Source organism: Bacillus cereus group sp. BfR-BA-01309 (assembly GCF_022664315.1).
Taxonomy (GTDB): domain Bacteria; phylum Bacillota; class Bacilli; order Bacillales; family Bacillaceae_G; genus Bacillus_A; species Bacillus_A mobilis.
Genome location: NZ_JAKUHE010000002.1, coordinates 287,723 through 344,864 on the forward strand (window position 1 = coordinate 287,723; position 57,142 = coordinate 344,864).

The following is a 57,142-nucleotide window of genomic DNA, read 5'->3' on the forward strand; positions in this document are numbered from 1 at the left end:
TAAATCTACATAGTCCATTTGTAATTTCTTTAAGCTTTTTTCAAACGCCTCAAGTGTTTCTTCGTATCCTTGATCGTCGTTCCAAACTTTTGTTGTAATAAATATGTCTTCTCTCGGAATTCCTGATTCACGAACCGCTTCTCCGACACCGCTTTCATTTTCATATACAGTCGCTGTATCAATCGAACGGTATCCAACTTCTAACGCTGTTTTTACTGCTTGTTTTACTTCGTCGCCTTCTTTCGCTTTATAAACGCCTAGACCAATCATCGGCATTTTCACGCCATTATGAAGTGTAGTTGTTGGAATGTGCACAGTCGTCTTCCTCTCATTCTTACATTTTTTATAAGCCACCACTTTATTTGAACAAGATTCAACCAAAAAGTCAAAACATATGTACAGTTTACATAATAATTTTATACACTAAAACGTGAACTCAATTATTCACATTTCCTTCTTTCCATTCTTTCGCTTTTTCATCAACATGACGTACAAATTCAGTTTTCCCTTCCGAATATAACGTGCCATCATATGTATACTTTTCAGCTAATTCTTTCTTTAAAGTTGCATATGCCTCAGCTTCTTCGCAATGGGCCATCATATAATCACGAAATGCTAAATGCCTTACTATCTCAGGATTTCCTCTTTCAAACACGTGTAAGTGATACGAACGTTTTTCCTCCGTTCCATGAATAAAATAACGACGTCTTGAAATACCATTTTCCCCTTTTGCGATGTAACCAAGCTCTATAAAACGTTCATTCCAATGATCTACTCTGTCGATACTCTCTACTTCCATAATCATATCTATAATTGGTTTAGCTGCCAGTCCTGGCACTGACGTACTTCCAATATGATGGACTTTCACCATTTCTGGCATCGCCGATTTTAATCGTTCGGACTCTATTTGAAATTTTTCGTTCCAATGATTTTCATGCGGAACGACTACAATTTTTCTCATTTTACACTCCCCTTTTCTTACAAGCTCGTCAAAAAAATGATCAGCGATATACACTGATCATTTTTTTATATTATTTAAAGTCTTTCCAAGTAAGGCTACTTTCACTTAGCAGTTCTTCAAATGATTTATTCTTTTCACGTTCTTTTTGTTCTTGACGCTTTCTTTCCAGTTCAGCTGCCTCTTTTTTCTCTTCTCTCACTTGCAATTCTTTCTTCTTATTCTTTAATTGCTGCATGAGTGAATCATTTAATTGATCGCCTAATGTAAGCGACTCTTTCTCTGGTTTATTTACTTGCGATTGTCTTTGCATTTGTCTTTGTTTCTTTTTCTTCATGCTACTCACCTTTTACTTTTTTCTCCATTATAGTAGATACACAATGAACTCGACAATAAAAAAGGTTCTTTACTCTATTATTCACCTTTTGTAAATATGTTAATTTTTCGAAAAAACTAAATTTTTATATAGATATAATCCTATGAATCTATTAAAATTATGTCGTATGATGTCAGATTATAAAAAAAGGAGAAATGAATTATGTGGAAAAAAATCATTCCTACTGTTGCCGTTTTAAGCACCATTACCTTTTCAACTGTATTTGCCGCTCCCCCATCCCAGACTCCAGCTGAACAAAACCGCTACGTAGACGTACAAATGCTTGGTATTAATGATCTCCATGGACAACTAGATACTGTTAAAAAAATTAATAACAAAGAAGCCGGTGGCGCTGATTACTTAGCTACTTATTTAAAAGAACGTAAAAAGCAAAACCCGAATACACTTCTCGTACATGCTGGCGATATTGTCGGAGCTAGTCCACCAGTTTCAGCATTGTTACAAGACGAACCAACGATTGAATTTTTGAATGACTTAAAATTCGATGTCGGTACAATCGGAAACCATGAATTTGATGAAGGTATCGATGAAATGAAACGCCTCATTTACGGTGGATATCACGAGAAAACGGGGAATTTCAAAGGTGCTAACTTCCCTTACGTCGCTGCTAACTTCTATAACAAATCAACTGGCCGCTTATTTTTACCACCATTTACTGTAAAAATGGTAGATGGTGTTCCTGTAGGGTTCATTGGTGTTGTTACAACTGATACACCAAATGTCGTGATGCCTACTATGCTTAAAAATGTACAGATCACTGACGAGGTAGAAGCAATTAATAAATCAACGCAACAATTAAAGCGTCTCGGTGTTAAATCCATCGTCGTCCTTGCCCATGTCGGCGGAACAACTGATGAATCTGGCGTGACAAATGGAGACCTTACTCGAATTGCAAATGAAACAGATCCAGAAGTTGATGTTATTTTCGGTGGGCATAGTCACACGTATGTAAATGGTACTGTAAATAATAAACTAATCGTCCAAGCGAACTCTTACGGAACAGCTTTCTCAGACGTAGATGTAACAATTGATCGTAAAACAAAAGATATTGTAAAGAAAAAAGCTGAAGTGATCACAACATATCATGAAGGTGTGGAACCTGATAAAGAAGTAAAACAAAAAATAGATCAATATAAAGAAAAGATCGCACCACTTGTAAATGAAGTTGTAGGAAACTCTACAGCACCTATCGACCGTAAACAAAATGATGCTGGTGAATCTACTCTTGGGAATGTAATTGCCGACGCACAGCGTCAAACAATGCAAGCTCAAATCGCACTTATGAATCCTGGTGGCATTCGTAATGACTTAGATGCTGGCGATATTACTTGGGGTGAATTATATGGTATTCAGCCTTTTGGAAACCAATTGATTAAAGTAGATTTAACAGGTCAAGATATTCGCGACATTTTAAATCAGCAATGGCAAAAAGGAACAACAAGAATGCTTCAAATTTCAGGTATTCAATATACGTGGGATGCAAATAAACCAAACGGTGAAAAGGTTACGAATATACGCTTAACAAATGGCGAGGAGTTATCTCCAACTAAAACATATAGCTTAGTTGCGAATGCTTTCTTAGCTTCTGGCGGTGACGGATTCGTATCATTTAAAAATGGGAAGAATTCAGAAACTGGTCCAAACGACTTTGAAGCGCTAGTCGATTATGTAAAACAATTAAAAGAACCAATTCAGCCTATTATTGATGGTAGAATTCAAAAAACAAATTAAGTATTTCCCTAATATGCGATCCAGATTTTTATTGTAAAGGGTACACTTATACTTACTTAATCCACAATATTAGTAAAACCTAAAAAGGATACTCGTTCTTACAATGAACTTAGTATCCTTTTCTTTAGTCATCCAAACGTGCTGTTTTGTTAAAGTCATATTGCTGTAAAAATTGTTGTAACGCCTCTTCTACAAGTTTAGATTTTTGAATTCCTTTCGCTTCTGATATAACGTCTAGTTTTGCTAATATTTCTTTATTAATAGAAAAAGTACGTTTCTTTTTTTCTGTACTTATACTCATAATTGGCGCGATTACTTCTTCTCTCTTGCTTAGTAATTCATAAATACTTTGTAATTGTTCATAAATTAATAATTGATAATCCGTTTTCGCATATTGAAGGGCTGTTGCTTCTTGGAGTTGTAAGTGACGAGGTTCTTCTCCATCTCCTACAAAAATACGTTTCTTCTGTTCTCCATCATATTCATATCCAATCAATCTTAACTTCTTTGATAATGTATACGGGCTTATTTCAAGACGTTTTGCTATGATAGCGATGGATTCACGTCTATTTAAGCAATCTATAATTTCTCCAATCGTCACAATTTCCCTCCTCCCGTGTTGAAATGACACTAGTATGATATGTTACAATGATTTTCTAACAGTATATGCAAAACAAATAGCCTGTGCGATTCATACGATTTCAGAAAAGGAGGTTTTCAATATGCTTTTTCGTAGCCATACCCCACAGTTTTATAATGAAAATAAACAACTCATTCCTAATAGTATTGCTACGATGGAAAGCGTTATGATTCATAATCGAAAACAAACTCTCCTTATTCGCGGGCAAAACATAGAGCGACCTATTTTATTATGCTGCCATGGTGGACCCGGCATGGCACAGATCGGATTTATTCGTCATTTTCAAAAAGAATTGGAGAAACACTTCATCGTTATTAATTGGGATCAGCGCGGGGCAGGTAAATCCTTTTCAATGAAAGATTTCGGAGTGAATTTTACAATTGAACAATTCGTTTCCGATGCAAAAGAAGTGATTCAATACGTACTTAAAAAGTTCAATAAACAGAAACTATTTCTCGCTGGTCATTCTTGGGGAAGTATTATTGGGCTTAACATAGCACATCAATATCCACAGTATATCGAGGCTTACATCGGTATTGGGCAGATTGTACATATGAAACAAAACGAAGAATTGCTATATCAGCATTTAATTCGTTCTGCAAAAAAACATGATCATAAAAAAGCATTAGCGTCCCTTTTAAAATTAGGCAAACCACCATTTTTAGATACGAGACGCCTTATTATTCAAAGAAAATGGCTTGGCACATTCGGCGGAGCAATCCAAAACGGATCTTCCTTTTCTTTCATACGAAAAGGCTTCTTTTCTCCTGAATATACACTATTAGATTGGTTCAAGTTTCTCGCAGGAAATTTAAAATCTGGTGTTTTATGGGAAGAAATGCTGACAATCGATTTCTTTTCTTCTATTTCAAGTTTATCTATTCCGGTTTATTTTTGTTCTGGTCGCTATGATTATCAAACTCCTTATGCACTCGTTCAGGAATATTGCGATGTGATAGCAGCACCCATAAAAAAAATGATTTGGTTCCCAAATTCAGCACATTCTCCTGATTTAGAAGAACCAGAATTATTCGCCAATTCTTTACAAGCAATTAAACAAGAGCTAGCTTTTCAGCATTAGTAACAAAGGCTCTTTTACATTTCATAGAAAACAATTTATAATAATATGTCGCAACTATGTATAAATATAGCAAAGTGCTTCATATTTACTTGCCTTAGCACAATAAAAATTTAGGGAGATTACATTTATTATGAATGCTGTACTCGTCGCAGTAGCAGTTATGCTATTGCTTAGTTTGTTACGTGTCCAGGTCATTGTCGCCATCATTGTTGGAGCTTTAACAGGCGGAATTATCGGCGGACTCGGTATTTCAGAAACGATTAACACTTTTACAACTGGCCTTGGAAACAGCGCCCCAATCGCTTTAAGTTATGCAATGCTTGGCGGTTTCGCTATTTCCCTTTCCAAAACAGGACTTCCAGATGCCATGATTCAAACTGCATTAAAATGGATTGGCAATGAACAAGACACGAAAAAACAAGTTTATTCTAAAATACTTATTTTATTCATCATTTTAACGATGGCTTGCTTCTCACAAAATGTGATTCCTGTTCATATCGCTTTCATCCCCATCTTAATTCCAGCACTATTAAAAGTACTAAATGAGCTGAAAGTGGATCGCAGACTTGTTACATGTATTATTACATTCGGATTGATTACTCCTTATATGTGGATTCCAGCGGGGTTCGGAAAAATTTATCATGACGTATTGCAAACAAATGCTGCACAAAGCGGCCTTACATTTGATGTTACACTTATTCCAAAAGCAATGACTATTCCAGCAATCGGTATGATTATTGGATTATGTGTAGCGGTATTCATTACGTACCGGAAACCTCGTACGTATGAAACAGAACAAGTTCATACTACTGCAAATGAAATCGTTCCCTACACAAAACGTAGCATTACTTTCGGATTATTATCTATCATAGCTACATTAACTGTTCAATTAGCAACAGAATCAATGATTTTCGGTGCTTTAGCAGGGATTATCGTCTTATCAGTAAGTGGTAGTCTACCTCTTAAAGAAGCAGATGCAATATTAACAAGCGGCATGCGCATGATGTCCTTTATTGGTTTTGTTATGATCGCTGCCGCTGGATTTGGCGCTGTTCTTCGAAAAACAGGACATGTTGAATCTCTTGTGCAAACGAGTGCACATATAATTGGAAATAACAAACCACTCGCTGCATTTCTTATGCTTGTGATTGGACTTCTCGTTACGATGGGCATTGGTTCATCCTTTTCAACCATCCCTATCTTAACAACAATTTTTGTACCTCTTTGCATGCAGCTTGGATTTAGTCCAATGGCTACAATTGCAATTATCGGTACAGCCGGAGCGTTAGGGGATGCAGGATCACCAGCATCAGATAGTACACTTGGACCAACATCCGGTTTAAACGCTGATGGTCAACACCATCATATATGGGATACATGTGTACCAACGTTTCTACACTATAATATACCGTTACTTATATTCGGCTTTATTGCCGCCATTACATTATAAAAGGTGCGTTTTATACGCACCTTTTACTTTTTTATTTTTCCTTTTAATTGTTGCAACGCTATTTTCCCATTTTCTTCGACACAACTCTCCATTTGCATGAATGACGGACCTGTCCACTCACTGTCTATACTCCCGTTCAGTCCAATAATTCTCAATTTATCTGGTATACGGATATTTAAATTTTTCGCTGCTCGCATTAACTCAAAAGTAATCTTATCACTTGAAGTTACAATGCCATCTATATACGGATAAGTTTGCAATAATGTAATAAACTGTTTATTCGTATACCCTTGTACACATTCTTCTCGATAAGAGATTCCTTCCTCCCAAACAGTATCTAAAAACCCTGATATGTGCTCTTCCATTTCTTCACTATCTTCTCCCTCACCGAAATAAGCAAGGAAGTGACAGCCTTTTTCTTTTAATAAAGAAACCGCTCTTTGTCCACTTTCATAATCATTTGTATGGGATTTTTTTTCGTCGATCACAACAAACGGAAATGGAATTTCTCCTATACTTTTAAAAACTGATTTTGTTAAAATAACACCTGCAACGTTATTTTCCTTCAACATATGTATGTATCTATCTTTATTCTCTATATTACAAACAATGATTTGATATCCTTCTTTATATGCTATTTCCTCAATACAATGTAGCAAAGTGATGTTTGATGGGTTATATAAATTATCTACAAGTAATGCAATTATCGTTGAATTCTCTTTAAACAATGGCTTTGCTGTACTATTTGGCCTATAATGTAATTCCTCAATTGCTTCCTTTACTTGTTTTACTGTGTCCTCATGAACGTATCCTTTTTCATTAATAACTCGTGAAACAGTTGCGACTGAAACACCTGCCAATTTTGCAACATCACGTATAGTTGCCACATCGTCACCCCTTAATATGGTAATAGATTACAATTTTACGGTAACCTAAATTACAATATTCGTCAAGGTTAATAACTTATATTTCTGAAAATTGTTACATCATCATACTAAACGATACTCTAACTGAATTTCATGTAAAATTGGGATATTATCATACCCAATACGTGGAATTTCTTTCTTGATTTTTCGTGCCTCTTCTACTGCATTCACATATAAATTTGTCATCACAAAATTACGTTTTTGGTAAAAACGTAACGCATTCATATTATCATTTGTTGTTATGAGCCAAACCCGCCCGCACCGTTCTTCTTCTGCAACTTGTAATACACAATCCACAAGTTTTGTCCCTATTCCTTTTCTTTCTTCAAAGCTATCTAACGACACAATTTCACACATATTTCCGGTCACTTCATACGTTATAATTCCGATTATTCTGTCATCCGAGAGCGCAACAAATCCTGGCAACTCTTCTAACTGATGCCCCTTCCCACGTGAAACCATCAATGAACTCCCCCAGTTCTCACACATGAACATTCGGATTGTTTCTTTCATCGCTGGCGTAATTTTTTGTATATACACCACTTCCTATTTCTCCCCTTTTCTATCATTGTGATACAATATAAGTGTATCACATGTAACGGTATTTGGAGGATGAGGTAAAGTATGAAACGTTTTTTTGCAGCATTGTTTACTATACTAGGTGCGATAACTGCCCTTGGGATTTTCTTTACAAATAAAGTGATGTACTTAAAGAAAAAAACAGAGGAAGAAGTACTCGAAAGAGAAACGAAAAAACATTTTCGTATAGAGGATTTTGATGCTCTTCATAAAGAAGAAATTCACATTCCTTCGCAATTCGGCTATGATCTTCATGGATATTACATTCCTGCTGGTCATTCCAATAAGTTTATGATTTTTTGTCACGGCGTAACTGTAAATAAAATGAACTCTGTAAAATATGCACGGTTATTTTTAAACAGAGGGTATAATGTCGTTATTTATGATCATCGTCGTCATGGTAAAACTGGCGGAAAAACAACAAGCTATGGATACTATGAAAAACATGATTTAAAATCAGTAGTTGACTGGCTAAAAAGTCGTTTTGGAACAAATATAACACTCGGTATTCATGGTGAATCTATGGGAGCTGCAACACTTCTTCAATACGCAGGACTTGTAGAAGATGGTGCTGATTTCTATATTGCAGATTGTCCTTTCTCTGATTTCTATGGGCAATTACAACACCGTTTAAAGGTTGAATTCCATTTACCTAAATGGCCTTTATTACCTTTAGCAAATGCTTTTTTAAAAGTGCGTGACGGTTATACGATTCGCGAAGTTTCACCAATCGATTGTATAAAAAATATTAACAATCCCGTCCTCTTTATTCACAGTAAAGATGATGATTATATTTTAGCTGATATGACGAAAGCACTATATGAAGCAAAAGAAAACAATAAACAACTTTATATTGCAGAACGCGGCGCACACGCTTGCTCTTATAACGAAAATAAAGAAGAGTATGAAGCAGCCGTTGATCAATTTTTAAACTCATATGTAAAAGAAACAAAAAACAGGCTTGCATAAGCCTGTTTTTTTATTGCGCTAAAACGTCTGTAACTTGTTCCATATTTTCAGAAATCCATTGCATTGCATCATCTAACGTTGGAAATTCTGTCGTTTGAAATGTTACCTCATCTTGAAGTAACCAAACATCCTTTGACTCTTGTCCTACACCTGCAATGGACCAGTGTAACAAACTATATGGATGATTATCATTCAAAAATGATGCCCACGTGCGCTCATTTGCAATATTTCGTAATGTACGTAATTGTTTATCCATCTTTCGTCACCTTACTCTAGTCAGTTATAAAAAACATTATAACACTCTCTTCTCTCCCAAAGAAAGTGCTCATTTGATATTGTCAAGTACTTCTCTTGATTATATGATGAAATTAAGCGTTTGGGAAGGAGGGATAGCGTTGGCTAAAGTACAAATTAAAGTAAATGATAATGGCTCTTTTCGCGTTACAGGGGACGTGGAATTAGTCGATTCACAAGGGAATGTATTCCCAGCAAAACCGGCATTTTCTTTATGCCGTTGTGGTTTATCAAAAAATATGCCTTATTGCGATGCTTCGCATAAAGGTAAATTCGAATCTGTTGTTAGAGCACCAGAGGTAGAATAATTCCACATGTGACATGCACATTTTTTTGTGCATGTTTTTTCTTTTCATTAACTCTCGTCCTCCCTTTTCCTTACAACATTTCTCATACTTTTGTCCTCATTCCAACTTACGTATATTTTCACACAATTCTTCACATTCGAATATTTTTTACTAGCCTTTTATCTTTTTTATGCTATAATTTGAGCAAACAACATCCTTCGGGGTCGGGTGAAATTCCCAACCGGCGGTGATGAAGTGCAAACTTCTAAGTCCGTGACCCGTTTTCAACTCGAAAACGGTGGATCTAGTGAAACTCTAGGGCCGACAGTATAGTCTGGATGGGAGAAGGATATGTTTTCTAGTAATTTTATATAGCGAATACACTTTTATTTCAGTATGCATATTTTTAAAGTTTCATTTTGAATCTTTATATATGTTTTATTTTGTATACTTATGTTTCTATACTGGAATAAAAAGATACGACTAGCGTTTGAAAAATTCGATATTTTGCTAGGTTTTTTCCTTATGCAATAATATCAATCATCGTTAGGTTTCTTTCCTATACTTTCGTATTCGAACTATATTTCTAGAAATCACGTCTCCCAAACCCCAAGGATATAAAATCCTTGGGGTTTTTTGATTTTTTTCAGGAGAGGTGAAGAGAATGACAGATCAAGAATATATGAGGATTGCCCTGCAGTTAGCAGAAGGAACATCCGGACAAACAAGTCCCAATCCTATGGTTGGTGCTGTTGTTGTAAAAGATGGAAACATCGTCGGTATGGGAGCCCATTTACGTGCTGGTGAAGAACACGCAGAAGTTCATGCTCTTCATATGGCTGGTGAGAAAGCAAAAGGAGCTACCGTTTATGTAACACTTGAACCGTGTAGCCATTTTGGAAAAACACCACCTTGCTGTGAATTACTCATCGAAAAGGAAGTTAAGCGAGTTGTAATTGCTACTCTTGATTGCAACCCTCTCGTTTCTGGTAATGGAAAAAAGAGATTAGAAGAAGCTGGCATCGACGTAACTACCGGTGTTCTTGAAGCAGAAGCCACCTTATTAAATCGTTTCTTTTTTCACTACATGAAAACGAAACGTCCATTTGTAACAATAAAAACAGCAATGAGCTTAGATGGAAAAACAGCAACTGTCACTGGTGAAAGTAAGTGGATTACAGGTGAAAAAGCACGAGCTGATGTTCACCAATATCGCCATACACATGATGCGATTCTCGTGGGAGTAAATACAGTTATAGCTGATAATCCGCATTTAACGACAAGAATTCCTAACGGGGGTAAACATCCTATACGCGTTATTTTAGATACCCATTTACGAACACCACCATCTTCTCATGTTATAACAGATGGTTTAGCACCGACATGGATTTTTGTCGGCAAGGATGTAAATAAAGAGAAAATAGCTTCTTATGAATCTGAAAATGTAGCTATATTCCAAATGAAAACGAAGCAAATTGAAATTGAGGACCTCCTTTTCTTTCTTGGAGAGAAGCAAATTCTTTCTATATTCGTTGAAGGAGGCCAATCGATTCATGCAAGCTTCTTACAAACAAAGCATTTCAATGAAATTATAACTTATATAAGCCCGATATTAATTGGTGGGAATGATGCCCCTACTTTATTTGGCGGAAATGGTTTCGCAGCATTACAAGATGCACTTTCCTTGGAAATTCAAGAGATGAAACAAATTGGCGATGATATAAAAATCGTTGCGAATGCCCGAAGCGAGGTGACGGAATGTTTACAGGAATTGTAGAAGAGTTAGGAACGATTGCAAACATGCAACAAAGCGGAGAAGCGATGAAGTTAACGATCCACGCAAATAAAATTTTATCAGATGCTCACTTAGGTGATAGTATCGCGGTTAACGGTATTTGCTTAACTGTAACGAGTTTCACAACAACTTCATTCACAGTGGACGCAATGCCTGAAACGATGCAATCCACATCACTTCGCATGCTTAAACCACACTCTAAAGTAAATTTAGAACGGGCGATGGCTGCAAACGGACGATTCGGTGGACATTTCGTTTCAGGACATATAGATGGCATCGGAACGATATTAAACAAAAAACAACACTATAATGCCGTCTATTACAAAATAGCTATTGCTGATGAATTGCTGCGCTATTGTTTGCATAAAGGATCCGTTGCTGTTGATGGAACGAGTTTAACAATATTTGATATAGATGAATCTTCCATCACCATCTCACTCATCCCGCACACAGTAAGTGAATCTGTTATCGGAGAAAAGAATGCCGGTGACATCGTAAACATTGAGTGTGACATGATCGGTAAATATATCGAACGCTTTATTTCTAAACCTGTAAAACGAACAGGTTCAATGAGCGAAAGCTTTTTACAAGAAAACGGATTTCTATAAGGGGGAAGCATGATGTTTCATCGTATTGAAGAAGCTCTAGAAGATTTAAAACAAGGAAAAGTCGTCATCGTATGTGATGATGAAAACCGTGAAAATGAAGGCGATTTTATCGCTTTAGCAGAGTATATTACGCCGGAAACGATTAACTTTATGATTACACATGGGCGTGGCCTCGTTTGTGTACCGATTACGGAAGGGTACGCAGAACGTCTACAGTTAGAACCAATGGTAGCTCATAATACAGATTCGCATCATACTGCATTTACTGTGAGCATTGATCACGTTTCTACAACAACAGGAATTAGCGCTCACGAACGTGCAACTACGATACAAGAATTGTTAAATCCTGCATCAAAAGGTGCTGATTTCAATCGTCCTGGACATATCTTTCCATTAATCGCGAAAGAAGGTGGTGTCCTGCGCCGCGCTGGTCATACAGAAGCTGCTGTCGATTTAGCACAGCTTTGCGGAGCAGAACCAGCTGGAGTTATTTGCGAGATTATCAATGAGGACGGTACGATGGCACGCGTACCTGATTTACTACAGTGTGCAAAACAATTTGATATAAAAATGATTACAATAGAAGATTTAATTTCTTATCGCCGCCACCATGAAACATTAGTGACGAGAGAAGTGGAAATTACATTACCTACAGATTTCGGTACTTTCCATGCAGTTGGCTATTCTAATTCATTAGATACGAAAGAACATATCGCACTCGTAAAAGGTGATATTTCAACAGGAGAGCCTGTACTTGTACGCGTTCATTCAGAGTGCTTAACAGGTGATGTATTTGGCTCATGCCGTTGTGATTGCGGACCACAACTCCATGCTGCACTTGCTCAAATTGAGCGTGAAGGAAAAGGCGTTCTTCTCTATATGAGACAAGAAGGACGAGGCATCGGCCTTCTTAATAAGCTTCGCGCTTATAAGTTACAAGAAGAAGGATTCGATACTGTAGAAGCAAACGAAAAACTTGGATTCCCAGCTGATTTACGTGATTACGGTATTGGTGCTCAAATTTTAAAAGATTTAGGTTTACAACATTTACGATTATTAACAAATAACCCGCGAAAAATTGCTGGCTTACAAGGTTACGATTTAGAAGTAATCGAGCGTGTACCGTTGCAAATGCCAACAAAAGAAGAGAATAAAACGTATTTACAAACGAAAGTAAACAAATTAGGACATTTACTAAACTTATAATAAAGGGAGAGATTCATTATGGTATTCGAAGGTCATTTAGTTGGTACAGGATTAAAAGTTGGGGTTGTTGTTGGACGTTTTAATGAATTTATTACAAGTAAGTTACTCGGCGGAGCTTTAGACGGATTAAAGCGCCACGGTGTAGAAGAAAACGATATCGATGTTGCTTGGGTTCCTGGCGCATTTGAAATTCCTTTGATCGCTAAAAAGATGGCTAGTAGCGGAAAATATGATGCTGTTATTACGTTAGGAACTGTAATTCGCGGTGCTACAACACATTACGATTACGTTTGTAATGAAGTAGCAAAAGGGGTTGCATCTTTATCACTACAAACAGACATCCCCGTTATTTTCGGTGTATTAACGACTGAAACGATTGAGCAAGCAATTGAACGTGCAGGCACGAAAGCTGGTAATAAAGGCTATGAATCTGCCGTTGCTGCGATTGAAATGGCTCACTTATCAAAACAATGGGCATAAAAAAATAAAGAGAGGCCGCGGCCTCTTTTTATTTTTTTACTTTTTTCCGTACATCTTTTATTAATTCATCCATTGTTTTTCCTTCTGTTTGTATACGAAGCGTTTGTGCTGTTCTCCATACATTCTCTCTTTTCTTCGCTTCTTCTATAATAGTAATTTCTTTTCGCACTTCCTTTAAATCTTTACCTTCTGTTTTCAATCCAAAATGTTCAGCCTTCGTTCGAAAATGTTGTTCAATTCGTTGTTGCATCTCTTTTTGTTCAGGATTTTCGGCAGCCTTAACTGGATCAGTACTTATTGCTTTTAATAAAATTAGACAAGTCATAATCGCTAATATATATTTGTGCATGTAAAATCCTCCAACCCAATATAAATTACATATTTACTATGTACAATTGGGGCTTGGAAAATTCGTCCACCAAAATTCTTTTTTTTACTCAAAAACCAATAGTATCAAGCGTTTACAACTATTTATTACATTTTATTTACAAAAAAAGCAAACTCTTTTACAAGTTTGCTTTTTTTCTATCTTATAATGCACATTCTTCAATCTCAAATCCTAAATCTTCAATCATACCCCAGTCTGCAGTCGGTTCTTGCCCAGCTGTTGTTAAATAATCCCCGACAAAGATAGAATTTGCTGCAAATAAACCGATTGGTTGTACAGAACGTAAATTGATTTCACGCCCCCCTGAAATGCGAATTTCTTTCGTTGGGTTTACAAAACGCATCATTGCCAGCACTTTTAAACATTCTACCGGCGTTAATTCTTTTTGTCCTTCAAGCGGCGTACCCTTTACAGCAACAAGGAAATTACATGGAATTGAATCTGCATCTATACGTTGTAATTCGAATGCAATTTCAGCGCGTTCTTCTATTGTCTCGCCCATTCCAAAAATCGCCCCTGAGCATGGTGAAATACCCGCTTGTTTCGCTTTTTGAACTGTATCAACACGATCGTCATACGTATGAGTGGAGCAAATACTTTCGTAATTATTCGCATGTGTATTTAAGTTGTGGTTATAACGATGTACACCCGCTTCTGCTAAACGTCCTGCTTGATCTTCGTTTAAGAAACCTAAACAACAACAAATCTTCAAATCTGTCGTTTCACGAATCTCCTTAACGGCTCCAATTACGTGATTCACCTCTTTATCCGTCGGACGACGACCAGATGCTACAATACAATATGTACCCGCTTTACGGCGAATTGCTTCGTGTGCCCCTTCTACAATCTTTTCCTGCGTTAGCCATGCATATTTATCAATTGGCGCCTCTGAAATAATAGACTGTGAACAATATCCGCAATCTTCAGGACATAATCCAGATTTCGTATTAATAATCATATTTAATTTTACTTTCTTACCAAAGTGATGATGGCGAATGATGTAAGCAGCATTCATAATTTCTAAAACTTCTGTCTCATCAGCTTCTAATATCGCTATTGCATCCTCTTTCGTAATCATTTTCTCTTCTACTACGTCATATGCGAGTTTTTTCCAATCCCTTTTTGTTTGTACTTGTTTCATTTCATCTCTTCCCCTCTTTTGTTATGTGCATAAATAAAGCGTGATACGTCGCCATTATCCCTTCATTTTCCGTGAAGTCTCTTTCGTATATGCGAAGCATCGCACGAAAGAGTGAGGGACTTTGACAATAGGATTCTTCATTACTATTAGTCGCTCCTACTTTTCGAATAGAATGTAGAAACTCCCTAGCTTCTGTAAATCTCTCTATGTAACATGTTTCAGAAACATGCACATCCCCTGTTTCTATTTCACATATATGGCGCAACTGATTTTTTGAATAAAAACGTTGCCCAATCGATGTTTCATTTTGTATATTTTTTTCTTCTTTCGCCCGTTGGAACGAAGCATGTAATTCTTGAAATGTTTCATGTCCAAACGTTGAAAAGAGTAATATCCCATCTATAGACAAATGATGAAATAAATTTCTTATCACTTGTTTTAAATCATTTAGCCATTGAAATGTGGCATTCGAAATAATGACATCATACGTTTCTTCTAGTCGTAATCTGTCGATATCCTCACAGTAAAACATTACATTTTTCACATTTTGTCTAGTTTTCGCAACCTCAATCATACTTTCAGCAAAATCAATGGCTGTAATATGCGCTTTCGGAAATAAACTTGATAATTGCTCTGTAACATATCCTGTCCCGCATCCAAGTTCTAAAATACGTATCGTTGAATTTGCACTATATCGCCGCTTCAATGTAGAAAGTAATGACTGTGCCATCTTTTTTTGTACATTTGCATATTGATCGTAGGATACAGCTGCCACGTTAAACCGTTTTTGTAGTAACGTTTTGTTGATCATGTCGTATCCCCTCTACAAATTGAATTATCTCTTTTTCGCAATATTCGAAATTCGTCACACATAATGCGTGTCCAGCCTCACTTACTACCTTAAGCGTGGCAGTCTCATTCTCAGCCATACTACGCGCTGCAGATAATGGGCATATGACATCCTGCTCTCCGTGAATAAGTAGTATAGGTACTTTAACTTCTTTCAGTTCTTCCCTCATATCTGCTTCGATTAAATACTCCAAACCTAATTGCAAAGACTGAATAGAATCACCTTTAAAGCGTTTTATCATATCTTCAAACCTTTTATTCTCTTTCAGCTCATCTTTTGTAAACATATTTTCATAAAACCGCTTGAGCGTATCTTCTTTCTTTCTCGCTACATTCTTTTTCAGCCGTTCTACATGCAAAGCATTCCATCCACTCGTATAGTCGCTCGTATTTGTAAATTTAGCAGTGCCACCAATTAATACGATACCTTTCGCCTTAATCTTTTTATGAGCTTGAACTGCCGCTAACGCTCCTAGTGACCATCCAACTAAAATCACATTTTCATCTTTTGCTACATCTATTATTCGCCCTGCAAATTCACTTTGTTCTTTCACATTACGCCAATTGATACATTGAACAGAATACCCTTTAAAATACGGCAGAACTAAAGTCCAAACACCTTCTTCCATTCCCCACCCAGGAATAAAAATAATCTTTAGCTCTTTCATACTAAAAACCCCTCTTCTTTACCAATACGTATAATGTGCTGAATAGCCCAGTTCAAATCAGCTATTGTATGTTGAGACGTAACTGCAAAACGGACCCGTGAACTATTCACTGGAACCGTTGGTGGACGAATTGCAATTGCTGCAATACCTACTTCTTGCAACCTTTTACTAAACCGTAAAGCTGTTTCATTTGAACCGACTACAATCGGTACAATATGAGTTGAGCTCTTCCCAATATCAAAACCAGCTTCTTGCAAATGTGTCCTAAAATAGGCTCCATTCACTATAAGTCTCTCTCTTCTTTTATTATCTTCTTTCACAATTTCAATTGCTTTTTGTACCGACCCTAACGTTCCTGGTGGTAAAGCAGTAGTAAAAATAAAGCTTCTCATCATATTTTGTAAATACTCTATATAAATTGTATCGCCTGTCAAATACGCACCATAACACCCTAAAGCCTTGCTAAACGTCCCCATGTGTATATCAATTTTTTGAGCAACATCTTTTTCTATATGAGACAATCCTGCTCCATTCATTCCATATATTCCACTCGCATGCGCTTCATCAACTATAATCATTGCTCCGTATTTCTCTTTTATGTGCACTAACTCTCGTAAATATGCAGTATCACCATCCATACTAAAAACAGTATCCGTTACGATTAATTTCTTCTTTTTTGGCGGCGCTACTTGCAACAGCTTCTCTAAATGATCTAAGTCATTATGACGATATCTTTTATGCTCTGCTCCGCTTAATATAATTCCATCAACGATGCTTGCGTGATTTAATTTGTCACTAAACACAATATCGTGACGACTAGCTAATGAAGAAATCACTCCAACATTTGCCGTATATCCACTATTTACAACTAAGGCTTTTTCAGTGCCTTTCCAATCGCATATATTTCTCTCAACCTCTTCATACAGTGAATAATTTCCTACAACGAGCCTTGATGCTGTCGCCCCAGTTCCATATTTTCTTGTGTATGCTATAGCAGCTTCTTTTAACCTTTCATCTCCAGCTAACCCTAAATAATTATTTGACGCTAAATTTAGCATCCTTTTTTCATCTCGAATAAGCCATGTCTCTTCTGCTCGTTCTGTTACATGCAAATTGCGATACTGCCCTTGCTCATTTAATTGTTGCAATTTAGATTGAAGATGTGTGCGCCACGTTTGATTCATTTCGGATAAACTCCTCTAATTTTGAAATCATTATATACTCTTTAGCAGATTCCAAGACTTCTTCTTTTGTAAACGCACCTTCAAAGAATGGTAATAATCCTAAAACCGGTACCCCACTTAGTTCTTCAATCATTTCTTTATTTTCTTGTACTCTTTCCATTTCACATTCTTTGCAGCCGGATAAAATTACACCTGCTACTGTTAAGCCCTGTGCCTTCGCATAAGCAATCGTTAAAACGGTATGATTTACTGTTCCTAATGTAGGACGTGCTACTACAATAAGAGGAAGCTGTAATTCTTTTGCGAAATCAATTACTAAAGCATCTTCTGTATACGGAACAGCCAGTCCGCCTGCTCCTTCTACAAGTAGACTATTAAACTCTTTCAATCGTTCATTATAGTGATCCATAATGTCCTTTAAATGTACTACTCTTCCAGCTCTTTTCATGGCAAGTCTCGGAGCAAGCGGTTCTTCAATAGAATAAGGGCAAATTTCATCTTCTTTTGTCGGTACACCCGATAATGCTTTTAGCCTTGCTGCATCTCCCTCTGGATTAGATGCAACATGTCCACTTTGCAACGGTTTATATACCCCTATGTTATATCCCAATTCTCTAAATACACCTGCTAATGCACCTGCAACTACAGTTTTTCCCACTTCAGTATCCGTTGCTGTTACAAAAAAACCACTCATTATACTCCCTCCGTAACATCCGAGATTGCTTTATATAAAATACGTAACATATCATCAATCTCATCAATTGTAGAAGCAAGAGGAGGCATAAATACAATCGTATTACCGAGCGGTCGCAAGATCATGCCAAGCTCTCTTGAGCGTTTACACACTTGAACACCGACTCGCTCTGTCCATTCAAACGCTTCTTTCGTTTCCTTATTCTTCACAAGTTCAATTCCAACCATTAATCCGCACTGACGAATATCCCCTACATGTTTATATGCAAAGAGCGATTCTAATTGCGTCGCCACATATTCTGTTTTACGTGCCACTTCTTCTATTAAATTTGTTTTCTCATATAGTTCTAAATTTGCAATTGCTACCGCACACCCTAACGGATTCCCTGTATAACTATGACCGTGGAAAAACGTTTTTTGTTCTTCATAGCCTCCTAAAAAGGCATTATAAATTTCATCTGTCGTTACAGTGATTGCAACTGGTAAATATCCGCCCGTTAAACCTTTTCCAGCTGTTAAAATGTCCGGCGTTACATTTTCATGTTCACATGCAAACATTTTCCCGGTACGCCCAAATCCAGTCGCTACCTCATCTGTAATAAATAAAACATTATATTTTGTACATAAATTACGTAGCCCTTTTAAGTATCCTGTTGGCATTGTAATCATACCGCCAGCACCTTGCATTAAAGGTTCTACAATAATCGCCGCAATTTCTTCATGTTTGTCTTTCAGCAACTCTTCCATTTCTTCTAAATGTTTTTTCACAATTTCCTCCTTATTATTTCCATAAGGAGAACGATATGTATATGGATAAGGCATTTTAATTGCCTCAAATAAAAGTGAACTATACACTTGGTGAAACAAGTCTATTGCTCCTACTGAAACAGCTCCAATTGTATCACCGTGATACGCTTCTTTTAATGTAACAAATCTTTGTTTCTTCGGTTTTCCTTTATGCTGCCAATATTGAAAGGCCATCTTAATTGCAATTTCAACGGCACTAGAACCAGAGTCTGAATAAAATACTTTCTTCAAACCTTCTGGTACAACTTCAATTATTTTTTCTGCTAATAAAATAGATGGAACGTTAGCAAGTCCTAGCATAGTAGAATGGGCAATTTTATTTAATTGCTCACGAATTGCTTCATCTAATTCTGGTACTTGATGTCCGTGAACATTTAACCAAATAGATGAAACACCATCCCAATATTCATTTCCATTTACATCGTATAGCTTTCTTCCCTCTCCACGTTCAATAATGACAGGATCTTCTTCTAAATAATCTTTCATTTGTGTAAACGGATGCCATACATAAGCTTTATTTTTCTCCGATAATTCTTCATATGTATAAGACGATTTTTCAGTCGTATTACTATTAACAGTCACAATTGTCACCCCTAATGTTAACTAGTTTATAAATATAGTTAACATTAATTTTAAATGACTGTCAATTATTTTTAAATCAAATAGTTCTTAAAAAAGAACAACTTATCATACGATAAGTTGTTCTACTTTCCATGTTGTATCTTTCCGATTTCTAAAATAATCTCTTCATCTTTTTTTCCTTCTGTATCAATTCCAAGTTGCTTAGCGTGCTCAATTAATAAATCATGACGCTGCTCAAATCTAGCATTATCTAATTCTTTCGTAACTTCTTCTTTTGTTTTCCCATCAGTAGAAACCCCTAGTTTCTCAGCTGCTTTTTCTATCGACTTCTTCTCTTCCGTTTCTTTCACTTTCTTCACTTCTGACTGCTGTATTTGCTTTTGCTTCGCCTGCTGTGATTCAGCTGCAAAAGCTGTGTAAATTCCAGCACTTCCGCCAATGACTAGTAAGGTGGTAAAAAGAATTATTTTTTTCTTCACTCTTTCCTCCCCTTTCAAATTCATTATAACGTACAAATTTAGAACATTAAAAACATTTAACCTTTATTTCCCTAAAAAAATATTGCACATTTTTATTGACATATAAGTTCAAAATGTGATAAAAATTTAACTAACATCATATGAATCGGCATTGATAGGATTTAGTAGTATTTCGATTTCTGATTTCAGAGAGCTGGTGGTCGGTGCGAACCAGTACAGAGCGAATTATGAATTACCCCCTGGAGCTTCTTTTGCGAAACGTAAGGAGTAGTGAAAGACGGTTATAGACCGTTATATCTAAAGAGTGGTGAAACGAAACTGTTTCACAATTTAGGGTGGTACCGCGAATTTTTCGTCCCTGCATATATTGCAGGGGCGTTTTTATTTTATTAGCGCATATCATACGACCCTTTATTTTGTGATACATTCATTTCACAAGCTAGGGTGGTACCGCGATTTCTTCGTCCCTGCATAATTATATGCAGGGACGTTTTTTTATCCAATCATTTCCGTATTCTATTGAAGGATCAACAATTACCGGTAATTTGTCACAAAATTCTAATTTTTAGAAGGAAATAAACAATATTGGCGAATTTTATATAAAAAAGAGCTATTTTAGATTACTTAGGAGGGAAAAACAATGGTTTCAAAAATTGAATCTGTTCTTTTAACATTATTTATCTTTTTCTGTATTGGCTTTAGTGTTATTCAATTAGAAGTTTCACCACACATCCCAATTTTATTTGGTATCGTTCTTTTATTAGCATTTGGATTTATGAAAAAAATCTCTTGGTCTACTATGGAAAAAGGGATGATCAGTAGTATTTCAGCTGGTATTCCATCTATTTTTATTTTCTTACTTGTAGGCGTATTAATCAGTGTTTGGATCGCTGCTGGAACAATTCCAACTTTAATGGTGTACGGCTTCCAGCTTGTATCTCCAAAGATTTTCATTCCGACTGTTTTTGTTGTTTGTGCAATTGTTGGAACAAGTATCGGTAGTGCCTTTACAACTGCCGCAACTGTAGGACTTGCCTTTATGGGCATGGGTAGTGCTCTCGGATACGATCCGGCTCTAATCGCTGGTGCAATTATTTCTGGTGCATTCTTTGGAGATAAAATGTCTCCTTTATCTGATACAACTAACTTAGCTCCTGCTGTTACGGGTGTAGATTTATTTGAGCATATTCGTAACATGCTTTGGACAACAGTTCCAGCATTCATTATTGCTTTTATCGCCTTTTTCATTTTAGGAGGCGGCACTAGTGGAGACGTTGACTTCACAAACTTTATTAGCACATTAGAGAAAAACACAACGATTTCTATCGTTACACTTATTCCTATTTTATTACTATTCCTATTCGCATTTAAAAAAGTTCCAGCCGTTCCAACATTGCTTGCAGGAATTGTGATAGGAATTATTATTCTCTTTATCTTTAAACCTAGCACTTCTTTAGCTGATTTAATGAAAATTATGCAAGACGGCTACGTTTCTAAAACTGGTATTAAAGACATTGATAGCTTACTATCTCGCGGTGGTCTACAAAGTATGATGATGTCGATTGCACTTATTTTCCTGGCTCTTTGTATGGGAGGATTATTACAAGGAATGGGTATTATTACGCAGCTCATGAATATCATCTCTAGCTTCGTAAAAAATAGCACACGTTTAATTATTTCTACTGCTTCAACTGCAATTGGTGTAAACTTCTTACTTGGTGAGCAGTACTTATCAATCGTTTTAACAGGACAAGCATTTGCTAATAAATACGATGAAGTCGGTTTAGAGCGTCGTAATTTATCACGCGTATTAGAAGATGCAGGTACAGTTATTAACCCGCTCGTACCATGGGGAGTAAGTGGTGTATTCTTATCGAACGTCCTTGGCGTTCCGACATTTGATTACCTTCCATTCGCAATTTTCTGTTTAGCTTGCCCAGTCTTAACAATTATTGTTGGTTTCACTGGATTTGGTCTTTCATGGAAGAAAGAAAAAGCAGTAACAATTTCATAATATACTAAAAAGGATTACCTGAATCGGTAATCCTTTTTTTATATTTCTCGACTATCTATTTGCTTTCTTTCTTCTAAATAACAGAAGTAATCCCGCTCCAACAAACGCCAAGCCTGCTCCAATTGTAGAAGCAACACTTGTACCTGTTTTCGGTAAATCACGTTCTTCTTTATTTTCACTTACAGTTATTGTTTCTTTTGAGTTTTGATTTTCCGTTGTAGTTTGTCCAGATCCTGCATTATTACCTTCATCTGTTGGCGGTGTCGTTGGATTTTCTCCATTATTTCCTTCACCTGTTGGTGGTGTCGTTGGATTTCCTCCATTATTTCCTTCACCTGTTGGCGGTGTTGTTGGATTCTCTCCACCAGTTTCCTTATCATCATCGTTCTTCTTCGTTATATCAATTGCATATTTAGCAAATTCATTTTCAGATGGTCCAACATATGATATTTTTCCATCTTTTTTTATATACTTTTGTGCATTTGGTGAAGAATCGAACGTTGTATTTAATTTATCTGCAACAATCGGTTTAAACGTCCAATTTTTATCTGCTGCTGGATCAATAACTGGTGTTTCTTGCATATACTTCACAATGATTTGACGTGTTTCATCTTGTGATTGATATACAACTTCCCCTTTACTTACACCCGGGAAAGTTTGGCTACTTCCGCGGTAGTTATTTGTAGCGACGATGAACTCTTGATTGTCAGCTACTGTCTTACCTTCATATGTCATGTTTATAATACGATTCGTATTTGCATTTACAACTTTTCCATCTTTATCGTATTTCGCTGGTTGTGTTACATCAATTTCATATTTTAAGCCATCTAAAATATCGAAGTTATATGTAGGATAGCCTATATTTACTAATGGTTGTTCTTCTGTTTTCTTTGGATCGATTTGATTAAACTGACCTGCAGACATTTCAAGCCATTCTTTAACTTGTGCCCCATTTACTTTTACAGCATATAACGTATTTGGATATACATATAAATCTGCAACGTTTTTAATTGCTAACGTTCCAGCTGGAATATCCGTATAATATGTAGCACCGTTTCGGCCACCTGCTTTAAATGGTGCACCTGCAGATAAAACTGGAATTCCTTTATATTTGCTGTACTGTCCATTTTCAGCAAATAACTTTTCTACATACCATTTTTGTGCATTTGTTACAAGTTGTACAGAAGGATCATCTTGTACTAATGAGAAATAACTATTAATTGGCGCTGTCGTTTTTCCTACAGCTGTATTCACATAATCAATTGTCGCTTGGTGATCATCTTTAATTTCATTAACTAATTTTTCATCAGATTGTACTAATGGGTTCCCTTTACTATCAGCAATCGGACGAAGTTGCGGCTTCGATTGCTCTTTTTGTACTTCCCATTTTCCGTTTACCTTTTTCAATTGCATATCAATAATACCTAAGTTACTTCCAAAGACACCAGGCATTACAACTGGAACACCATTAAATACATCCTTCACTTCAGTATGTGAATGTCCCATTAATACTGCATCTACACCAGGAACCTCTGTTAAATAATACGAAGCGTTTTCCATACCAACGTTGTATCCACTCTTATCAACACCAGAATGCGCTAGTGCAACGATAACATCTGCACCTTCTGCTTGCATTTTTGGCACCATTTTCTTCGCTGTTTCAACTATATCTTTTGCTTTCACTTTTCCTTCTAAATTCGCTTTATCCCAGTTCATAACTTGAGGTGGAACAAATCCCATTACGCCAATTTTCACTTTTTGTTTTTGACCTGATTCATCTTCTACTTCTTTTTCAAAGACATGATATGGTTTAAAGTAATTTTGATCGTTCTCTTCATTATTATCTTTATCATCTTTATAGACGTTCGAGTTAATAACTGGGAACTCTGTTTTACTAATTACTTTATTTAAATAGTCTAAACCGTAGTTAAATTCATGATTCCCAAGAGAGATGACGTCATACTTCATTAAATTCATTAAACGATATAATGGGTGTGTATAACTAGGATCCACAGGCTTCTTCGGATCATTTATTTTATTCGCTACGTAATCTCCAAGCGGTGTCCCTTGTAATGCATCCCCATCATCAAATAGGACAGAGTTCTTCGCTTCTTCACGTGCTTTATTAACAAGTGTTGCCGTTTGTACGAGACCTACTTTATTATCTGTTTTCGTTTGATAATAATCGTAATTCATTAAGTTAACGTGAATATCTGATGTTTCTAAAATTCGTAAGTTAACCGTACTCTCCCCATTGTTCTCATCCGCATAAGCTGTTGTTGGCAACACTTGTGGTGCTATTACACCAATAGCAAGAGTTGCTCCAGCTAGCATTTTTTTTGACTTTTTCACAAAAAATCCCCCTTATACAATTACCCAAAATCATGAAATGAATCTCTATTTGTCTCTAACCATATACCTTTTTTTCTTTTATTAGAGACAAGATTTCCATTTCATCCTGCGCTAATGAGTAGTCCCCTTTAACGCCCGATTGTTGAAATTTTAATTAGAAGGAAATAAAGCCCTACTCATTAAAATTTCACCTTATCTGACATTATCATATATAATGTACTTTCATATCGTCAATATTTTTTGACATACTTCTACAAATTTTCTGTAAAGTTATTATAAACTTTTCATAAATATATAATATGCCCTTACATTGTTAATACTGCTGAATATGATACAATTACCAATTACAAGGAGGATGAATTTATGAAAAAAGTCATCTTAACAATTGTTTGTCTCCTCCTTCTAATCATTTCTTATTCTTATTTTGAGAAGAACGATGAGACAAAACAAAATGAACCTGAAGAAAAAACAGAAAAAACATCTACTCCAAGTTGGATTGATAAACAAACAAACGATTCCTTTTATCATCTCGTACTAGGTGATTCGCTCGCCAAAGGATATGGGTCGACACAAGGGGGATTTGCTGAATTAGCTTCTAAACAAATAGAAGCACAAATTCATAAACCAATTACCGTAGAAAACCTTGGAATAAACGGTCTTACAACAGATCGTCTCGCAAAAAAAGTTCAATCAGAAGATGTAAAACAAAAGATTAGAGCAGCAAATATCATTACGATTAATATTGGAGGAAATAATTTATTTCGCTTAAATCGTGATGTCGGTGTTATAGACGGTATTAAAATGTTAAATAAAGAAAAAGCTCATTTTGAAGCGGATATAAAAACTATTGTAAAGACAGTTCGCGATCAAAACCCGGACGCTTTACTCATTCTCTCAGAGCTCTATAACCCGTTACAACTCGATGACTCCATCGCCAGTTATGCAGATATGTTTTTAGATGGCTGGAATGAATCCGTTTATTCCATTTCAAAAGCAAATCAACCATCTATCGTTTTACCAATTCGTAAATTAATATCAAATGATAAAAAAGATTTACTCTTTGACCAAGTACACCCAAATGATAACGGCTACGCGATTATTGCTAATACGTTTACAAAGCAAGTGTTATCCTACAAATATTAAAGCGGTCATGAAACAATTCTATTTTTATACCCTGTCTTTTTTGTTACAATGATAGTGTGGAAGGGGGCCTTTATATGGAATCACGCGAGTGGGAACGTATTGTTGATCATCTTCTTTCGCTAGTGCCTCTTTTTTATCGCAAATTTATGCTTCCTGGAGAATTTTCTTCTCAAAGACATATGCCGCCATCACATACACAAGTATTACTACTTCTGCATGAAAATGGCACATTAGCAGTTTCCGAAATCGGCAAGCGGCTAGCGATTTCAAGGCCTAACATGACACCTCTATTAAACAAACTAATTCAAGAAGAACTAATAGAGCGTCATTATAGCGAAAAAGATCGACGGGTCATTTTAATTTCCCTAACAGCTGAAGGGAAATTGTTAGTAAATCAATATCAACAATTCATTTTAGACAAATTAAAAGAAAATTTCCAAACTTTATCTGAGGAAGAACGTGAAAAACTCATTCACTCTCTTCAAACCATTCAAAATTTAATTTTGAAAACAAACGCATAAAGCTGCTTCTAAATAGAAGCAGCTTTATGATTCGTAATAATTACCGTAGTATACATTTGAATATGGCCATGTCGTTAAATATGGTTTTTGTTCTTGCGTAGATTGTTGTGGCGGTATTTGTGGTAATTGCTGTAATGGCTGTTGTCGATATAATTCGTATTGTCTATTCATATCATAAACCGGATAATAATTTACATATGGATATACTTGCGGTACGTAATAATAATACATTCGTTCTCTCCTCCTTTTTCTTAAACATATTCCGAGGAGAAAATGAATGTGACACTCTTTATATTTGCACGAGCGGTTCTCTCACTCGTTTCTTTCTGTTCTTCAAACGTAACTTACGGTTCTTTTCATATAAATAATGCACAACGAAATATGAAATTCCCCCAAACACAACTCCTATTATCGTCATACCAATCAATACATACACTTCACTCTGTAATAAGCTCTTTAACATTGTGAAAATATGGCTTGAAAACAAGTCAGATATCGTAAATGGTTCATGATGTATTTTTTTCACATGAAATGGATAAATCATTTTTCCTAACGCATAAGCAACTGGGAATAAAAATACCGGTAAAAACGATATTTTCCCAATAATATTGCCAATAACCGCAGCAGGAAAAGATCCCTTTGCTAATCGAACGATCGGATAAAATATGACATATACGAGCGATGCCGTATATATGACCAGCATCTCTAAACCAAACCCAATTGCAAAACCTAACGATACTTTCTTTGCTCCTTCTGGTGATCGAAGCAACTTATAATATTGAAACTTTAATATTCTCCACATCCGCTGAAAAAACGAATATGTTTTCTTAGGTGCTTTCAAATTCATCATCTCTTTAACTATATTTTTTCTATCTAGTATGTCCTTACATGATATGAAAAACAAATGTAGTTTACTCCTTTTATTATAAATGATATAGAGATGATTAACCAAATATACATACGACATTTCAATGTAAAAAAGTACACCTCCAATTGTTATTCATGTCTAACAACTGGAGATGCACCTCATTTAAGAAAGTTCTTCTACATTTTTAAATAAACTTACTAATAATGCTTTTTGCGCGTGCAATCGATTACCAGCTTGCTCAAACACGATAGACTGTGGTCCATCTATAATTTCTCCTGTTACTTCTTCTTCACGATGGGCGGGTAAACAGTGTAAGAAACGATATGTTTGCTTCGCATGCATAACAAGTTCTTTATTGATTTGGTAAGGTTGAAATAAAGTATATTTCTCTTCTTCTCCTTCTTGCCCCATGCTCATCCAAACGTCAGTATAAATGAAATCTGCTTCACTCACCGCTAATTCAGGATTATGCAAAATTTCAATTTCAGCTCCTGTTTCTTCAGCAATCATTAATGCTTTTTTTACAATTTTCTCATTCGGTTCATATCCTACAGGCGTCGCAACAGTCATATGCATTCCGACTTTCGCACTCGCTAACAACAATGAATGACATACGTTATTCCCATCACCTACATAAGCTAATTTAATTCCTTTAAATGTCTTCACTTCTTCATAAATCGTCATTAAATCTGCCAACGCTTGACAAGGATGGTGATCGTCCGTTAATCCATTAATAACAGGTATGCTCGATTCTTTTGCAAGCTCTTCTACATCGGCATGTGAGAACGTACGTATCATGATCCCGTCAATATAATGAGATAATACTTTCGCAGTATCTGAAACGCTCTCCCCTCTTCCAATTTGCATCTCTTTCCCACTTAAAAACATGCCATGTCCTCCGAGCTGTACCATTCCTGCTTCAAAAGATACACGAGTACGAGTTGAATGTTTATCAAAAATAAGCCCTAATATTTTCCCTTGTAATAAAGGCTCTTGCTTATTCTTTTTTAAATAGATAGCGAACTCAATTAAAGAAATGATTTCTTCTTGCGTCAGTTCTTCTAATGTTAAAAGATCTTTCGTATTTAATTTCGGTACTTGTACAGTTGACATGGAATTTCCCCCTTATATGATTGATACGTTTTTTGTACAAACTACTTTTTTTATCATATATACTGCCTGCTCTAACTCTTCATTCGTTACAATAAGTGGTGGTAATAGTCTTATCACATTAGGCCCTGCTTGTAATACGAGAAGTCCTTCTTTCTCTAGTTGTTCTATAAAACTTGCAACTTCATGCTTACACTCAATCCCGATCATAAGCCCCTTACCACGTATATTTTGAATACATTCAACATGTCGTAATTCCTCTCGCAACTTCTCTAATACGTATTCGCCCTTTTCCTTTACTTCTTTTAAAAACGATGCTTTCTTACTTACTTGCAATACTTCTTTCGCTGCAGTCATTGCAATATAATTTCCACCAAACGTTGAACCATGTGATCCTGCAGTAAACGATGTTCCAAGTTCTTTCCGGCCAATCATCGCTCCAACGGGTATGCCATTTCCAAGCGCCTTAGCGGCAGTAACGATATGAGGATCTATTCCCATTTGCTCGTAAGCAAATAATGTCCCTGTTCTTCCAATCCCTGTTTGTACTTCGTCTATAATAAATAAGGAACCGAACTTATTACATAATGTTTCAATTGCTTTCAAAAAAGATAGATCAGCAGGAATGACTCCTCCCTCTCCTTGAACAACTTCTACCATTACCGCCGCTACTTCTTCATTCATTACTTCCTCTAACGCCTTTATATCGTTAAAAGGGGTATGTAAAAAAGACGGAAGGAGCGGACCAAATCCTTCTTTCACTTTATTTTGCCCCGTCGCACTCATCGTTCCGAATGTTCTACCGTGAAAAGACTGCTGACATGTTATGACGAGAGATTTTCCAGTATGCTTACGAGCTAGCTTCAAAGCAGCTTCATTCGCCTCTGCCCCGCTATTACAGAAAAAAACAGAATCTAACGCTGTATTTTCTGTTAATAATGACGCTACTTCTTCTTGTAAGCTATTTGTAAACAGGTTAGATATATGCCATATATCATGAAGTTGCTCTTGGACAGCTTTCATAACCGTAGGATGACAATGTCCTAAATTACATACGCCAATTCCTGATGTGAAATCTAAATATTGCTTACCATTTGCATCAATAACTTCCGTTCTCCTTCCCTTTACAAGCTCAATATTTCTTCTCCCATACGTTTGAAAAAGATGACTTGTCATACGATACTTACTCCTTTCGTTACCGTCGTTCCGATACACTCACCCGTAACTCCAGTAAAATCTTTTGTACCGTTCACAATACTTATCTTTTGCACTCCCATTTTTAATGACGTTAGTGCCGCCTGTACTTTCGGAATCATCCCGCCTGTAATAACTCCTTTTTCTATTAAAGTAATAATTTCCGCTTCATCCGTTTTCTTTACTAATTTCCCTTCATGTAATATCCCATCTACATCCGTAATAAAAATGAGTTCTTTTGCGGATAATGCGGCCGCAATTCCAGCTGCAGCTGTATCCGCATTTATGTTATAAATCTCATTATCATGTATCCCGACCGGAGCAATAACAGGAATATAATTCAAATTTATCAATCCTTTTAGTAAGGCTGTTTCGACATAACTTACTTCTCCCACATATCCTATTTCTTCGCTGACAGGTTGAACTTGAAGTAATTTGCCGTCACATCCTGAACAACCTACTGCAAGTAAATTATGCCTTTGCAACTTCATTACAAATTTTTTATTCGTACTTCCGCATAGCACCATTTGAACAATATCCATAACTTCTTTTGGTGTTACTCGTAACCCATCTCTTTTTTCTATTTTGATGTTACAATCTTTTAATTGCGCATCAATTTCTGGGCCGCCACCATGGACAATCACTACTTTATACTTCTGTTGCAATTTCTTTATACAATCAAAAAACACATCATTTAATTGATCCAACATACTACCGCCGCATTTCACTACAATATAATCGCTCATCTTCCCTCTCCTTATGTACGATAACAAGCGTTTATTTTCACATATTCATAGCTTAAGTCACAGCCCCAAGCTGATCCGTTCTCTTCTCCTAAATGTAAATGCACATCAATCATAATTTCATGTTCTTTTAATTTCTTTTTCATTTCCTCTTCAGAAAACATTTGAGGTTCACTATTTTTTAACACTGCGATAGATTGAAGAGTAATATCAATTGTATTTGGATGAATCGCTACTTCACTTTGTCCCATACTGCTAATAATTCGGCCCCAATTTGGGTCTTCACCATGTATTGCTGTTTTCACAAGACTCGAACCGACTATTTGCTTTGCAATTTTCTTTGCCTCTTCATTCGTTCGGGCTCCTAGCACATTTACTTCTATTAACTTCGTAGCACCTTCACCATCTTGTGCAATTTTTTTTGCTAAATCTTCACATACCTTCTGTAAAGTAACTACGAAAGTTTCCCAATCTGCATGTTCCATATTGATTGGTTTCGTTTCTGATAATCCACTTGCCATAACGATGACCATATCATTCGTAGAAGTATCTCCATCCACCGTAATTTGATTAAATGTATGATTCGTTATTTGTGATAATGCTGTTTGCAATACGTCATGCTCTATATGAGCATCTGTCGTAATAAAACTTAGCATCGTTGCCATATTTGGGTGAATCATCCCTGAACCTTTGGCAACACCAGCAATCGTCACTTTTTTCCCATCAATAATCATCTCATAGCACGTTTCTTTCGTTATAAGATCCGTCGTTAAAATTGCTTCAGAAAAAGAACGTGCTTCACTTTCTTCCTTCGTCGGGATAAGAGTTGCAACTCCCTTTCGAATTAAATCCATCGGTAACGGAACACCAATTACACCTGTTGAAGCTATTGCAACGTAATGTTCTTTCACTCCAAAATGTTCCGCCCCTAATGCACGCATCTCGTAAGCATCTTGTAAGCCTTTCATTCCTGTACAAGCATTTGCATTTCCGCTATTGACGATAATAGCTTGTAATTTCCCCTCAGCCGCTATACTTTCTTTCGTTACTTGCAACGGGGCTGCTTGTATTTGATTCGTTGTATAAACAGCGGCACATGATGCCGGCACTTCACAAATGATTACACCTAAATCCTTTTTTTCTTTTTTCAAACCATTTGCAGTACCGATTGCCAAAAACCCTTTTGGCGTTACAATGGAACCATTTTCTAATTTTGTAATAGACTCTACTTTAATCATCATGTCCCCCTTATAGATAAAGCGGCATATGTTGTAAGCCTGCTGTTTCTTCTAGTCCCGCTACTATATTTGCATTTTGAACCGCTTGCCCAGCCGCACCTTTCATCATATTGTCTATAACTGAAACGACTGTCACTCTTCCTGTTCTTTTATCGTAAGCTATACCCATATCACAATAATTTGAGCCCCTCACTTCTTTCGGACTTGGAAACTCTCCTTGTGTGCGAATTCGGATGAAAGGCGATTGTTCATACGTTTCTTCATATAACTTTTGAAGCTGTTCTATTTCTATTTCTCGTTTTACTTTCGCATAAAGTGTAATCATAATCCCTCGTGATATCGGTATTAAATGTGTACTAAATGTGATTGGCTTCGTTTCCCTATTCCACTCTGCAAGCATTTGCTCAATCTCAGGAACGTGTTGATGCTCATTTACTTTATAAATACGTAAGTTATCGTATAACTCAGGAAAGTGAGTCATCGTTGTTGGCGTTTTTCCTGCTCCAGATACGCCTGATTTCGCATCAATAATAATAGAATCTTCTTCAATTATGCCGCTACTTACTAACGGCAATATCGCTAATAATGCAGCTGTAGCAAAGCATCCTGGATTTGCAATTAAATTTGCATTTTGAATTTCGGACCTTTTCCATTCACTTAACCCATATACAGCTTCCCTAAGAACTTCTTCTTTTGCAGCTGTCCTTTTATACCACTGTTCATATGTCGAAGGATCTTTCATACGAAAGTCTCCAGATAGGTCAATTACTTTTAAACCTACTGCTAATAATTTCGGAGTTAACTCTGTTGATACTCCTGCTGGGGTTGCTAAAAATACAATTTCTGCTTTCTTCTTTATTTCCTCCGCATCAATTTCTTGTAACGTATGAACAAGAACATTTTGAAAATGTGGATATACATTTGTTATACACTCGCCAACTTGCGAAAAAGAATGAAGAGATGCTATCGAAAAATATGGATGTTGCTCTAATAACCGAATTAACTCAATACCTCCATACCCAGTTGCTCCAATAATTGCGACTTTCATATGCTCCTCCTCATATTAATTCTTTAAATTAAGTATGATTATAATATTGTATATTTATAGAGTCAATTAAATATTTATAAATTTTATAAACTTAAAAAAACTTAATTTTACTAGAAAAACAATATACACATCCGAATTTTTATACATAAATATTGCATAGTAGTTTTTTTGTTTCACTTCAAGTACAATAAAACAATACATACGTACATACAGGCGGGGAAAAACATGAATGAGAAATTCATTGAGAAAATGATTATAAAAAGTTTTCAACAATATCAATGTAATCCTATGTCAAATGAGGATCAGGAAATGCTAATTAAACATATTCAAACGATAATTCATTCAAATACTGAAATTGATGTATACGAGGCAGTTGAGGATATCGTTTACGATTATGTGACTGGAAAATAAAAAAAATAGGAGATTTCCATATGGAAATCTCCTATTTTTTACTTAATGATTTGCCTGCAACACGCTCAAATAAACCTGGGAAGAGAGCATAAAGTTTTGGACCCATGCCCATCCACTTCGGTAAGTTTACTTCACGCTTTTTCGTTTGCATCGATTTTACGATTTGCTCTGCAACATATGTTGGTTTTAACATGTATCGTCCCATATTTTTCACATATGTACCGGATTGATCAGCTATTTCAAAAAAGTTCGTATCTATCGGACCTGGATTAATCGCTGTTACGAAAAGATTTGTACTAGATAACTCCATGCGTAAACTATTCGTAAACCCTAATACTGCATGTTTCGTCGCAGCATACGCACTCGATTTCGGAGTTGCAATTTTCCCAGCAAGTGAAGCAATATTAATAATATGCCCTTCGTTTCTTTTCACCATATAAGGTAGTACCGCTTTCGTACAAGCTACTAATCCAAATACATTTACTTGGAACATATCTTTCACTTCATCCATTGACGCCTCTTCAAACGTTTTAAAAATACCAAATCCCGCATTGTTTACTAATATATCAATACGTCCTACTTCTTGTAATACCTTTGAAAAAACAGATTGTACTTCCGTCTCTTCACTTACATCTAATACATAGTAATAGCAAGGCGTATTATAGGTTTCTTTAATTTTCTCTGCTAACGCTTTTAATTTCTCTTCTGTTCTAGCCATTAATACTGGAGTCGCCCCCAGCTCTGCAACTTGCATTGCAACTTGCTCTCCAATTCCACTAGAAGCACCTGTAATGACGATTACTTTATTTTGTAAACGTCCTGTCATTGCTGTCACCTACTTTGCATAATAAATCAATTGTTGTGAAGATTCATCAATCATCACTTGTTGATTATATGCTAAAAAGTCTAATTGTCCAACAGTTTCTGAAATAGTAAGTGGCAATTGTTCCTTATATAATACTGGAAATAGTTTTACACATACTTCAAATGCTGTCATTGGTTTTTCCTTTAATAACTCAAGCACTTTAAACGCACGTGTTTCTTGCTTTTGTAATCTCGTTTCAATAAGTTGTTTCACATTTAGAACATCTTCTCCATGTCCTGATAAAATGCGTGAAATATTCATTTCACTTAAACGTTTTAACGTTTGATTATATTGTAATAATGGGCGTGCCCTTTCTGTTTGTCCTTCATATGGTGGTTCTAATATGGGATTCGAAGAAATATGACTAATGAGAGCATCCCCGCCAATTAATATTCCATCAGATTCTCTATATAATGAAATATGAGTGGAAGCATGACCTGGTGTTTCAATAACTGTAAACCCAGGTAAAGAATCAATACGATCTCCCTCTCTCACAGTATGCGTTAACGATCTATTACAAGAATACTTCAGTGTCTTTGACGTCAATAACGCCTCGTCTTTCAAAAATGCTGCTGGAACACCAAATTGCAAAGCTGTCTCTCTAAAAAACTCATGATAGCGCTTTAGAAATTCTGGATTTTGCGTGATCCAAGGCTCATTCCAAGGGTGCCCAATAATGTTCGTCTTCTCAGAAAATATATTTAAAAGCCCACAATGATCCGCATGATGGTGCGTAATGACTACTGTTTCAATATCTTCTATCATATATCCTAATGCACCTAATTGACTTTCTAACGCACTTCTTGCCCCTTCTGTCTTCGTCCCTGTATCAATTAATGTTAATGTCTCCCCCTCAACTAAAAACACATTCACAGTTTCAACTGCAAATGGCACAGGAATCTCCATTCGGTGAATCGCCGTCATGCTTAGCCCCCCTGTCTCTTTCCGGTTCAAAAATGAATACTTCTTCAGTTTACATCTTCTATATATATTTGTCATTATTTTCAGATAAAAAGAGGTGTTTCCTATAAAAAAACGAATGTATGTACATTTATAAGAATTTCTAACCAAATTTAAAGGAGGAACATCATGTCTATTCAAAACATTTCCTTTCTCGGTGCAGGCTCTATTGCTGAAGCTATTATTGGTGGCTTGTTACATGCAAATGTTGTGAAAGGCGAACAAATTACTGTAAGTAATCGTTCTAACGAGACAAGGTTGCAGGAGCTACATAAAAAATACGGCGTCAAAGGTACACATAATAAAAAAGAGCTACTTACTGATACAACTATTCTTTTTCTAGCAATGAAGCCGAAGGATGTTGCAGAAGCACTGACTCCTTTTAAAGAAGATATACATAATAACCTGCTTATTATTTCGTTATTAGCAGGTGTTTCTACTCACTCAATTAGAAACCTACTTCAAAAAGATGTTCCGATTATTCGTGCGATGCCAAATACATCTGCAGCTATTTTAAAGTCAGCCACTGCTATCTCGCCTTCAAAACATGCAACAGCGGAACATATTCAGACTGCCATAGCCTTATTTGAAACGGTTGGTCTCGTCTCTGTTGTAGAGGAAGAAGATATGCATGCTGTCACTGCATTATCTGGAAGTGGACCTGCTTATATTTATTACGTAGTGGAAGCGATGGAAGAAGCCGCAAAAACAATTGGTTTAAAAGAAGATGTTGCAAAGTCACTTATTCTTCAGACGATGATTGGTGCTGCTGAAATGCTAAAAGCAAGTGAAAAACACCCTTCTGTTTTGCGAAAGGAAATTACTTCTCCTGGCGGAACGACCGAAGCAGGCATTGAAGTATTACAAGAACATAAATTTCAACAAGCACTTATTTCTTGTATTACACAGGCTACGCAACGATCACATAACCTTGGGAAAACATTAGAACAACTAACAAAAGATAAATAAAAAATGGAGCTCAATCTTACTTGAGCTCCATTTTTTTATAAACATATATTGTTTAGTTATTAGTCTTCCCGAAAATCTCTTCTTGCAGACGGCGACCAGTTGGTGTTGCTGCAAGTCCACCTTCAGCTGTTTCACGAAGTGCTACTGGCATCGTTTGTCCGATTCTAAACATTGCCTCAATTACTTCATCACATGGAATTGTACTCGTTACGCCAGCTAATGCTAAATCAGCTGAAATCATTGCGTTTGCAGCTCCTGCTGCATTACGTTTTACGCAAGGTACTTCTACAAGCCCTGCAACAGGATCACATACTAAACCTAGCATGTTCTTTAATGAAATCGCCATCGCCGTAGCTGCTTGCTCCTGCGTTCCACCAGCCATCTCAACTGCAGCTGCAGCTGCCATGCCACTTGCTGAACCAACCTCAGCTTGGCATCCTCCCGCTGCACCAGAAATACAAGCGTTATTTGCAACAACCATGCCGAAAGCTCCTGCTGTAAATAAGAATTCAATCATTTCTTCACGTGTAGGCTGCAATTTTTCTCTTAGTGCAAATAGTACACCTGGCACTGTTCCAGCAGACCCTGCTGTTGGCGTTGCACAAATAATTCCCATCGCTGCGTTTACTTCATTTGTTGCAACAGCTTTACTCACTGCGTCCAAAATCGTATCTCCAGATAAGCCTTTTCCGCTATTCATATAGGATTGAACTTTTACAGCATCTCCACCAGTTAAACCAGTTGGTGATTTCACTCCGCGAATACCACGTTCTACTGCTTGCTCCATTACGACTAAGTTCTTTTCCATACCAGCAATTACTTCTTCACGTGAAATATTTCTTGTTTCCATTTCACATTGAATCATAATTTCTGCGATTTTTACATTTTGTTCTTTAGCTTGCGCCACTAGTTCCGCTGCGTTCCGAAACATGGTGTGTCCCCCCTGCAATTATTCCATAATAGTTACTTGACAAATATTTTGTTGCGCGTTTATCTCTTCAATCACTTCATCTGCTAATAATTCATCTGTTTCGATAACCATAAGCGCTCTTCTTCCTTTTTCTTTACGAGAAACACTCATTGTACTAATGTTAATCTCGTGTTTCGCAAGGATTGAAGCTACTGCTGCAATAGCACCAAAGCGATCGTTATTTACAATAAGTAGTGCTGGACTCGTGCCTGTTAATTGAAGATCGAACCCGTTTAATTCTACAACTTCAATTTTACCGCCACCAATTGAGCAAGCAACAACTTCAATTTCTTCTTCACCTTTATACAAACGAATTCTCGCTGTATTTGGGTGAGGTGCATTTGCATCTTCTTCAATGAATTCTACTTCAATTCCGCGCTCTTTTGCTATGTCTAGCGCCTCTGGAATACGTAAGTCATCTGTTTCAAACCCTAATATCCCACCGATCAGTGCTACATCTGTACCATGCCCACGATACGTCTTTGCAAATGATCCATATAATGAAATGCTTACTCTTTCTGGTTCATGACGAAACAGCTGGCGAGCAACTTGCCCCATTCTTGCTGCGCCTGCTGTATGTGAACTTGATGGACCAATCATAACTGGACCAATAATATCAAATACTGAGCGATACTTCATCATAACTCCCCCTAAACCTCTATGAAAAAATTTTTTACTATTCTATTAAGCTACCAAATCGGTTGCTTTTCCAGTTGTACTACGAACTTATTCCGCTATACGAATTGGATTGTTTTTGAGTAACAGTGAAACAATATATCCTGAAATAATACTAGTGACCATAATAAATAAGAAACTTCGCATTACCTTCATTTAAAAATAATATAAGCTAATCCAGAATAAAGTCTGGTAGCAATCCAAAGTTTAACACAGAACCACTTACAAGGATAGCATAAACAAGTGAAACTTTAATCGGTAGAGATCTTATCCATCCCACTGATTATTAGCCCACAAATAGCGGATAAATTATAATCTGCCCTCATTATAGCTTGTTTTTAATAAAACGCTTACTTTTAATGAATTTTAAAAGTTCTGAATAACAATCCGTTTTTGGTATTTGTACCACTCGTATGTCGTCTGACTTATATAACAGTTTCTCTAAATAATCGGTACTATGTATTTTTATCCTATATCTTCACATCATAAAAATTTTCTGTTTCATCCCATATAAGTATAAAATGATAACAGATTTATTTTAATTTTTTTTTAGAAATAAAAAAATGGCGACCTTTTGTCACCATTTTTTACACCATTATTATCTATCCACTGGAAATGATTTCAAATCCGTAGCTATTTCCGTATTAGAAAATAGCTCTCTTGCCTCTTTCCATAATTCCTTATATGTATCTCCTTGATAACGAGAACTAATATGAGTCAATATTAATCGTTTTGCATTTGCCTGAAGTGCAATACTCGCAGCTTGCTTAGATGTAGAATGAAAATAATCATACGCTTGTTGTTCATCTTCTGCCGCAAAAGTTGCCTCATGGACAAGTACGTCAGCGTCTTGTGCCAGCTCTCTACTCGCTTCACAATATCTTGTATCACCTAAAATGGTAATAATTCTTCCCTTTTGAGGCGGACCAATAAAGTCTTTTCCATTTAGTATCGTACCATTTTCTAATTCAACTACTTCTCCATCTTTTAAACGTTTAAAGAGCGGGCCTGGTTTCACACCCATCTCCAGCAATTTATCGACTAAAAGAGCACCTTGTATATCTTTCTCTACGATTCGATACCCAAAACATTCAATGCCGTGTGACAATCTTTTCGTTTCCACGTGAAATTCATTATCTTCAAATACAGTACCTTCTTCTGTTATCTCAATAATTTCAAGTGGATATTTTACATGTGTCGTACTTACTGATAATGCCACTTCAATAAATTGCTTAATTCCTTTTGGTCCATACACTGTTAAAGGTGTAGTCCCTCCTTGAAATGAACGGCTTCCTAATAAACCAGGTAAGCCAAAAATATGATCACCATGTAAATGCGTAATAAATATTTTTTCAATGCGGCGTGGGCGTACTGATGTATGTAATATTTGATGTTGCGTCGCCTCGCCACAATCAAATAACCAAGTCTGTCCTCGTTCTTCTAACAATTGCAAAGCAATTGCTGAAACGTTCCTTCCTTTCGAAGGAACACCTGCACCAGTTCCTAAAAATACAAATTCCACTTTCTTTCCTCCAGCTCTTTATATAATCTACCTTTCATCTTACGGAATGTTATTTCAAATGGCAAATCGAATTTACATAACCAATCATCTAGACAACTATATATCACGAACGTTATACTCAAAAAACTTAGTAATCGTTCGTGTTTTATGTTAAAATGATTATACTACATTTTAAGGGAGCGTTTTATTATGAAAGAAGCATTTCGTTTACAAACTGATTTTTCATCTTCATTTGATCGCTGGGTAAGTTCTTTCGTGTCTGATCACCCAGCACAATTAGAATGGACGACTTTGAAAGAATTAATCCATGAATATACAACAACACATACAAATGATTCGTTACCAACATATATTTCTTCAGCTTTAACATATTACGCACAACGCGTTTCAACAACAAACAGTTCAGAAATTGTTATTTTTGAAAATGCTACAATCTCATAATCTATAAATAAAAAGCACTGTAATCAGTGCTTTTTATTTATGTTCATTACAGTATTTATTTTCCAACCCTATTTCAAAAATACTTCGCTTATTTCCTACTATATAGCCATCATAAACCTATTTGATTTTTCAAAAAAAGATATTGACACTATAAATTTACAGTGCTAACATTCAAATTGTAATTGAATATGGTCTCTGTTAGGTGAGGCTCCTGTATAGAGAAACGCTGCTGCCCAAAAATGTCGAGAGACGCCAATGGGTCAACAGGAAAGGTCGGAATGAAGGCCTTTCTTAACGTAGCTGGTTTCAGTACCTATGCTATACAGTGCTAAAACTCAACGAGGGAGAGGTGCATGTATTTTTGTCGTACACAAAAACTGTTTTTATCTATGCTTACTAACAGTCTTTGTTGTGGACTCTTTTAACTGCGAATTCAGACCTTTACTCGTTTTGAGTAAAGGTCTTTTTATATATGCACCTTACTATGAAACAAACATAGCATATTCAGAAACTACTAAATTGTACGGAGGTGAGGAACAGTTGGCAATTGATGATTCGGCCCAGATACCCATATGTTTCACATTAATATTTCATCATGTAGGTAGGAAAGAAGCTGTTCCTCCTAATTTTAAATAGTCGAGTAACAGATTGTTTCCTCCTTCATGAAAAAGGAGGAACTACCGATGTTAAATTTACAAAGACAAGAAACAAAACATTCATACGATCAAGATCGCATGAAAACAAATAACAAATTATTGGTGGAAGTCGCAACACAAGGTGCAAACAAGGCGTTACAACTTTTAGAAACAACAGAAGATGGACTCTCTAAACAAGAAGCGGCTCGTAGACTTACTTTATATGGCCCGAATGAAATCGCTCATAATAAAACATCACCGTGGTACATTCAATTTCTACTGGCATTTAAAAATCCATTTATTTTTGTTTTATTAGCTCTCGGCGCACTCTCTTTTTTCACAGATGACATACAAGGAACCATTGTCGTATCTGTAATGGTAATGCTAAGTGCAACGATTCGCTTTCTACAAGAATTTCGTTCTCAAAAAGCTGCGGATCAGTTAAAAGCTATGGTTCGAACAACGGCAAGCGTCTTTAGAATAGATGGATTTGTACACGAAACAAAAAACGTAATGAATTTGAAGCAAAATGATTCAACCGAAATTCCAATTGAAGAACTTGTACCTGGCGATATTATTTCACTTTCAGCCGGTGATATCGTTCCGGCTGATGTGCGTATTTTATCAGCTAAAGATTTATTTGTGAATCAGTCTTCTTTAACTGGGGAAGCACTTCCTGTGGAAAAGTATGAAAACTGCTACCATACAGAGAATAAACATATGTTACCGAAAAACATGAAAAAAAATTACAATCCACTCGATATGGAAAACCTTTGTTTTATGGGTACAAATATTGTAAGTGGTAGTGCAAAAGCTGTTGTCATCTCCACAAGTACCGATACGCATTTCGGCTCTTTAGCAAAAAAGGTAATCGGCAAACGAGTAGAAACAAGCTTTGATAAAGGTGTAAACAAAGTAAGCTGGCTCTTAATTACATTCATGCTTATTATGGCGCCTATCGTTCTTCTCATTAACGGATTCACAAAAGGGGATTGGCAAGAGGCTTTCTTCTTCGCTATCGCAATTGCTGTTGGTCTCACACCTGAAATGTTACCTATGATTGTAACTGCTAATTTAGCAAAAGGTGCCGTTAACATGTCTAAACAGAAAGTAATTGTAAAACAACTGAATTCTATTCAAAACTTAGGTGCTATGAACATTCTTTGTACCGATAAAACAGGTACTTTAACAGAAGATAAAGTCGTACTTGTCCGGCATTTAGATCCAAACGGTAATACATGTAATCGTGTATTACACTTCGCCTATTTAAATAGCTTCTATCAAACAGGATTGAAAAATTTAATAGATAAAGCCGTTATGAAACATACAGAAGAAAACCAAAAGTTTAATCCATCCATTTTTCAAAAACTAGATGAAATTCCATTTGATTTTGCACGCCGGCGTATGTCTGTCATCGTGAAAGATATTTCAGGTGAACATACAATGGTTTGTAAAGGGGCAGTAGAAGAAATTTTATCTATTTGTAACTACACTGAAGTAGATGGAAAAGTTGTTTCTCTTACCGATGACATGCGCTCACATGTAAAAGAACTAAGTGAGACATTAAATAGTGAAGGTATGCGTGTTATTGCTGTAGCTTATAAAAAAGATAGACCAATAAATGATACAGAGTACACGGTACAAGATGAAAATGATATGATTCTCGCTGGATATATCGGCTTTTTAGATCCACCGAAACCATCTGCAGCTACTGCCATTCAAGCATTACAGAAACATGGAGTACAAGTAAAAATTTTAACTGGCGATAACGAAATCGTGACAAGAAAAGTTTGCAAAGAAGTTGGATTAAATATCGGTGAGCCTGTCCTTGGTTACGAAATCGATTCTTTACCTGATAAAGCATTAGCAAAATTAGCCGAAGAAACAACTGTATTTGCTAAACTAAATCCAATGCAAAAATCTCGCATTATACGAGTATTACAAGGAAACGGACACACTGTCGGTTATATGGGAGATGGCATTAACGATGCCGTAGCATTACGTGAAGCTGATGTTGGCATATCTGTTGATACTGCTACCGATATTGCAAAAGAGTCTTCCGACATTATTTTACTCGAAAAAAGTTTAACCATATTAGAAGCAGGTATTTTAGAAGGACGCACTACATTTGGAAACATTTTAAAATATATTAAAATGACAGCTAGCTCTAACTTTGGAAATGTATTTAGTGTGTTAGTAGCAAGTGCTTTCATCCCCTTCTTGCCGATGCTTGCCATTCACCTTTTAATTCAAAACTTGCTTTATGATATTTCACAACTGTCTATTCCATGGGACAAAATGGATAAAGAGTTTTTAGAAAAACCAAGAAAATGGGATACTGCGAATTTACGGAACTTCATTATTTGTATCGGTCCAATTAGTTCCATATTTGATATCATCACATATGTAGTCATGTGGAACGTCTTCGGCGCAAATACAGCTAGCGAACAATCATTATTCCAATCTGGTTGGTTTGTCGTTGGATTACTAACACAAACTTTAATTGTTCACATGATAAGAACACAGAAGATTCCGTTCATTCAAAGTACTGCATCAATACCAGTTCTTTTATTAACCGCTTGTATTATGGCAATCGGAATTTATATTCCATTCTCGCCACTTGGAGCAGCTGTTGGATTACAAGCATTACCACTTAGCTATTTCCCTTGGTTAATAGGAATACTATTAGGCTATGCTTTCTTAACACAGTTCCTAAAAAAAGTTTATATCAAAAAGTTTCATAGCTGGTTATAAAGTGAAGCTTTCATCAGCCCGCAAATAGCGGGATAAAAATGAGAATGGGTGGGTACTCCCCACTCATTCTCAAAAACATAACATGGACTTATATGTATGGAGGTGACCATGATGGTATGGTATGACATTGTATTAAGATTATGTATCGCAATTATTGTAGGTGCTTGCATCGGAATGGAACGGCAATGGAGACACAGGATGGCTGGATTACGGACAAATGCTCTCGTATCACTTGGTGCCTGTATATTTGTTTTATTATCCGTCATGCTTGATCACGATGCTAGCCCCTCACGTATTGCTGCTCAAGTCGTTAGTGGGATTGGTTTTTTAGGAGGCGGCGTTATTATCCGCGATGGTTTTAGTATTAGAGGGCTTAATACTGCGGCTACTCTATGGTGCGCAGCTGCTGTTGGTACTCTTACAGGCGCTGGTTTCCTCGTTGCAGCTATATTAGGTGCAACCGGCGTTTTACTGGCAAATATACTACTACGTCCAATCGCTCTCTTTATGAATCAAAAATCAAAAGAAGAATCACCTGAACAAACGAACTACTTCCTTTCTCTTACTTGTTCAGAAGAACATGAAGCCCATATTCGGTTTTTACTTATGCATATGGTCAGTTCTGAAGGCATTGGTTTAAAAGAATTGTATAGTGAAGACGTAGATTCTAAGCAAAAAGTGTGTATACAAGCTACATTACATTGCAATACAAATGCAGCAGTCTTAATTGAAAAAATAGTGAGCAGAATGCTATTAGAAGCTGGCGTTACTGCAGCTGGTTGGAAAACTTCATTAGATTTAGAAGCAAGTTAAAAATGAAAGGTGTCATGATATGTACAGCTTCATGACACCTTCTACATAAACTTATTTTCTAATTTTTGCTGAAAAGACTTTTCTTGCTTACGTAATAATTGACTACCTCGTTGTAAAAGGGGCATTCCATATTTATCATTAATTTGATCGATGACAGCAAGTAGCGGCTCTTCTTTCGCATCTTCTTCAAATGAAAACAAATCTAATTGTTTCACCGATTCTGTCTTCCACTCTATTTCAGTAGCTGTAACACCTAGTAAACGGACGGAATCACCGTCCCAATGTTGCTTCCATAAACGAGATGCAGCCTGAAAAATATCTCGTTCTTCCCAAATCGCATTTTTCAATTGCTTACTCCGCGTTACGGTCCGCCTATCATGATATTTAATCATAATTTGAATATTATAGCTGACAAGAGTTCGCTTTTGTAATCTTTTACTCACTGATTTTGATAGCCGTTCTAACATATCAAGTAATTCTTTCTCTTCATCCATATCCTTTGAAAAAGTCATCGAATTACCAACACTTTTATGTTGTCCCATTTGACTCGGATCAACTTCCCTATCATCCATACCTTTTGCCCGCTGCTTTAAATCAACACCATGCTTTCCAATTTTAGAGCGAATGATATGTTCGTTTCCTTTTGCTAACTGTTCAATTGTTTGTATATGAATATCATTTAATTTTTCAGCTGTTTTTTCTCCAATTCCATGCATTGCTCCAACTGGAAGTGGCCAAATCATTTCTGGAATATCTCGTTTTCGAAGCACAGTAATACCGAGAGGCTTTTTCATATCAGAAGCTGTTTTTGCTAGGAAAAGGTTCGGAGCAATTCCGATGCTACACGGCAGCTGCAACTCTGTTAATAATGCTTGTTGGATCATCTTTGCTATTTCAAGAGGTGAACCGAGTGCGTAGCAATCTGTAATATCTAAATACCCCTCATCTATAGAGACTGGTTGTATTTTTTCCGTAAAACGGGAAAGGATTTGAAACATTTGAAATGAAGCTTCACGATATAATGTAAAATTAGGACGCCTTACAACTAATTGCGAGCATAACCTTTTCGCTTCCCAAAGAGGCATCGTCGTACGTATCCCATACTCTCTCGCCTCGTAACTGCATGTTATGATAATTCCTTTTCTTTCTTTTTCATTTCCAGCAACCGCTAACGGCTTTCCTTGTAATGATGGGTCATGAGCAATTTCAACAGATGCGAAAAAACAATTCATATCTACATGTAAAATAACACGACCCTTTTTCGGATACATTTCTCGCATAACACTCACCCCTTCAAAGAACATTCGTTCCTTCATTATATCAAATTCATGCACAATATAATAATTACTTATTCTTTTTATCCCTATTTTTGCTATATTTAATACGAGTGATGGTTATTATTGTAAAAGGAGTGATTTGTTATGAAATCACACAGTAAACTCAACTATACATTTCTCGTTATTATATTAATCATCTTAATTAATTATTTATTACTCCCTATTTTTGCTATAAACGTAGCAGGAATCCTTCCAAGTCTACTGGGCATTATAACCAATGATATACTGCCATGGATTTTCTTATATTGGCTGATCCGCCTTGTAAAAGCAATCGAATCAAAATAAAAAGCGTGTAAATCAATTATGATTCACACGCTTTTTCTATTACATTACTTCGCTACTTCTTCAATAATTGCAACAACTAATTCTGCTGTTTTCGCTAATTCTTCAACAGGAATCTTTTCGTTTGTTGTATGAATTTCTTCATAACCAACCGCTAAGTTAACTGTTGGAATACCGTGTCCTGCAATTACGTTTGCATCACTTCCGCCACCACTTTGGTGAAGAGAAGGTGTACGACCAATATTTTCAGCTGCACGTTTTGCAACTTCTACAACGTGATCGCCATCAGCAAATTTAAATCCTGGATACATAACGTTTACTTCAACGTCTGCATGACCACCCATTTCTTTTGCAGTTGTTTCAAATGCTTCTTTCATTTTCGCAACTTGTACTTCCATTTTTTCATTGATTAAAGAACGCGCTTCTGCAAAGATTTGTACATGATCGCAAACGATATTTGTTTGTGTACCACCTTCAAAACGTCCAATATTTGCAGTTGTTTCAGAATCAATACGACCAAGTGGCATCTTCGCAATTGCCTTTGCTGCGATAGTAATTGCAGATACACCTTTTTCTGGGGCTACACCAGCATGAGCTGTTTTCCCGCGAATAATTGCATTCACTTTCGCTTGTGTTGGAGCTGCAACAACGATTTCACCAACTTTTCCATCGCTATCTAATGCGTAACCGTATTTCGCTGTAATGCGCTCACGATCTAATGCTTTTGCACCAACAAGACCAGATTCTTCTCCAACTGTAATAATAAATTCAATTTTACCATGCGGGATATTTTTCTCTTTTAAAACACGAATTGCTTCGAACATTGATGCTAATCCTGCTTTATCATCCGCACCTAAAATCGTAGTACCATCTGATACGATATATCCATCTTTAATAGAAGGCTTAATTCCATTACCAGGAACTACTGTATCCATATGAGAAGTGAAGTAAATTGTATCAACACCATCTTTTGTTGCTGGTAAAGTACAAATTAAGTTACCTGCACCATGACCAGTAACAGCCATTGTGTCATCTTCAAATACTTCTACACCTAAATCTGTAAATTTCTTTGTTAATACTTTGCAAATTTCTGCTTCAAATTTCGTTTCAGAATCTACTTGTACTAATTCCATAAATTCATTTACTAAACGTTCTTGATTAATCATAAGACCGCGCCTCCTGCACTACCATTATGTATGTAACACTATTAATTATAACAGAATTTCGCAAAACTTTCGAAATACAAGACAAAAAACAGACGGTTTATATGTCTAGATAACCATCTGCTTTCTATTACTCATTTAACAACACCCAGCGCATATGATCTTCCCATACTCCATTTACCATTAACATCTTCCTAGACACGCCCTCATATTGAAAGCCTATCTTCGTCACTACTTGTATAGATGCTAAATTTCGCGGCATAATCGGTGCTTCTATACGATGTAACTGAAACTCTTCGAAGGTAACTTGAATAGCTTTTCTAAGTGCTTCTGTCGTATAGCCTTTATTTAATTCTGCCTTATCTAATTTATAGCCGAGCACACAAGATTGATAAATGCCACGAACAATTAAATTAAATGAAATACACCCAATAACTTTTGTATCATCACCCTTTTTAAAAATCCAAAGTCTGATGATTTTACCTTCTGCAAACTCTTTTCTATCCTTTTGTAACTTTTTCTTCTGATAATCTAACGTAAAAAAATCATCCGGTCTATACTCTTCCCAAGCTTTTAAAAATTCACGATTTCTGTCGTAATATTGAAGAACTTTTTCAGCATACGACTCATCAATTTCCCTTAAATGTAAACGATTTGTTTCGTATATTTTCATCATCGTATCTCCATTCTTCAGCTTGCATAGCAAAAAACTTATATTCCATCATTATTATATATTCTCTACATACATACAAATTTCCTGTTATACTTTACACACACTTCTCGAATTTTGTCACTTCTCTCCCCTTGTCCACAATATCATTTCTCGTTACAATGATATTGTACTGATTTGCAAGGAGGTTTAACGATGCATAAAAAAGCTCAAAAAGTTATGGTTTATGTAATGCTAATTTCTATGCTTGTAACAACATTACTTGCTGGCGCAAGTATGTTTTGGTAAAAAGGACGATGTTTTCGTCCTTTTTTTACTTTTTATACATAACAAAATAAACCATCTCGATATCGAGATGGTTTATTTTATATAAAGCACAATCGCTACAATACTAAAGGAAAATGACATTATAAGTGCTGTTATAAAACTTGTATATTGTTTCTGCTGAAATGCTCCAATAACAAAAGTAAGATTGAGTATTGCCATACATACAATTGCTACGAGATAAGAACATATATTAAAAGTTGCCAATATGAATGTAATAACAAATAGAAATCCCATAAAAAATTGCATATACGAAATTTTTGGATTCAAGTACATATGAGCAACCCCTTTATCTAATTTTTACCCCGATTGGTGCGGGCTGATAGTCAGCGGGTAAAAACCTTCCACTGATTAAAGTTTTACTTTATCTTTCTATACTCTCATTAACTCATGGTTATGTACACATGTCAAGACAACTTATTACATATGAAAAAGCCAACCTTTTCGTTGGCTTTTTCATATGCAATGGCTCCTTTTTGTTTTGCCAATTGCTGAAAGGATTGTTTCGACTTCACAATCCATACTTTCGTTCCAATTGGAATGCGATCAAATAAATACTCCACATCGTTTTTCTTCATTCGTATACATCCTTGTGAAATATACTTTCCAATTGAACTAGGTTGGTTTGTTCCATGTATTCCATATTTACTTCCATCAGTTCCTCTTGCGTTAAATCCAATCCACCTTGACCCAAGTGGATTTTTCGGTGATCCCCCTGGAATATTCTTTGCAATATAATACGGATCCTTCGCTTTCATTACAACATCAAAAGTTCCCTCTGGAGTTAATTCATTTGTTTTCCCTGTCGCTACTGGAAAAACCTTTTGAATCTTTCCATCGTCAATATAAGCTAGTTTATTCGTCGCTTTATTTACAATAATGAAAGGATCTCCGGCACGTGGATTATCACCAAGAGGCCAAATAGGCGATAAAGAAAGACATAATATGAAAGAGAGAAGATACGGCATAAGTAATTCCTACCTTCTATATAAGTTCTTTTATATTATCCTTTCCCTTAAAACGACTTTTAATGAGTAAATATTGCTCCATTTCATACACAAGTTGAACAAGCTTCGCACGTATCTCAAACTCTTCACGTGTAACGGGCAATGGCATGTCTCTAAATAATTCTCTCATTTCTTGCAGCTGTCTTAAGGAAATAACCCCAGTACTCTCAGGGCTAATAGCATTCCCAATGTTTTCAACCACATCCGCAATCATGTCAGCTTGTTCATATGTCCATGATAAAGAAGCTGCTAATGGTATCATCCGCTCTAAAATTTCGAATTGCTGCATACGCATATTAAAGTAACGATAGTAATAGCCATCTTCTCGCATAAATGCATTCTCAAGTTTCTTAAACGATAAATCCCTTGCTTCATTTAGCATATTTTCAGTTTCAATAAGTTCTGCCCCGCTCCAACTACTTTCTCTGTTTCGTAAATAAACGACCATTTCAAACAAAATTGTTTTAAAATTACTTTCTATTGTATCCTGATACTCTTTTAGCTTATTTTCACTACTTGGCATATACATATTCACTAATAAAGCCACGCTAATTCCTATCGTTAATATCGCAATTTCATTTCCAACAATAAGCCATGTAATTTGTTTCAATGAATATAGATGCATCACAATAACTGAACTCGTGACAATACCTTCTTGAATTTTAAGCATAACTGCAGTCGGAATAAATGTAAGTAATAATATACTAATTGCTAGCGGTGTATATCCAATTGTTTCAAAAATACAAAATGCGAATACCATTGATAATACACAAGCTAAAAAACGATGTAACGATACTTGAAGTGATTTACGTTTCGTATTTTGTACACATAATATAACTAAAATGCCCGCTGAACTATAAAATTCTAATCCTAATAACTGAGCAATAAAAACTGCTGCGCCTGTCCCTATTGCTGTTTTTACTGTACGGTATCCAATTTTGAACATAGCACTGCTCCTATATGTATAAACGTATTTACAGTTAGTATAAAAAAAGGATGACACAATGTCATCCTTTTCTACTTATTATTCACGTAACCTTTACATATTACAATATTTTTTGTAAAAATTGTTGCGCACGTTCACTTTTCGGTGCTGCAAAAAATTCTGCTGGCGCACTATCTTCTACAAGCTTTCCACCATCTAAAAAGAGAACACGATCTGCTACTTCTTTTGCGAATCCCATTTCATGTGTAACAATCGCCATTGTCATTCCTGTCGTAACTAATGATTTCATAACTTCTAACACTTCTTTTACCATCTCTGGATCTAGTGCTGATGTTGGTTCATCAAATAACATAACTTCTGGTTCCATCGCTAACGCTCTCGCAATTGCTACACGTTGCTTTTGCCCTCCCGAAAGACGGTTTGGATACGTATCTTTTTTATCTAATAAACCAACCTTTTCTAATAGTTTCTCGGCTTTCTTTTCGGCTTCTTGTTTCGTTACTCCTTTTACATTGATAGGAGCATACGTAATATTTTCTAAAACAGTCATATGAGGAAATAGGTGAAAATGCTGAAATACCATTCCGACATTTTCACGAACGTGCATAATATTCGTTTTCGGATTCGTTACTTCTTCCGTTCCAATCCAAATGTGACCATTTGTCGGTGCCTCTAGCACATTCATACAACGTAAAAATGTTGATTTCCCTGATCCAGACGGTCCAATAATTGCTACTACTTCCCCTTTTTCAATCGTTGTTGTAATTCCTTTTAATACTTCGTTTTTTCCAAATGATTTATGAAGGTTTTCAATTTTAATCACTTTTCTTCATTCTCCCTTCAATTGCCTTCCCGACTAATGTAAGAATAATGACTAGCATATAATAAATTAGTCCAACAAAAAGTAATGGTTCAAGATATTTAAACGTCTCACCGCCTACAATGTAAGCGCGACGCATTAAATCGGTCGCTCCTATTACTGTTACTACAGCCGATTCTTTCGTAAGTGTCGCAAACTCGTTCACAAGCGCTGGTAATATATTTTTTAATGCTTGAGGGAAAATAATATTTCGCATCATTTTTCCGTAAGGAATCCCTAAAGCCATCGCTGCTTCTGTTTGTCCATTATCAACCGCTTGAATGCCGGCACGAATTACCTCTGACATATATGCACCTGAATTTAAGCTAAATGCTAATACAGCTGCTACGAATGCTGGTATATCATAACCAATTATTTGCGGGACACCGAAATAAATAATCATTAATTGCAATACAAGTGGTGTACCACGGAAAATTGATGTATAAAAATCTGCCGCTATATTTAATGCTCGTGTTCTAGCAATTTTGCAAAGCGCTAATAACGTTCCTAAAATAAATCCTGCTAGCGCTGATACTGCTACAATTTTCAAAGTAACTTCTAGGCCTTTTAGTATATATGGTATCGAAGGCGTAATCGCCGAAAAATCTAAGTTCATTCTGTTCATTCCCCTCACAGAAAAGTCAAAGGCAGCTTATTTTTCGCTGCCAAACCATTTCTTCACTAATTTATCCATTTCTCCATTTTCTTGCATTTTTTTAATTACTTTATTAAATTCTGCTGTTTTATCGCTGTTTTTCGGAAGGGCAATTGCTGCTCCTACTTCTTCTGGTGCTTCTTGAATTTCAATTCCTTGTAAATCTTTCATTTTCTCTACATAATTTTTAGCAACTGTGTCTTCTATAATTGCAGCGTCAAAACGACCAGCTTTAATTTCTTGTACGATTTCTGGTATACGGTCACGTCCCTCAACTTTGAAATCTACTTGTTTTTTAAATTCTGCCGCTTTCTCTTCTTGAATAGATCCTGTTTGTACCCCTACTTTTTTCCCTTTTAAATCCTCTACAGATTGAATGTTAGAATCCTTTTTAGAAACGACCATGTTTTTCGCAACAAAATAAATATCTGTGAAATCAACATTATTTTTACGCTCTGCAGTCGGCGTCATACCTGCCATTACGAAATCAACTTTTCCTGAGCTAAGAGATGCTAATAAACCACCAAAATCCATATCTTTCACTTTCACTTCATAACCAAGTTCTTTTCCGATATATTTAGCAACATCAACATCAAAGCCGATAATTTCATCACTTTTTGAAGCTTCTACGTATTCATATGGTTTATAATCTGCTGAAGTCCCCATAACCAGTACTTTTTTATTTTTTCCACTAGCCTTTTCTTCCCCATTACTACAAGCGCTGAACATACTTACAATTAAAATAAGTGCAAACGATATCGATAATAACTTCTTCATCTTTCTTCCCCCTAATAATGTATATTTAAAAGTTTAATAGAATATTTATTCGATGTTTGTATTGTATCAGTACTTTCATTTTTATGCAATATATAAAATAAAAATAAATAAAACAACAATGTTATTACCGTTTATCATGCATAAAATATTGCATAAAATAACATAACTATGCATGTCCCATAAAGTGAAACTTTAAGCAGTGGGGGTTTTCTTTAGCCCTCAACAATCGGACTTTAATGGGCAGCCCGACCCCCACCTAACTTCTTTTCTTTCGCTGAATTTTCAGGTGGGGGTCTTACTGTCCATTAAAGCGGGATAAATTTTAATACTAAATAAAAAAAGGCGGTACATCCACTTCATTGTGGACGTACCGCCTTTTCACTTATATTTATAGTTCTTCACAATTCTCTTCGAAATAAGATTGTAGCTTTGCAATAACTTGCATTGGTTCATGACCTTCAATTTCATGACGTTCTACCATCGTTACAATTTTTCCATCTTTTAATAAAGCGAATGATGGAGAAGAAGGTGGATATCCTTCAAAATATTCACGAGCTGTTGCTGTTGCTTCCTTATCTTGACCTGCAAACACCGTTACAAGATGGTTAGGACGTTTATCATAATGTACGGAATGCGCAGCTGCAGGACGAGCAATACCACCTGCACAACCACATACAGAGTTTACCATTACAAGTGTTGTTCCATTTCTTTTAAACGCTTCTTCTACTGCTTCCGGCGTCGTCAATTCTGTATATCCAGCAGAGACAATCTCTTCACGCGCTTGGCGGACAACATCATTCATAAAAAAGTTAAAATTAATCAATCTTTTCCCTCCTCTAAAACTACCTATTTGTATCTTACCAGTTAATGTTTATGAAATACAAGTAAGTTTACTTGTATTTGGGTATAGAAAAGGTGTTAGAGCTCTTGCTCTAACACCTTTTCTTAATGGCCACGATGCTTTTGCTTTGTTTTTTGTACTTTGATTAAACGTCTTCTTTGTTTTTCAGCTTCTCGCATCTCTTTAGACCGCACTTTCTTTTCTTGTTTATGCAGTTCATAAGATAAGCCAATTGCCTCTTGTGCCTTAGTAAAACGTTTTACATTTACTTCTTTTGCCGCTTGTCGTATGATACGTTTTATATTTTTTGGACGTTGTTTTTCTTTCACTTCCACACCGCATTTTGCAACGTGCTGGAAATACGCTAACATTGGACCATTCACAAATATAAGTACTTCTTCATCTGAAGGTTCCATTCCAAAAATATACCGTGCTCCATACAATTTTCCTTTTTCTTTATGTGTAATAATTCCTACGAAAAATTGACCATCGTGATATACTGTCAAATCCATTGACAGCCCCTCCTTTAAAAAAATTAGAAATACTGGACATCCCGGAGGGGAAGGTTACTGACATGTAATCATGCGTCTGGACTACCGACCAGAACTGTGTTTTTGTATCTCTTTCATTGTATTATATCTTATTTCCCATAATTTTTATATATTCCACAATCATTTTTTTATGCGATCCTACAATATAGTCAGGTAGTTCTGTTAGTGGAAAGAATGTAAGCTGAACCGCTTCTTCTTTATTCATAACAAACTCCCCTTCATATTCTTCTGTATAATAGGCTGTCGTTACGGATTGAAATTCATCACCATTTGCTAGTTTTGTAAAATAGTTCGCTCCTGAAAATACATTAATTAATCGAAGGTTCTTCACTTCTATTCCTGTCTCTTCATATACTTCACGGCAAGCTGTTTCTTCTGGTGATTCGCCAAGCTCCATTAGCCCGCCAGGCAACCCCCATTTTCCGTAAGGCTCTGTTCTTTGCTGTAATAATACATATCCATGTTCATTTATAACGAGTACAACAGCACCAACTAAAATTAAAGGGCGATGACCAACTACTTTTCGTAACTCCTCTACATATCCCATCGTATCCCTCCTTTTTCGTTGTCCACACTATTGTATCATATGTATGAAACGACAAAATGCGTATATTTTTCATTTTTTTAACAAAATATTTATTTTATGAGCTTCATCTACTGTAGCTAACATAATGGATTCAACTTCTGCGCTCTTCTCTAAAAATTCTCTCGCCCACTCTTCTGTTTTTCCTACTAAAGCTAGAACATCTTGCTGAATGCTCCCATCCTTTACTAATACAAAAGAAACTGGAGATCTTCTTCCCGCCACTTTCAGATCAAGTCGTGAAGCTGCTTCATATTGGGGATACTGAAATATAGAAACAACACCGCTTGCTTCCCATAATGCTAATTTAACCGTTTGAATATCGCTCACATTTCGCATACGAAGTTCCGAAAATAAATATTCCACCGTAATTCTCGCTTTTTTCAAATTGCTAAAATCAATGGAACCATTATGTATAAGAATAATAGGTGCCGGCTCTAAAAAGCGTCTCCATCTATCCCATTTCAACATTAAGACTGAGCTTATAATGTGAAGTACAACGAGTATGAACGTTGTAATCATCGAACCGAGTAATCCCACTTTTTCATCAGATAATGCGTTAGAAATATTCCCACCAAGCAATAATACTAATACGACATCTAAAAAACGAAGTTGTGCGATGGACCTTTGCCCCATCGCTTTCGCAACTAATATTAAAAATATGTATGCTATAATAGCCCGAATAACCCACTCACTATTAGAAAGATGCCGTGCCCCTTCAAAAATATGCATATGCATCACTTTGCACTCCTTACCCGTCTCAAACTGCTATTCTGTTTTAGTTTGCAACGTTTAAGAGCATATATGTAAAAAAGCTGGTTCGTATTTATACGAACCAGCTTTTTTACTTAACAGAAAACATATACTTTTTATACGTTTTCCGTACTGATAATATGAGACCCATCATAATCATATTTGAGAACAAGGAACTTCCCCCATATGATAAGAAAGGTAATGCAATCCCTTTTACAGGCATTAACCCAACGATCATACCGATGTTTTGGAATATTTGAACCGTTAATATTCCAATTGATCCAGCACATAATAATGTACCGAATAAATTATCAGCAGAATAACCAATAATAATTGTTCTATATAGTAGTAATAGGAACAAGAATACAACTAAAGCCGCTACGATAAATCCACCTTCTTCAGCAATTGTAGCAAAAATAAAGTCAGTATGCTTCTCAGGGATATAAACGTTCCCTTCGCCAAACCCTTTCCCTTCCATACCACCACTACCTACAGCTAAAATCGATTGCTGCGTTTGATAACCTTGATCTGCATTTTCAAATGGATTTAACCAACCTACAATACGTGATTGTTGGTGAGGTTTTAGTAACGTAACTAAATTATTAAAGAAGAAATCCTCATACCTTACGTAAATAAATATTAACGCAGATAAAACGGTCACCGGAATAACTGTACATAACGCTATCAATTTCTTCTGAATACCTGACATAAATAAAATACATGCAATAGCAGCAGCATATAAGAACACCATCCCTGTATCCGGTTGGCTATATACAACAGCCATAGGCGGGAGAGATACTAGCATAATTTTACCTACTAATTGTAAATCTGTTTGGAATGTTCTTGCCATATACTGTGCATTATGTTTCACTGCTATACTTGCTACTACGAGAAGCAAGGAAATTTTGAAAAACTCAGATGGCTGAATTTGTCCAACTAATGGAAACACAAACCATCTTTTTGCACCTAATTTTTCAGGTGTAAAAGTGGAAACCGGTAGTATTTTCAAAAGAATAAGTGAAGCAAATCCAACGATATAAAGTGGCCAAGACAATTTTTGTAATTGATCTAAGTCAATGCTTGCAACAAGCAGTAACAATACAACTCCAATTATGTAGTTCAAACCCTGTTTCATCGCAAAGTTTGCCTCTCCATATTGGCCAGTTTGCTGACTGCTATATATAGCAGCTATACTCGTAACACATAATGCAAACAAAATTAATATTAATTTTACATCTAAACTTTTTAGAAACTCGGTACTTCTTTTCATGACATCCTCCTGAAACATTGTTACAGCAAAATAAAAAACCAGGAGTCAACATTCTTCATGTTTTGACGACTGATTACACATTATCTATAAAACACTTATATAGAATAACTCTCTTTTTCATACAATACAATATATTATACTACAGTTTCGTCAGTAAGATTTGCCAAAAAATTATTCTTTTCTTATTTTATATCTATATACCATATATCAGCAATGTATTTTCGTAAATTTCTAATACATACTCGTTCATTGTAAGATTGCCGGGAAAAGTGTTGTACATATAGTAGGATGCAAATGAAGAAATAAGATGATAAAAAGCTCGCATAAGCGAGCTTTTTATTAATATACAGATGTATTATTTTCTGACGTATTTTCTAGAATTTCTTTTACACGTCCTAAGAACTTGCCACAAATTAGGCCATCTAGTACACGGTGATCAAGTGATAAACATAAGTTAACCATGTCGCGAGCACCGAACATACCGTTATCCATAATAACTGGGCGTTTTACAATTGATTCAACTTGTAAAATAGCCGCTTGTGGGTAATTAATAATACCCATAGATTGAACAGAACCGAATGATCCTGTGTTATTAATTGTAAATGTTCCACCTTGCATTTCGTCCGCTTTTAACGATTTCGTGCGTACTTTTCCTGCAAGCTCTGTAATTTCACGAGCGATACCTTTAATCGTCTTCTCGTCCGCGTGTTTAATTACTGGTACAAATAGTTCGTCCTCTGTTGCAACAGCGATAGAAAGGTTAATATCTTTCTTCTGAACAATCTTATCGCCAGCCCACATTGAATTGATTTGAGGATACTCTTTTAACGCTTGTGCTACTGCTTTTACGAAGAAAGCAAAGAACGTTAAGTTAAAGCCTTCGCGTTTTTTGAAATCACCTTTAATTGAATTACGGTATGACACAAGGTTTGTCACATCTACTTCAATCATCATCCAAGCGTGTGGTGCTTCGTGTTTACTACGTAACATGTTCGCTGCAATTGCTTTACGCACACCTGTTACTGGAATTTCGATATCGCCAGGCATTGTTGGTACAGAAACTGGTTTTGCCGCTTCTACTTTTTGTGCGACTGGCGCTGCTTTTGGTGCTTCTGGACGAGCTTCTACTACTGCTGCTACCGCTTCCTCTTTCTTCGCACCTGCTTGCGGAATATTTCCAGATTCCACTAGCGTTAAAATATCTTTACGAGTGATACGGCCATTTGCTCCCGTACCTTCTACTAGATCTAAATCAACGTTATGCTCACCCGCAAGTTTTAAAACAGCTGGTGAAAAACGTGGTTTGCCATCAGTTGGTTGTTTTGCTTTCGGTGCTTTTGCAGACGTAGCTACTTCTGCCCTTGGTTCTTCTTTTGTTTTTTCTTCAACAGCTGTCGCTGCTACTTCATCTGCGCCTTCTACTTGAATAACACAAACTACTTCGCCTACAGCTAACGTCTCACCTTCACCAGCGATTAACTCTTTCACAATACCAGTGAAAGAAGATGGTACTTCAGCATTTACTTTATCAGTCATTACTTCTGCAAGCGGATCATACTTATTTACGTGATCGCCAACATTAACGAGCCATTTACTAATTGTACCCTCTGTAACGCTCTCCCCGAGCTGAGGCATTGTGATATTTTCTACAGCCATGTATAGTCCCCCCGATTAAAATTCCGCAAG

The 57,142-nt window shown here is 36.2% G+C and carries 63 protein-coding genes, 1 pseudogene, 2 riboswitches and 1 other annotated feature (2 of these 67 cut by a window edge); of the genes and pseudogenes, 19 read left to right on the forward strand and 45 right to left on the reverse strand.

The features are described from left to right. The 3 genes from MR115_RS05055 to MR115_RS05065 all read right to left on the reverse strand — a co-directional run. Window positions 1-315, reverse strand: the start of a protein-coding gene (locus MR115_RS05055) for an aldo/keto reductase (RefSeq protein ID WP_242240257.1). Its footprint begins 513 nt before the window's first position; only the first 315 of its 828 coding nucleotides appear in the window; its start codon is at window positions 313-315; its stop codon lies beyond the left edge, outside the window. Between the two features lie 121 nt (window positions 316-436). Continuing rightward, window positions 437-961 (reverse strand): GrpB family protein, encoded by a 525-nt coding sequence (locus MR115_RS05060; protein ID WP_242240258.1) that lies wholly within the window; start codon window positions 959-961, stop codon window positions 437-439. A 70-nt stretch (window positions 962-1,031) separates the two neighbouring features. Next, window positions 1,032-1,295, reverse strand: a complete 264-nt coding sequence (locus tag MR115_RS05065) for a YqkE family protein (RefSeq protein ID WP_000727552.1) — start codon at window positions 1,293-1,295, stop codon at window positions 1,032-1,034. 201 nt (window positions 1,296-1,496) lie between these two features. On the opposite strand from MR115_RS05065, the gene MR115_RS05070 reads away from it, so the two are divergent. Beyond that, the gene (locus MR115_RS05070; RefSeq protein ID WP_242240260.1) at window positions 1,497-3,086 is read left to right on the forward strand and encodes a bifunctional metallophosphatase/5'-nucleotidase; all 1,590 of its coding nucleotides are present in this window, start codon (window positions 1,497-1,499) and stop codon (window positions 3,084-3,086) included. A gap of 124 nt (window positions 3,087-3,210) precedes the next feature. On the opposite strand, the gene MR115_RS05075 is transcribed toward MR115_RS05070, so the two are convergent. Continuing rightward, the gene (locus tag MR115_RS05075) at window positions 3,211-3,687 is read right to left on the reverse strand and encodes a ribbon-helix-helix domain-containing protein (protein WP_000151918.1); all 477 of its coding nucleotides are present in this window, start codon (window positions 3,685-3,687) and stop codon (window positions 3,211-3,213) included. 121 nt (window positions 3,688-3,808) lie between these two features. On the opposite strand from MR115_RS05075, the gene MR115_RS05080 reads away from it, so the two are divergent. Both MR115_RS05080 and MR115_RS05085 read left to right on the forward strand, forming a co-directional pair. Continuing rightward, window positions 3,809-4,807: an alpha/beta fold hydrolase gene (locus MR115_RS05080; protein WP_242240262.1), complete on the forward strand. Its 999-nt coding sequence runs from the start codon at window positions 3,809-3,811 to the stop codon at window positions 4,805-4,807. Window positions 4,808-4,937: 130 nt separating this feature from the next. After that, window positions 4,938-6,257, forward strand: coding sequence for a Na+/H+ antiporter family protein (locus MR115_RS05085; RefSeq protein WP_061678124.1), 1,320 nt, complete (start codon window positions 4,938-4,940; stop codon window positions 6,255-6,257). 23 nt (window positions 6,258-6,280) lie between these two features. Here the strand turns inward: MR115_RS05085 and MR115_RS05090 are convergent, their stop codons facing one another. Together MR115_RS05090 and MR115_RS05095 are read right to left on the reverse strand one after the other, a co-directional pair. Next, entirely contained in the window at window positions 6,281-7,144 is an 864-nt protein-coding gene (locus MR115_RS05090) for a LacI family DNA-binding transcriptional regulator (RefSeq protein WP_242240263.1), read from the reverse strand. Between the two features lie 102 nt (window positions 7,145-7,246). Further along, the gene (locus tag MR115_RS05095) at window positions 7,247-7,726 is read right to left on the reverse strand and encodes a GNAT family N-acetyltransferase (RefSeq protein WP_242240266.1); all 480 of its coding nucleotides are present in this window, start codon (window positions 7,724-7,726) and stop codon (window positions 7,247-7,249) included. 81 nt (window positions 7,727-7,807) lie between these two features. On the opposite strand from MR115_RS05095, the gene MR115_RS05100 reads away from it, so the two are divergent. Further along, entirely contained in the window at window positions 7,808-8,731 is a 924-nt protein-coding gene (locus tag MR115_RS05100) for an alpha/beta hydrolase (protein ID WP_048546291.1), read from the forward strand. 10 nt (window positions 8,732-8,741) lie between these two features. Here MR115_RS05100 and MR115_RS05105 read toward each other — a convergent pair whose 3' ends face one another. Continuing rightward, window positions 8,742-8,987 (reverse strand): DUF2552 family protein, encoded by a 246-nt coding sequence (locus MR115_RS05105; protein ID WP_000360810.1) that lies wholly within the window; start codon window positions 8,985-8,987, stop codon window positions 8,742-8,744. Between the two features lie 103 nt (window positions 8,988-9,090). Here MR115_RS05105 and MR115_RS05110 point away from each other — a divergent pair, with 103 nt between their 5' ends. The 5 genes from MR115_RS05110 (at window position 9,091) to ribH (ending at window position 13,401) form a co-directional block, all read left to right on the forward strand. Further along, on the forward strand, window positions 9,091-9,333 hold the full coding sequence (locus MR115_RS05110; RefSeq protein WP_242240614.1) for a CDGSH iron-sulfur domain-containing protein: 243 nt from the start codon (window positions 9,091-9,093) through the stop codon (window positions 9,331-9,333). A gap of 189 nt (window positions 9,334-9,522) precedes the next feature. Further along, window positions 9,523-9,666: riboswitch (FMN riboswitch) on the forward strand. A 310-nt stretch (window positions 9,667-9,976) separates the two neighbouring features. Then, window positions 9,977-11,089, forward strand: coding sequence for a bifunctional diaminohydroxyphosphoribosylaminopyrimidine deaminase/5-amino-6-(5-phosphoribosylamino)uracil reductase RibD (gene ribD, locus MR115_RS05115; protein WP_242240268.1), 1,113 nt, complete (start codon window positions 9,977-9,979; stop codon window positions 11,087-11,089). Further along, on the forward strand, window positions 11,071-11,715 hold the full coding sequence (ribE, locus tag MR115_RS05120; RefSeq protein ID WP_098586986.1) for a riboflavin synthase subunit alpha: 645 nt from the start codon (window positions 11,071-11,073) through the stop codon (window positions 11,713-11,715). Before ribD ends, ribE begins: the two co-directional genes overlap by 19 nt. Window positions 11,716-11,727: 12 nt before the next feature. After that, window positions 11,728-12,921, forward strand: coding sequence for a bifunctional 3,4-dihydroxy-2-butanone 4-phosphate synthase/GTP cyclohydrolase II (ribBA, locus tag MR115_RS05125; protein WP_242240271.1), 1,194 nt, complete (start codon window positions 11,728-11,730; stop codon window positions 12,919-12,921). A gap of 18 nt (window positions 12,922-12,939) precedes the next feature. Then, the gene (gene ribH / locus MR115_RS05130; protein WP_000230897.1) at window positions 12,940-13,401 is read left to right on the forward strand and encodes a 6,7-dimethyl-8-ribityllumazine synthase; all 462 of its coding nucleotides are present in this window, start codon (window positions 12,940-12,942) and stop codon (window positions 13,399-13,401) included. A gap of 28 nt (window positions 13,402-13,429) precedes the next feature. On the opposite strand, the gene MR115_RS05135 is transcribed toward ribH, so the two are convergent. The 8 genes from MR115_RS05135 to MR115_RS05170 form a co-directional block, all read right to left on the reverse strand. After that, a complete protein-coding gene (locus MR115_RS05135) occupies window positions 13,430-13,750 on the reverse strand; it encodes a hypothetical protein (RefSeq protein ID WP_000549787.1) in 321 nt (106 codons plus the stop codon). A 181-nt stretch (window positions 13,751-13,931) separates the two neighbouring features. Continuing rightward, the gene (bioB, locus tag MR115_RS05140; RefSeq protein WP_000815865.1) at window positions 13,932-14,930 is read right to left on the reverse strand and encodes a biotin synthase; all 999 of its coding nucleotides are present in this window, start codon (window positions 14,928-14,930) and stop codon (window positions 13,932-13,934) included. Between the two features lies 1 nt (window position 14,931). Then, the gene (gene bioC, locus MR115_RS05145) at window positions 14,932-15,741 is read right to left on the reverse strand and encodes a malonyl-ACP O-methyltransferase BioC (RefSeq protein ID WP_242240275.1); all 810 of its coding nucleotides are present in this window, start codon (window positions 15,739-15,741) and stop codon (window positions 14,932-14,934) included. After that, a complete protein-coding gene (locus MR115_RS05150; RefSeq protein WP_242240277.1) occupies window positions 15,707-16,447 on the reverse strand; it encodes an alpha/beta fold hydrolase in 741 nt (246 codons plus the stop codon). Before MR115_RS05150 ends, bioC begins: the two co-directional genes overlap by 35 nt. Next, window positions 16,444-17,631, reverse strand: coding sequence for an 8-amino-7-oxononanoate synthase (gene bioF / locus MR115_RS05155; protein ID WP_242240280.1), 1,188 nt, complete (start codon window positions 17,629-17,631; stop codon window positions 16,444-16,446). The genes MR115_RS05150 and bioF overlap by 4 nt, the downstream gene beginning before the upstream one ends. Continuing rightward, complete coding sequence (gene bioD, locus MR115_RS05160; RefSeq protein ID WP_061678113.1) at window positions 17,597-18,325, reverse strand: ATP-dependent dethiobiotin synthetase BioD; 729 nt, start codon at window positions 18,323-18,325, stop codon at window positions 17,597-17,599. Before bioD ends, bioF begins: the two co-directional genes overlap by 35 nt. Then, the gene (bioA, locus tag MR115_RS05165) at window positions 18,325-19,713 is read right to left on the reverse strand and encodes an adenosylmethionine--8-amino-7-oxononanoate transaminase (protein ID WP_242240283.1); all 1,389 of its coding nucleotides are present in this window, start codon (window positions 19,711-19,713) and stop codon (window positions 18,325-18,327) included. Before bioA ends, bioD begins: the two co-directional genes overlap by 1 nt. Window positions 19,714-19,835: 122 nt before the next feature. Beyond that, window positions 19,836-20,192, reverse strand: a complete 357-nt coding sequence (locus MR115_RS05170) for a hypothetical protein (protein WP_242240286.1) — start codon at window positions 20,190-20,192, stop codon at window positions 19,836-19,838. Between the two features lie 142 nt (window positions 20,193-20,334). After that, window positions 20,335-20,555: a binding site (T-box leader), on the forward strand. Window positions 20,556-20,832: 277 nt separating this feature from the next. Here MR115_RS05170 and nhaC point away from each other — a divergent pair. Next, a complete protein-coding gene (gene nhaC, locus MR115_RS05175; protein ID WP_063260867.1) occupies window positions 20,833-22,206 on the forward strand; it encodes a Na+/H+ antiporter NhaC in 1,374 nt (457 codons plus the stop codon). Window positions 22,207-22,257: 51 nt separating this feature from the next. Here nhaC and cpdB read toward each other — a convergent pair whose 3' ends face one another. Further along, window positions 22,258-24,558 (reverse strand): bifunctional 2',3'-cyclic-nucleotide 2'-phosphodiesterase/3'-nucleotidase, encoded by a 2,301-nt coding sequence (gene cpdB / locus MR115_RS05180; protein WP_242240289.1) that lies wholly within the window; start codon window positions 24,556-24,558, stop codon window positions 22,258-22,260. Window positions 24,559-24,921: 363 nt separating this feature from the next. Here cpdB and MR115_RS05185 point away from each other — a divergent pair, with 363 nt between their 5' ends. Further along, window positions 24,922-25,701, forward strand: a complete 780-nt coding sequence (locus MR115_RS05185; RefSeq protein ID WP_097818822.1) for a GDSL-type esterase/lipase family protein — start codon at window positions 24,922-24,924, stop codon at window positions 25,699-25,701. Between the two features lie 74 nt (window positions 25,702-25,775). Then, the gene (locus MR115_RS05190) at window positions 25,776-26,222 is read left to right on the forward strand and encodes a MarR family winged helix-turn-helix transcriptional regulator (RefSeq protein WP_000445817.1); all 447 of its coding nucleotides are present in this window, start codon (window positions 25,776-25,778) and stop codon (window positions 26,220-26,222) included. A 24-nt stretch (window positions 26,223-26,246) separates the two neighbouring features. On the opposite strand, the gene MR115_RS05195 is transcribed toward MR115_RS05190, so the two are convergent. The 7 genes from MR115_RS05195 to argC all read right to left on the reverse strand — a co-directional run bounded on the left by MR115_RS05195 (window position 26,247) and on the right by argC (window position 32,423). Then, window positions 26,247-26,453, reverse strand: a complete 207-nt coding sequence (locus tag MR115_RS05195; RefSeq protein WP_063260864.1) for a hypothetical protein — start codon at window positions 26,451-26,453, stop codon at window positions 26,247-26,249. 58 nt (window positions 26,454-26,511) lie between these two features. Continuing rightward, on the reverse strand, window positions 26,512-27,072 hold the full coding sequence (locus tag MR115_RS05200) for a DUF2062 domain-containing protein (RefSeq protein ID WP_242240615.1): 561 nt from the start codon (window positions 27,070-27,072) through the stop codon (window positions 26,512-26,514). A 180-nt stretch (window positions 27,073-27,252) separates the two neighbouring features. After that, on the reverse strand, window positions 27,253-28,203 hold the full coding sequence (argF, locus tag MR115_RS05205) for an ornithine carbamoyltransferase (protein ID WP_242240291.1): 951 nt from the start codon (window positions 28,201-28,203) through the stop codon (window positions 27,253-27,255). Window positions 28,204-28,215: 12 nt separating this feature from the next. Then, on the reverse strand, window positions 28,216-29,376 hold the full coding sequence (locus MR115_RS05210) for an acetylornithine transaminase (protein ID WP_242240294.1): 1,161 nt from the start codon (window positions 29,374-29,376) through the stop codon (window positions 28,216-28,218). Beyond that, window positions 29,373-30,140, reverse strand: a complete 768-nt coding sequence (argB, locus tag MR115_RS05215; protein WP_098597620.1) for an acetylglutamate kinase — start codon at window positions 30,138-30,140, stop codon at window positions 29,373-29,375. Before argB ends, MR115_RS05210 begins: the two co-directional genes overlap by 4 nt. A gap of 11 nt (window positions 30,141-30,151) precedes the next feature. Further along, window positions 30,152-31,375 carry a bifunctional glutamate N-acetyltransferase/amino-acid acetyltransferase ArgJ gene (gene argJ / locus MR115_RS05220; protein ID WP_141434976.1) on the reverse strand — a complete coding sequence of 408 codons (1,224 nt, stop codon included), beginning with the start codon at window positions 31,373-31,375 and terminating at the stop codon, window positions 30,152-30,154. Window positions 31,376-31,385: 10 nt separating this feature from the next. Next, entirely contained in the window at window positions 31,386-32,423 is a 1,038-nt protein-coding gene (argC, locus tag MR115_RS05225) for an N-acetyl-gamma-glutamyl-phosphate reductase (RefSeq protein ID WP_097864726.1), read from the reverse strand. Between the two features lie 225 nt (window positions 32,424-32,648). Here argC and MR115_RS05230 point away from each other — a divergent pair, with 225 nt between their 5' ends. Then, on the forward strand, window positions 32,649-32,834 hold the full coding sequence (locus tag MR115_RS05230) for a YqzH family protein (RefSeq protein ID WP_061678101.1): 186 nt from the start codon (window positions 32,649-32,651) through the stop codon (window positions 32,832-32,834). Window positions 32,835-32,865: 31 nt separating this feature from the next. Here the strand turns inward: MR115_RS05230 and MR115_RS05235 are convergent, their stop codons facing one another. Both MR115_RS05235 and MR115_RS05240 read right to left on the reverse strand, forming a co-directional pair. Then, complete coding sequence (locus tag MR115_RS05235) at window positions 32,866-33,660, reverse strand: SDR family oxidoreductase (RefSeq protein WP_061678100.1); 795 nt, start codon at window positions 33,658-33,660, stop codon at window positions 32,866-32,868. 9 nt (window positions 33,661-33,669) lie between these two features. Further along, window positions 33,670-34,623, reverse strand: a complete 954-nt coding sequence (locus MR115_RS05240) for an MBL fold metallo-hydrolase (RefSeq protein WP_242240297.1) — start codon at window positions 34,621-34,623, stop codon at window positions 33,670-33,672. 165 nt (window positions 34,624-34,788) lie between these two features. Between MR115_RS05240 and proI the strand changes: the two genes are divergently transcribed. Then, a complete protein-coding gene (gene proI, locus MR115_RS05245) occupies window positions 34,789-35,628 on the forward strand; it encodes a pyrroline-5-carboxylate reductase ProI (protein ID WP_242240299.1) in 840 nt (279 codons plus the stop codon). A 52-nt stretch (window positions 35,629-35,680) separates the two neighbouring features. Here the strand turns inward: proI and sdaAA are convergent, their stop codons facing one another. The 4 genes and pseudogenes from sdaAA to rnz all read right to left on the reverse strand — a co-directional run bounded on the left by sdaAA (window position 35,681) and on the right by rnz (window position 38,795). Beyond that, window positions 35,681-36,559: an L-serine ammonia-lyase, iron-sulfur-dependent, subunit alpha gene (gene sdaAA, locus MR115_RS05250; RefSeq protein ID WP_098585272.1), complete on the reverse strand. Its 879-nt coding sequence runs from the start codon at window positions 36,557-36,559 to the stop codon at window positions 35,681-35,683. Between the two features lie 18 nt (window positions 36,560-36,577). Beyond that, window positions 36,578-37,237: an L-serine ammonia-lyase, iron-sulfur-dependent subunit beta gene (gene sdaAB / locus MR115_RS05255; protein ID WP_061678097.1), complete on the reverse strand. Its 660-nt coding sequence runs from the start codon at window positions 37,235-37,237 to the stop codon at window positions 36,578-36,580. A gap of 79 nt (window positions 37,238-37,316) precedes the next feature. After that, window positions 37,317-37,553 (reverse strand): annotated as a pseudogene (locus MR115_RS30215) (hypothetical protein). A gap of 318 nt (window positions 37,554-37,871) precedes the next feature. Then, a complete protein-coding gene (gene rnz, locus MR115_RS05260; RefSeq protein WP_061678096.1) occupies window positions 37,872-38,795 on the reverse strand; it encodes a ribonuclease Z in 924 nt (307 codons plus the stop codon). 189 nt (window positions 38,796-38,984) lie between these two features. Here rnz and MR115_RS05265 point away from each other — a divergent pair, with 189 nt between their 5' ends. The 3 genes from MR115_RS05265 to MR115_RS05275 all read left to right on the forward strand — a co-directional run bounded on the left by MR115_RS05265 (window position 38,985) and on the right by MR115_RS05275 (window position 43,438). After that, window positions 38,985-39,236, forward strand: coding sequence for a DUF3932 family protein (locus MR115_RS05265; RefSeq protein ID WP_000656495.1), 252 nt, complete (start codon window positions 38,985-38,987; stop codon window positions 39,234-39,236). Between the two features lie 187 nt (window positions 39,237-39,423). Then, window positions 39,424-39,591: riboswitch (M-box (ykoK) riboswitch) on the forward strand. 328 nt (window positions 39,592-39,919) lie between these two features. Then, window positions 39,920-42,625 carry a magnesium-translocating P-type ATPase gene (gene mgtA, locus MR115_RS05270; RefSeq protein ID WP_242240302.1) on the forward strand — a complete coding sequence of 902 codons (2,706 nt, stop codon included), beginning with the start codon at window positions 39,920-39,922 and terminating at the stop codon, window positions 42,623-42,625. A gap of 111 nt (window positions 42,626-42,736) precedes the next feature. After that, window positions 42,737-43,438 carry an MgtC/SapB family protein gene (locus MR115_RS05275; protein WP_242240616.1) on the forward strand — a complete coding sequence of 234 codons (702 nt, stop codon included), beginning with the start codon at window positions 42,737-42,739 and terminating at the stop codon, window positions 43,436-43,438. A gap of 41 nt (window positions 43,439-43,479) precedes the next feature. On the opposite strand, the gene MR115_RS05280 is transcribed toward MR115_RS05275, so the two are convergent. After that, on the reverse strand, window positions 43,480-44,718 hold the full coding sequence (locus tag MR115_RS05280; RefSeq protein WP_242240307.1) for a DNA polymerase IV: 1,239 nt from the start codon (window positions 44,716-44,718) through the stop codon (window positions 43,480-43,482). Window positions 44,719-44,859: 141 nt separating this feature from the next. Between MR115_RS05280 and MR115_RS05285 the strand changes: the two genes are divergently transcribed. Continuing rightward, the gene (locus MR115_RS05285; protein ID WP_242240309.1) at window positions 44,860-45,060 is read left to right on the forward strand and encodes a hypothetical protein; all 201 of its coding nucleotides are present in this window, start codon (window positions 44,860-44,862) and stop codon (window positions 45,058-45,060) included. A gap of 44 nt (window positions 45,061-45,104) precedes the next feature. Here MR115_RS05285 and MR115_RS05290 read toward each other — a convergent pair whose 3' ends face one another. Further along, window positions 45,105-46,223, reverse strand: coding sequence for a tripeptidase T (locus tag MR115_RS05290; protein ID WP_000609805.1), 1,119 nt, complete (start codon window positions 46,221-46,223; stop codon window positions 45,105-45,107). Between the two features lie 127 nt (window positions 46,224-46,350). Continuing rightward, window positions 46,351-46,896, reverse strand: coding sequence for a GNAT family N-acetyltransferase (locus tag MR115_RS05295; RefSeq protein WP_061678089.1), 546 nt, complete (start codon window positions 46,894-46,896; stop codon window positions 46,351-46,353). Window positions 46,897-47,085: 189 nt separating this feature from the next. Here MR115_RS05295 and prli42 point away from each other — a divergent pair, with 189 nt between their 5' ends. Next, on the forward strand, window positions 47,086-47,178 hold the full coding sequence (gene prli42 / locus MR115_RS05300; RefSeq protein WP_000549040.1) for a stressosome-associated protein Prli42: 93 nt from the start codon (window positions 47,086-47,088) through the stop codon (window positions 47,176-47,178). A 72-nt stretch (window positions 47,179-47,250) separates the two neighbouring features. On the opposite strand, the gene MR115_RS05305 is transcribed toward prli42, so the two are convergent. From MR115_RS05305 to bfmBAB, 13 genes are all read right to left on the reverse strand, one after another. After that, the gene (locus MR115_RS05305; protein WP_242240312.1) at window positions 47,251-47,490 is read right to left on the reverse strand and encodes a DUF3894 domain-containing protein; all 240 of its coding nucleotides are present in this window, start codon (window positions 47,488-47,490) and stop codon (window positions 47,251-47,253) included. A gap of 131 nt (window positions 47,491-47,621) precedes the next feature. Next, a complete protein-coding gene (locus MR115_RS05310; RefSeq protein ID WP_242240315.1) occupies window positions 47,622-48,182 on the reverse strand; it encodes a L,D-transpeptidase in 561 nt (186 codons plus the stop codon). A gap of 16 nt (window positions 48,183-48,198) precedes the next feature. Beyond that, window positions 48,199-49,167 (reverse strand): aromatic acid exporter family protein, encoded by a 969-nt coding sequence (locus tag MR115_RS05315; RefSeq protein ID WP_000472675.1) that lies wholly within the window; start codon window positions 49,165-49,167, stop codon window positions 48,199-48,201. A gap of 100 nt (window positions 49,168-49,267) precedes the next feature. Continuing rightward, entirely contained in the window at window positions 49,268-49,990 is a 723-nt protein-coding gene (locus MR115_RS05320; protein WP_000590218.1) for an amino acid ABC transporter ATP-binding protein, read from the reverse strand. After that, window positions 49,983-50,642 carry an amino acid ABC transporter permease gene (locus MR115_RS05325; protein ID WP_242240317.1) on the reverse strand — a complete coding sequence of 220 codons (660 nt, stop codon included), beginning with the start codon at window positions 50,640-50,642 and terminating at the stop codon, window positions 49,983-49,985. Before MR115_RS05325 ends, MR115_RS05320 begins: the two co-directional genes overlap by 8 nt. Before the next feature lie 36 nt (window positions 50,643-50,678). Then, a complete protein-coding gene (locus tag MR115_RS05330; protein ID WP_242240320.1) occupies window positions 50,679-51,458 on the reverse strand; it encodes a transporter substrate-binding domain-containing protein in 780 nt (259 codons plus the stop codon). A 388-nt stretch (window positions 51,459-51,846) separates the two neighbouring features. Further along, window positions 51,847-52,260: a BrxA/BrxB family bacilliredoxin gene (locus tag MR115_RS05335; protein WP_002008492.1), complete on the reverse strand. Its 414-nt coding sequence runs from the start codon at window positions 52,258-52,260 to the stop codon at window positions 51,847-51,849. Between the two features lie 143 nt (window positions 52,261-52,403). Next, on the reverse strand, window positions 52,404-52,811 hold the full coding sequence (locus MR115_RS05340) for a YjdF family protein (protein WP_242240323.1): 408 nt from the start codon (window positions 52,809-52,811) through the stop codon (window positions 52,404-52,406). A gap of 121 nt (window positions 52,812-52,932) precedes the next feature. Continuing rightward, window positions 52,933-53,397: an NUDIX hydrolase gene (locus MR115_RS05345; RefSeq protein WP_061678082.1), complete on the reverse strand. Its 465-nt coding sequence runs from the start codon at window positions 53,395-53,397 to the stop codon at window positions 52,933-52,935. Window positions 53,398-53,466: 69 nt separating this feature from the next. Further along, window positions 53,467-54,171: a DUF421 domain-containing protein gene (locus MR115_RS05350; RefSeq protein WP_061678081.1), complete on the reverse strand. Its 705-nt coding sequence runs from the start codon at window positions 54,169-54,171 to the stop codon at window positions 53,467-53,469. A gap of 106 nt (window positions 54,172-54,277) precedes the next feature. Next, window positions 54,278-55,456 carry an FtsW/RodA/SpoVE family cell cycle protein gene (locus MR115_RS05355; protein WP_061677489.1) on the reverse strand — a complete coding sequence of 393 codons (1,179 nt, stop codon included), beginning with the start codon at window positions 55,454-55,456 and terminating at the stop codon, window positions 54,278-54,280. Window positions 55,457-55,795: 339 nt separating this feature from the next. Next, a complete protein-coding gene (locus MR115_RS05360) occupies window positions 55,796-57,112 on the reverse strand; it encodes a dihydrolipoamide acetyltransferase family protein (protein WP_242240325.1) in 1,317 nt (438 codons plus the stop codon). A 15-nt stretch (window positions 57,113-57,127) separates the two neighbouring features. Continuing rightward, a protein-coding gene (gene bfmBAB / locus MR115_RS05365; RefSeq protein WP_000290073.1) for a 3-methyl-2-oxobutanoate dehydrogenase subunit beta crosses the window boundary here: on the reverse strand, window positions 57,128-57,142 show its end. 969 nt of this gene lie beyond the right edge of the window; 15 of the gene's 984 nt are visible here — the last part of the coding sequence; its start codon lies off the right edge, out of view — the gene reads right to left on this strand; it ends in the stop codon at window positions 57,128-57,130.

Excerpts from the sequence above, each read along its gene's own strand:
- MR115_RS05190 (WP_000445817.1), top strand. The coding sequence starts at position 25,776 with ATGGAATCACGCGAGTGGGAACGTATTGTTGATCATCTTCTTTCGCTA.
- MR115_RS05345 (WP_061678082.1), bottom strand. The coding sequence starts at position 53,397 with ATGGGATATGTAGAGGAGTTACGAAAAGTAGTTGGTCATCGCCCTTTA.
- MR115_RS05100 (WP_048546291.1), top strand. The coding sequence starts at position 7,808 with ATGAAACGTTTTTTTGCAGCATTGTTTACTATACTAGGTGCGATAACT.
- MR115_RS05185 (WP_097818822.1), top strand. The coding sequence starts at position 24,922 with ATGAAAAAAGTCATCTTAACAATTGTTTGTCTCCTCCTTCTAATCATT.
- sdaAB (WP_061678097.1), bottom strand. The coding sequence starts at position 37,237 with ATGAAGTATCGCTCAGTATTTGATATTATTGGTCCAGTTATGATTGGT.
- MR115_RS05315 (WP_000472675.1), bottom strand. The coding sequence starts at position 49,167 with ATGTTCAAAATTGGATACCGTACAGTAAAAACAGCAATAGGGACAGGC.
- MR115_RS05290 (WP_000609805.1), bottom strand. The coding sequence starts at position 46,223 with ATGATTAATCAAGAACGTTTAGTAAATGAATTTATGGAATTAGTACAA.
- MR115_RS05135 (WP_000549787.1), bottom strand. The coding sequence starts at position 13,750 with ATGCACAAATATATATTAGCGATTATGACTTGTCTAATTTTATTAAAA.
- MR115_RS05295 (WP_061678089.1), bottom strand. The coding sequence starts at position 46,896 with ATGATGAAAATATACGAAACAAATCGTTTACATTTAAGGGAAATTGAT.
- bioC (WP_242240275.1), bottom strand. The coding sequence starts at position 15,741 with ATGATCAACAAAACGTTACTACAAAAACGGTTTAACGTGGCAGCTGTA.
- MR115_RS05110 (WP_242240614.1), top strand. The coding sequence starts at position 9,091 with ATGATGAAATTAAGCGTTTGGGAAGGAGGGATAGCGTTGGCTAAAGTA.
- MR115_RS05150 (WP_242240277.1), bottom strand. The coding sequence starts at position 16,447 with ATGAAAGAGCTAAAGATTATTTTTATTCCTGGGTGGGGAATGGAAGAA.
- MR115_RS05080 (WP_242240262.1), top strand. The coding sequence starts at position 3,809 with ATGCTTTTTCGTAGCCATACCCCACAGTTTTATAATGAAAATAAACAA.
- bioF (WP_242240280.1), bottom strand. The coding sequence starts at position 17,631 with ATGAATCAAACGTGGCGCACACATCTTCAATCTAAATTGCAACAATTA.
- MR115_RS05200 (WP_242240615.1), bottom strand. The coding sequence starts at position 27,072 with ATGATGAATTTGAAAGCACCTAAGAAAACATATTCGTTTTTTCAGCGG.
- argC (WP_097864726.1), bottom strand. The coding sequence starts at position 32,423 with ATGAAAGTCGCAATTATTGGAGCAACTGGGTATGGAGGTATTGAGTTA.
- proI (WP_242240299.1), top strand. The coding sequence starts at position 34,789 with ATGTCTATTCAAAACATTTCCTTTCTCGGTGCAGGCTCTATTGCTGAA.
- MR115_RS05235 (WP_061678100.1), bottom strand. The coding sequence starts at position 33,660 with ATGACAGGACGTTTACAAAATAAAGTAATCGTCATTACAGGTGCTTCT.
- argB (WP_098597620.1), bottom strand. The coding sequence starts at position 30,140 with ATGAGCGATTATATTGTAGTGAAATGCGGCGGTAGTATGTTGGATCAA.
- sdaAA (WP_098585272.1), bottom strand. The coding sequence starts at position 36,559 with ATGTTTCGGAACGCAGCGGAACTAGTGGCGCAAGCTAAAGAACAAAAT.
- MR115_RS05195 (WP_063260864.1), bottom strand. The coding sequence starts at position 26,453 with ATGTATTATTATTACGTACCGCAAGTATATCCATATGTAAATTATTAT.
- ribBA (WP_242240271.1), top strand. The coding sequence starts at position 11,728 with ATGTTTCATCGTATTGAAGAAGCTCTAGAAGATTTAAAACAAGGAAAA.
- MR115_RS05230 (WP_061678101.1), top strand. The coding sequence starts at position 32,649 with ATGAATGAGAAATTCATTGAGAAAATGATTATAAAAAGTTTTCAACAA.
- MR115_RS05105 (WP_000360810.1), bottom strand. The coding sequence starts at position 8,987 with ATGGATAAACAATTACGTACATTACGAAATATTGCAAATGAGCGCACG.
- MR115_RS05265 (WP_000656495.1), top strand. The coding sequence starts at position 38,985 with ATGAAAGAAGCATTTCGTTTACAAACTGATTTTTCATCTTCATTTGAT.
- MR115_RS05340 (WP_242240323.1), bottom strand. The coding sequence starts at position 52,811 with ATGGATTTGACAGTATATCACGATGGTCAATTTTTCGTAGGAATTATT.
- MR115_RS05085 (WP_061678124.1), top strand. The coding sequence starts at position 4,938 with ATGAATGCTGTACTCGTCGCAGTAGCAGTTATGCTATTGCTTAGTTTG.
- prli42 (WP_000549040.1), top strand. The coding sequence starts at position 47,086 with ATGCATAAAAAAGCTCAAAAAGTTATGGTTTATGTAATGCTAATTTCT.
- MR115_RS05310 (WP_242240315.1), bottom strand. The coding sequence starts at position 48,182 with ATGCCGTATCTTCTCTCTTTCATATTATGTCTTTCTTTATCGCCTATT.
- MR115_RS05065 (WP_000727552.1), bottom strand. The coding sequence starts at position 1,295 with ATGAAGAAAAAGAAACAAAGACAAATGCAAAGACAATCGCAAGTAAAT.
- MR115_RS05325 (WP_242240317.1), bottom strand. The coding sequence starts at position 50,642 with ATGAACTTAGATTTTTCGGCGATTACGCCTTCGATACCATATATACTA.
- MR115_RS05305 (WP_242240312.1), bottom strand. The coding sequence starts at position 47,490 with ATGTACTTGAATCCAAAAATTTCGTATATGCAATTTTTTATGGGATTT.
- MR115_RS05210 (WP_242240294.1), bottom strand. The coding sequence starts at position 29,376 with ATGACAAGTCATCTTTTTCAAACGTATGGGAGAAGAAATATTGAGCTT.
- ribD (WP_242240268.1), top strand. The coding sequence starts at position 9,977 with ATGACAGATCAAGAATATATGAGGATTGCCCTGCAGTTAGCAGAAGGA.
- MR115_RS05285 (WP_242240309.1), top strand. The coding sequence starts at position 44,860 with ATGAAATCACACAGTAAACTCAACTATACATTTCTCGTTATTATATTA.
- MR115_RS05335 (WP_002008492.1), bottom strand. The coding sequence starts at position 52,260 with ATGAATGATGTTGTCCGCCAAGCGCGTGAAGAGATTGTCTCTGCTGGA.
- argJ (WP_141434976.1), bottom strand. The coding sequence starts at position 31,375 with ATGATTAAAGTAGAGTCTATTACAAAATTAGAAAATGGTTCCATTGTA.
- ribH (WP_000230897.1), top strand. The coding sequence starts at position 12,940 with ATGGTATTCGAAGGTCATTTAGTTGGTACAGGATTAAAAGTTGGGGTT.
- MR115_RS05280 (WP_242240307.1), bottom strand. The coding sequence starts at position 44,718 with ATGCGAGAAATGTATCCGAAAAAGGGTCGTGTTATTTTACATGTAGAT.
- argF (WP_242240291.1), bottom strand. The coding sequence starts at position 28,203 with ATGTCAACTGTACAAGTACCGAAATTAAATACGAAAGATCTTTTAACA.
- MR115_RS05240 (WP_242240297.1), bottom strand. The coding sequence starts at position 34,623 with ATGACGGCGATTCACCGAATGGAGATTCCTGTGCCATTTGCAGTTGAA.
- MR115_RS05360 (WP_242240325.1), bottom strand. The coding sequence starts at position 57,112 with ATGGCTGTAGAAAATATCACAATGCCTCAGCTCGGGGAGAGCGTTACA.
- nhaC (WP_063260867.1), top strand. The coding sequence starts at position 20,833 with ATGGTTTCAAAAATTGAATCTGTTCTTTTAACATTATTTATCTTTTTC.
- mgtA (WP_242240302.1), top strand. The coding sequence starts at position 39,920 with ATGTTAAATTTACAAAGACAAGAAACAAAACATTCATACGATCAAGAT.
- MR115_RS05330 (WP_242240320.1), bottom strand. The coding sequence starts at position 51,458 with ATGAAGAAGTTATTATCGATATCGTTTGCACTTATTTTAATTGTAAGT.
- MR115_RS05060 (WP_242240258.1), bottom strand. The coding sequence starts at position 961 with ATGAGAAAAATTGTAGTCGTTCCGCATGAAAATCATTGGAACGAAAAA.
- MR115_RS05275 (WP_242240616.1), top strand. The coding sequence starts at position 42,737 with ATGGTATGGTATGACATTGTATTAAGATTATGTATCGCAATTATTGTA.
- MR115_RS05070 (WP_242240260.1), top strand. The coding sequence starts at position 1,497 with ATGTGGAAAAAAATCATTCCTACTGTTGCCGTTTTAAGCACCATTACC.
- bioB (WP_000815865.1), bottom strand. The coding sequence starts at position 14,930 with ATGAAACAAGTACAAACAAAAAGGGATTGGAAAAAACTCGCATATGAC.
- MR115_RS05350 (WP_061678081.1), bottom strand. The coding sequence starts at position 54,171 with ATGCATATGCATATTTTTGAAGGGGCACGGCATCTTTCTAATAGTGAG.
- ribE (WP_098586986.1), top strand. The coding sequence starts at position 11,071 with ATGTTTACAGGAATTGTAGAAGAGTTAGGAACGATTGCAAACATGCAA.
- MR115_RS05355 (WP_061677489.1), bottom strand. The coding sequence starts at position 55,456 with ATGAAAAGAAGTACCGAGTTTCTAAAAAGTTTAGATGTAAAATTAATA.
- bioD (WP_061678113.1), bottom strand. The coding sequence starts at position 18,325 with ATGAGTGGTTTTTTTGTAACAGCAACGGATACTGAAGTGGGAAAAACT.